Origin of the sequence: Kitasatospora sp. NPDC088134, from assembly GCF_044741705.1 — a bacterium.
Lineage (GTDB): Bacteria > Actinomycetota > Actinomycetes > Streptomycetales > Streptomycetaceae > Kitasatospora.
In genome coordinates this window covers 1-55,965 of sequence record NZ_JBIUTD010000036.1, presented here as the reverse complement: position 1 = coordinate 55,965, position 55,965 = coordinate 1, and the positions used below count along the sequence as shown (strand labels likewise).

General features: G+C 75.1%; 50 protein-coding genes, 1 tRNA gene, 1 other RNA gene and 1 riboswitch (1 of these 53 only partly in view). Of the genes, 33 read left to right on the top strand and 19 right to left on the bottom strand.

What is annotated here, in order from left to right; genetic code table 11:
* Positions 1 to 1,602 carry the 5' end (the start) of an ATP-binding protein gene (locus ACIOHG_RS34720; RefSeq protein ID WP_400956797.1) on the bottom strand. The gene continues 1,737 nt to the left of window position 1, outside the view, so 1,602 of the gene's 3,339 nt are visible here — the first part of the coding sequence; its start codon is at positions 1,600 to 1,602; its stop codon lies off the left edge, out of view.
* A 159-nt stretch (positions 1,603 to 1,761) separates the two neighbouring features.
* Between ACIOHG_RS34720 and ACIOHG_RS34715 the strand changes: the two genes are divergently transcribed.
* The gene (locus tag ACIOHG_RS34715) at positions 1,762 to 2,571 is read left to right on the top strand and encodes a site-2 protease family protein (RefSeq protein ID WP_400956795.1); all 810 of its coding nucleotides are present in this window, start codon (positions 1,762 to 1,764) and stop codon (positions 2,569 to 2,571) included.
* Positions 2,572 to 2,588: 17 nt separating this feature from the next.
* Here the strand turns inward: ACIOHG_RS34715 and ACIOHG_RS34710 are convergent, their stop codons facing one another.
* Both ACIOHG_RS34710 and npdG read right to left on the bottom strand, forming a co-directional pair.
* Positions 2,589 to 2,786: a hypothetical protein gene (locus tag ACIOHG_RS34710; protein ID WP_400956794.1), complete on the bottom strand. Its 198-nt coding sequence runs from the start codon at positions 2,784 to 2,786 to the stop codon at positions 2,589 to 2,591.
* Positions 2,787 to 2,906: 120 nt separating this feature from the next.
* Positions 2,907 to 3,608 (bottom strand): NADPH-dependent F420 reductase, encoded by a 702-nt coding sequence (gene npdG / locus ACIOHG_RS34705; RefSeq protein WP_400956792.1) that lies wholly within the window; start codon positions 3,606 to 3,608, stop codon positions 2,907 to 2,909.
* A gap of 47 nt (positions 3,609 to 3,655) precedes the next feature.
* Between npdG and ACIOHG_RS34700 the strand changes: the two genes are divergently transcribed.
* Both ACIOHG_RS34700 and ACIOHG_RS34695 read left to right on the top strand, forming a co-directional pair.
* Positions 3,656 to 4,234, top strand: a complete 579-nt coding sequence (locus tag ACIOHG_RS34700; RefSeq protein WP_400956789.1) for a hypothetical protein — start codon at positions 3,656 to 3,658, stop codon at positions 4,232 to 4,234.
* A gap of 130 nt (positions 4,235 to 4,364) precedes the next feature.
* Complete coding sequence (locus ACIOHG_RS34695) at positions 4,365 to 5,705, top strand: MFS transporter (protein ID WP_400956787.1); 1,341 nt, start codon at positions 4,365 to 4,367, stop codon at positions 5,703 to 5,705.
* A gap of 19 nt (positions 5,706 to 5,724) precedes the next feature.
* On the opposite strand, the gene ACIOHG_RS34690 is transcribed toward ACIOHG_RS34695, so the two are convergent.
* Positions 5,725 to 5,943 (bottom strand): hypothetical protein, encoded by a 219-nt coding sequence (locus tag ACIOHG_RS34690; RefSeq protein ID WP_400956819.1) that lies wholly within the window; start codon positions 5,941 to 5,943, stop codon positions 5,725 to 5,727.
* A gap of 134 nt (positions 5,944 to 6,077) precedes the next feature.
* Between ACIOHG_RS34690 and map the strand changes: the two genes are divergently transcribed.
* Entirely contained in the window at positions 6,078 to 6,923 is an 846-nt protein-coding gene (map, locus tag ACIOHG_RS34685; RefSeq protein ID WP_400956785.1) for a type I methionyl aminopeptidase, read from the top strand.
* Positions 6,924 to 7,090: 167 nt separating this feature from the next.
* On the opposite strand, the gene ACIOHG_RS34680 is transcribed toward map, so the two are convergent.
* Complete coding sequence (locus tag ACIOHG_RS34680) at positions 7,091 to 7,789, bottom strand: bifunctional DNA primase/polymerase (protein WP_400956782.1); 699 nt, start codon at positions 7,787 to 7,789, stop codon at positions 7,091 to 7,093.
* Positions 7,790 to 8,290: 501 nt separating this feature from the next.
* On the opposite strand from ACIOHG_RS34680, the gene ACIOHG_RS34675 reads away from it, so the two are divergent.
* Positions 8,291 to 8,578, top strand: coding sequence for a hypothetical protein (locus tag ACIOHG_RS34675; protein ID WP_400956780.1), 288 nt, complete (start codon positions 8,291 to 8,293; stop codon positions 8,576 to 8,578).
* 55 nt (positions 8,579 to 8,633) lie between these two features.
* Here ACIOHG_RS34675 and ACIOHG_RS34670 read toward each other — a convergent pair whose 3' ends face one another.
* Complete coding sequence (locus tag ACIOHG_RS34670) at positions 8,634 to 9,317, bottom strand: PadR family transcriptional regulator (RefSeq protein ID WP_400956777.1); 684 nt, start codon at positions 9,315 to 9,317, stop codon at positions 8,634 to 8,636.
* A gap of 487 nt (positions 9,318 to 9,804) precedes the next feature.
* Between ACIOHG_RS34670 and ACIOHG_RS34665 the strand changes: the two genes are divergently transcribed.
* The 3 genes from ACIOHG_RS34665 to ACIOHG_RS34655 all read left to right on the top strand — a co-directional run bounded on the left by ACIOHG_RS34665 (position 9,805) and on the right by ACIOHG_RS34655 (position 12,717).
* Entirely contained in the window at positions 9,805 to 11,025 is a 1,221-nt protein-coding gene (locus ACIOHG_RS34665) for a winged helix DNA-binding domain-containing protein (RefSeq protein ID WP_400956774.1), read from the top strand.
* Between the two features lie 71 nt (positions 11,026 to 11,096).
* Complete coding sequence (locus ACIOHG_RS34660) at positions 11,097 to 11,495, top strand: ACT domain-containing protein (protein WP_400956772.1); 399 nt, start codon at positions 11,097 to 11,099, stop codon at positions 11,493 to 11,495.
* 187 nt (positions 11,496 to 11,682) lie between these two features.
* On the top strand, positions 11,683 to 12,717 hold the full coding sequence (locus ACIOHG_RS34655) for a serine hydrolase domain-containing protein (RefSeq protein ID WP_400956770.1): 1,035 nt from the start codon (positions 11,683 to 11,685) through the stop codon (positions 12,715 to 12,717).
* Between the two features lie 130 nt (positions 12,718 to 12,847).
* On the opposite strand, the gene ACIOHG_RS34650 is transcribed toward ACIOHG_RS34655, so the two are convergent.
* Positions 12,848 to 14,629 (bottom strand): SpoIIE family protein phosphatase, encoded by a 1,782-nt coding sequence (locus tag ACIOHG_RS34650; protein WP_400956767.1) that lies wholly within the window; start codon positions 14,627 to 14,629, stop codon positions 12,848 to 12,850.
* 199 nt (positions 14,630 to 14,828) lie between these two features.
* Here ACIOHG_RS34650 and ACIOHG_RS34645 point away from each other — a divergent pair, with 199 nt between their 5' ends.
* Positions 14,829 to 15,272: a hypothetical protein gene (locus tag ACIOHG_RS34645; protein ID WP_400956764.1), complete on the top strand. Its 444-nt coding sequence runs from the start codon at positions 14,829 to 14,831 to the stop codon at positions 15,270 to 15,272.
* A gap of 193 nt (positions 15,273 to 15,465) precedes the next feature.
* On the opposite strand, the gene ACIOHG_RS34640 is transcribed toward ACIOHG_RS34645, so the two are convergent.
* Positions 15,466 to 16,020 carry a heme-binding protein gene (locus tag ACIOHG_RS34640; protein ID WP_400956761.1) on the bottom strand — a complete coding sequence of 185 codons (555 nt, stop codon included), beginning with the start codon at positions 16,018 to 16,020 and terminating at the stop codon, positions 15,466 to 15,468.
* A gap of 327 nt (positions 16,021 to 16,347) precedes the next feature.
* Between ACIOHG_RS34640 and ACIOHG_RS34635 the strand changes: the two genes are divergently transcribed.
* The 5 genes from ACIOHG_RS34635 (at position 16,348) to ACIOHG_RS34615 (ending at position 21,960) form a co-directional block, all read left to right on the top strand.
* Positions 16,348 to 17,586, top strand: coding sequence for a sensor histidine kinase (locus ACIOHG_RS34635; RefSeq protein WP_400956759.1), 1,239 nt, complete (start codon positions 16,348 to 16,350; stop codon positions 17,584 to 17,586).
* Positions 17,587 to 17,652: 66 nt separating this feature from the next.
* On the top strand, positions 17,653 to 18,282 hold the full coding sequence (locus ACIOHG_RS34630; RefSeq protein ID WP_400956756.1) for a response regulator: 630 nt from the start codon (positions 17,653 to 17,655) through the stop codon (positions 18,280 to 18,282).
* Positions 18,283 to 18,581: 299 nt separating this feature from the next.
* Positions 18,582 to 19,493 (top strand): carbohydrate ABC transporter permease, encoded by a 912-nt coding sequence (locus tag ACIOHG_RS34625; RefSeq protein WP_400956754.1) that lies wholly within the window; start codon positions 18,582 to 18,584, stop codon positions 19,491 to 19,493.
* Positions 19,490 to 20,404, top strand: coding sequence for a carbohydrate ABC transporter permease (locus ACIOHG_RS34620; RefSeq protein WP_400956751.1), 915 nt, complete (start codon positions 19,490 to 19,492; stop codon positions 20,402 to 20,404). The genes ACIOHG_RS34625 and ACIOHG_RS34620 overlap by 4 nt, the downstream gene beginning before the upstream one ends.
* Positions 20,405 to 20,568: 164 nt before the next feature.
* Positions 20,569 to 21,960 carry an ABC transporter substrate-binding protein gene (locus tag ACIOHG_RS34615; protein WP_400956748.1) on the top strand — a complete coding sequence of 464 codons (1,392 nt, stop codon included), beginning with the start codon at positions 20,569 to 20,571 and terminating at the stop codon, positions 21,958 to 21,960.
* Between the two features lie 112 nt (positions 21,961 to 22,072).
* Here ACIOHG_RS34615 and rnpB read toward each other — a convergent pair.
* The 3 genes from rnpB to ACIOHG_RS34600 form a co-directional block, all read right to left on the bottom strand.
* Positions 22,073 to 22,473: RNase P RNA component class A (rnpB, locus tag ACIOHG_RS34610), an RNA gene on the bottom strand.
* Between the two features lie 13 nt (positions 22,474 to 22,486).
* Positions 22,487 to 23,950, bottom strand: a complete 1,464-nt coding sequence (locus ACIOHG_RS34605) for an MFS transporter (protein ID WP_400956745.1) — start codon at positions 23,948 to 23,950, stop codon at positions 22,487 to 22,489.
* A gap of 99 nt (positions 23,951 to 24,049) precedes the next feature.
* Positions 24,050 to 25,501 (bottom strand): RNB domain-containing ribonuclease, encoded by a 1,452-nt coding sequence (locus ACIOHG_RS34600; RefSeq protein ID WP_400956742.1) that lies wholly within the window; start codon positions 25,499 to 25,501, stop codon positions 24,050 to 24,052.
* Between the two features lie 295 nt (positions 25,502 to 25,796).
* Here ACIOHG_RS34600 and yaaA point away from each other — a divergent pair, with 295 nt between their 5' ends.
* Entirely contained in the window at positions 25,797 to 26,597 is an 801-nt protein-coding gene (yaaA, locus tag ACIOHG_RS34595) for a peroxide stress protein YaaA (protein ID WP_400956739.1), read from the top strand.
* A gap of 186 nt (positions 26,598 to 26,783) precedes the next feature.
* Here yaaA and ACIOHG_RS34590 read toward each other — a convergent pair whose 3' ends face one another.
* The 3 genes from ACIOHG_RS34590 to ACIOHG_RS34580 are packed head-to-tail and all read right to left on the bottom strand — an operon-like array spanning position 26,784 to position 29,575.
* Complete coding sequence (locus tag ACIOHG_RS34590; RefSeq protein ID WP_400956737.1) at positions 26,784 to 27,953, bottom strand: bifunctional RNase H/acid phosphatase; 1,170 nt, start codon at positions 27,951 to 27,953, stop codon at positions 26,784 to 26,786.
* A gap of 4 nt (positions 27,954 to 27,957) precedes the next feature.
* Entirely contained in the window at positions 27,958 to 28,701 is a 744-nt protein-coding gene (locus ACIOHG_RS34585; protein ID WP_400956734.1) for a zinc ribbon domain-containing protein, read from the bottom strand.
* Between the two features lie 37 nt (positions 28,702 to 28,738).
* The gene (locus tag ACIOHG_RS34580) at positions 28,739 to 29,575 is read right to left on the bottom strand and encodes a Nif3-like dinuclear metal center hexameric protein (protein ID WP_400956732.1); all 837 of its coding nucleotides are present in this window, start codon (positions 29,573 to 29,575) and stop codon (positions 28,739 to 28,741) included.
* A gap of 961 nt (positions 29,576 to 30,536) precedes the next feature.
* On the opposite strand from ACIOHG_RS34580, the gene ACIOHG_RS34575 reads away from it, so the two are divergent.
* From ACIOHG_RS34575 to ACIOHG_RS34565, 3 genes are all read left to right on the top strand, one after another.
* Positions 30,537 to 32,405 (top strand): alpha/beta hydrolase family protein, encoded by a 1,869-nt coding sequence (locus ACIOHG_RS34575; protein WP_400956730.1) that lies wholly within the window; start codon positions 30,537 to 30,539, stop codon positions 32,403 to 32,405.
* Positions 32,406 to 32,501: 96 nt separating this feature from the next.
* Positions 32,502 to 33,674, top strand: a complete 1,173-nt coding sequence (locus ACIOHG_RS34570) for an ATP-binding cassette domain-containing protein (RefSeq protein WP_400956728.1) — start codon at positions 32,502 to 32,504, stop codon at positions 33,672 to 33,674.
* Between the two features lie 346 nt (positions 33,675 to 34,020).
* Positions 34,021 to 34,170 (top strand): hypothetical protein, encoded by a 150-nt coding sequence (locus tag ACIOHG_RS34565; protein ID WP_400956725.1) that lies wholly within the window; start codon positions 34,021 to 34,023, stop codon positions 34,168 to 34,170.
* Positions 34,171 to 34,318: 148 nt separating this feature from the next.
* Here the strand turns inward: ACIOHG_RS34565 and ACIOHG_RS34560 are convergent, their stop codons facing one another.
* Entirely contained in the window at positions 34,319 to 35,398 is a 1,080-nt protein-coding gene (locus ACIOHG_RS34560) for an alcohol dehydrogenase catalytic domain-containing protein (protein WP_400956722.1), read from the bottom strand.
* 178 nt (positions 35,399 to 35,576) lie between these two features.
* Here ACIOHG_RS34560 and ACIOHG_RS34555 point away from each other — a divergent pair, with 178 nt between their 5' ends.
* From ACIOHG_RS34555 to ACIOHG_RS34535, 5 genes are all read left to right on the top strand, one after another.
* Positions 35,577 to 36,911: a M48 family metalloprotease gene (locus tag ACIOHG_RS34555; protein ID WP_400956720.1), complete on the top strand. Its 1,335-nt coding sequence runs from the start codon at positions 35,577 to 35,579 to the stop codon at positions 36,909 to 36,911.
* Between the two features lie 79 nt (positions 36,912 to 36,990).
* Positions 36,991 to 37,674 (top strand): class I SAM-dependent methyltransferase, encoded by a 684-nt coding sequence (locus ACIOHG_RS34550; RefSeq protein WP_400956718.1) that lies wholly within the window; start codon positions 36,991 to 36,993, stop codon positions 37,672 to 37,674.
* Positions 37,675 to 37,907: 233 nt separating this feature from the next.
* A complete protein-coding gene (locus tag ACIOHG_RS34545; RefSeq protein WP_400956715.1) occupies positions 37,908 to 39,350 on the top strand; it encodes a hypothetical protein in 1,443 nt (480 codons plus the stop codon).
* A 7-nt stretch (positions 39,351 to 39,357) separates the two neighbouring features.
* Positions 39,358 to 40,404, top strand: coding sequence for an N-acetylmuramoyl-L-alanine amidase (locus ACIOHG_RS34540; protein ID WP_400956713.1), 1,047 nt, complete (start codon positions 39,358 to 39,360; stop codon positions 40,402 to 40,404).
* A gap of 204 nt (positions 40,405 to 40,608) precedes the next feature.
* The gene (locus ACIOHG_RS34535; RefSeq protein WP_400956710.1) at positions 40,609 to 41,574 is read left to right on the top strand and encodes a hypothetical protein; all 966 of its coding nucleotides are present in this window, start codon (positions 40,609 to 40,611) and stop codon (positions 41,572 to 41,574) included.
* A 238-nt stretch (positions 41,575 to 41,812) separates the two neighbouring features.
* Here the strand turns inward: ACIOHG_RS34535 and ACIOHG_RS34530 are convergent, their stop codons facing one another.
* From ACIOHG_RS34530 to ACIOHG_RS34520, 3 genes are all read right to left on the bottom strand, one after another.
* The gene (locus tag ACIOHG_RS34530) at positions 41,813 to 42,892 is read right to left on the bottom strand and encodes a prenyltransferase (protein ID WP_400956708.1); all 1,080 of its coding nucleotides are present in this window, start codon (positions 42,890 to 42,892) and stop codon (positions 41,813 to 41,815) included.
* Positions 42,889 to 43,629, bottom strand: a complete 741-nt coding sequence (locus ACIOHG_RS34525) for a class I SAM-dependent methyltransferase (RefSeq protein WP_400712160.1) — start codon at positions 43,627 to 43,629, stop codon at positions 42,889 to 42,891. The genes ACIOHG_RS34530 and ACIOHG_RS34525 overlap by 4 nt, the downstream gene beginning before the upstream one ends.
* Positions 43,630 to 43,693: 64 nt before the next feature.
* Entirely contained in the window at positions 43,694 to 45,010 is a 1,317-nt protein-coding gene (locus ACIOHG_RS34520) for a glycosyltransferase family 4 protein (RefSeq protein WP_400956706.1), read from the bottom strand.
* A 238-nt stretch (positions 45,011 to 45,248) separates the two neighbouring features.
* Here ACIOHG_RS34520 and ACIOHG_RS34515 point away from each other — a divergent pair, with 238 nt between their 5' ends.
* From ACIOHG_RS34515 to ACIOHG_RS34490, 6 genes are all read left to right on the top strand, one after another.
* The gene (locus tag ACIOHG_RS34515; protein WP_400956704.1) at positions 45,249 to 45,905 is read left to right on the top strand and encodes a TetR family transcriptional regulator; all 657 of its coding nucleotides are present in this window, start codon (positions 45,249 to 45,251) and stop codon (positions 45,903 to 45,905) included.
* A 65-nt stretch (positions 45,906 to 45,970) separates the two neighbouring features.
* Positions 45,971 to 46,052: riboswitch (cobalamin riboswitch) on the top strand.
* 96 nt (positions 46,053 to 46,148) lie between these two features.
* Positions 46,149 to 47,471 (top strand): prenyltransferase/squalene oxidase repeat-containing protein, encoded by a 1,323-nt coding sequence (locus ACIOHG_RS34510; RefSeq protein ID WP_400956701.1) that lies wholly within the window; start codon positions 46,149 to 46,151, stop codon positions 47,469 to 47,471.
* Entirely contained in the window at positions 47,468 to 48,151 is a 684-nt protein-coding gene (locus ACIOHG_RS34505) for an SCO2322 family protein (protein WP_400956698.1), read from the top strand. The genes ACIOHG_RS34510 and ACIOHG_RS34505 overlap by 4 nt, the downstream gene beginning before the upstream one ends.
* 2 nt (positions 48,152 to 48,153) lie before the next feature.
* Positions 48,154 to 49,290: an energy-coupling factor transporter transmembrane component T gene (locus ACIOHG_RS34500; RefSeq protein ID WP_400956696.1), complete on the top strand. Its 1,137-nt coding sequence runs from the start codon at positions 48,154 to 48,156 to the stop codon at positions 49,288 to 49,290.
* Positions 49,287 to 50,921 carry an ABC transporter ATP-binding protein gene (locus tag ACIOHG_RS34495; RefSeq protein ID WP_400956694.1) on the top strand — a complete coding sequence of 545 codons (1,635 nt, stop codon included), beginning with the start codon at positions 49,287 to 49,289 and terminating at the stop codon, positions 50,919 to 50,921. The genes ACIOHG_RS34500 and ACIOHG_RS34495 overlap by 4 nt, the downstream gene beginning before the upstream one ends.
* 184 nt (positions 50,922 to 51,105) lie before the next feature.
* On the top strand, positions 51,106 to 51,951 hold the full coding sequence (locus tag ACIOHG_RS34490; RefSeq protein WP_400956692.1) for an ECF transporter S component: 846 nt from the start codon (positions 51,106 to 51,108) through the stop codon (positions 51,949 to 51,951).
* Between the two features lie 57 nt (positions 51,952 to 52,008).
* Here the strand turns inward: ACIOHG_RS34490 and ACIOHG_RS34485 are convergent, their stop codons facing one another.
* Positions 52,009 to 52,335: an antibiotic biosynthesis monooxygenase family protein gene (locus ACIOHG_RS34485; protein ID WP_400956690.1), complete on the bottom strand. Its 327-nt coding sequence runs from the start codon at positions 52,333 to 52,335 to the stop codon at positions 52,009 to 52,011.
* Between ACIOHG_RS34485 and ACIOHG_RS34480 the strand changes: the two genes are divergently transcribed.
* The 4 genes from ACIOHG_RS34480 (at position 52,336) to ACIOHG_RS34465 (ending at position 55,713) form a co-directional block, all read left to right on the top strand.
* Positions 52,336 to 54,081, top strand: coding sequence for a recombinase family protein (locus ACIOHG_RS34480; protein ID WP_400956688.1), 1,746 nt, complete (start codon positions 52,336 to 52,338; stop codon positions 54,079 to 54,081).
* Between the two features lie 356 nt (positions 54,082 to 54,437).
* Positions 54,438 to 54,806 (top strand): hypothetical protein, encoded by a 369-nt coding sequence (locus ACIOHG_RS34475; RefSeq protein ID WP_400956686.1) that lies wholly within the window; start codon positions 54,438 to 54,440, stop codon positions 54,804 to 54,806.
* A 388-nt stretch (positions 54,807 to 55,194) separates the two neighbouring features.
* Positions 55,195 to 55,269: transfer RNA gene (locus tag ACIOHG_RS34470), tRNA-Leu, on the top strand.
* Positions 55,270 to 55,377: 108 nt separating this feature from the next.
* On the top strand, positions 55,378 to 55,713 hold the full coding sequence (locus tag ACIOHG_RS34465; RefSeq protein ID WP_400956684.1) for an HNH endonuclease: 336 nt from the start codon (positions 55,378 to 55,380) through the stop codon (positions 55,711 to 55,713).
* Positions 55,714 to 55,965 lie beyond the last annotated feature (252 nt).

Below are 55,965 nucleotides of genomic sequence, written 5' to 3'. Positions count from 1 at the left end.
CGACAGCCGGCGCAGCGCGGCGCGCTCGCGCGGGCCGAGCAGCTCCCAGGACCAGTCGACCACGGCGCGCAGGGTCTGCTGGCGCGGCAGCAGGGTCCGCGAACCGGCCGTCAGCAGGGCGAACCGGGAGTCCAGCCGGTCGGCGAGCTGGCGGGGCGTCAGGCCGCGCAGCCGGGCGGCGGCGAGCTCGATGGCCAGCGGCAGGCCGTCGAGGCGGCGGCACAGCTCGGCGCAGGCCGCCGGGTCCTGGTCGGTGCGGAAACCGGGGCGGGCGGCGGCGCCGCGCTCGGCGAGCAGCCGCAGCGCGGCCGGGTCGGGCAGCGGCTCGACCGGCAGCACCGCCTCGCCGGGCACGCCGAGCGGTTCGCGGCTGGTGGCCAGCACGGTGACGCCCGGGCAGTCGGCGAGCAGCCGGTCGGCGAGGTCGGCGGCGGCCTGGACGACGTGCTCGCAGTTGTCGAGCAGCAGCAGGACCCGGCGGCGGCCGAGATGGTCGACCAGCCGGGACACCGGGTCCTTGCGGCCGCCCTCCAGGACCTCGGCGACGGCGCCGGTGCCGGTGCTGTGCAGCACGGTCTCGCGCAGGCCGAGCGCGGAGGCCACCGCGTCGGGGACGGCGGCCGGGTCCTCCAGCGGGGCGAGCTCGATCTGCCAGACCCCGCCGGGCCAGCGCGCGGCGTCCTGCTCGCGGCGGCCCGCCTCGACCGACAGCCGGGTCTTGCCGGAGCCGCCGGGCCCGGTCAGGGTGGTCAGCCGACTCTCCGTCAACGCGCCCGCCACGGTGGCGAGTTCGCTGTCCCGGCCGACGAAGCTGGTCCGGCCGGGGCGCAGGTTGCCGCCCGCCGGGGCGGTCGGCCGGGCCTGGGCCGGCACGGCGGCGGGCACCGGGTCGGCGGTCAGCAACTCCTGGTGCAGGGCCCGCAGTTCGGGGCCCGGGTCGGCGCCCAGCTGCTCGGCCAGGGTGTGCCGGATCTCCTCGTAGCCGCTCAGCGCCTCGGCGGTCCGGCCGGCCGCCCGCAGCGCCCGCAGCCGCAGTGCCTGGAGCTGCTCGTCCAGCGGGTGCTCGCGGCACAGTCCGGCGAGTTCGGCGGTGACCTCGGCGGCCCGGCCGAGGGCGAGTTCGGCGGTCAGCCGGTGCCGGCGGGCCTCGGCGTGCTGGCTCTCCAGCCGGGCGGCGGGGCCGGTCCGGTCCGGCAGGTCGGCGAGCGCCGGGCCGCGCCACAGCGCGAGCGCGCCGGCCAGCCGCTCGGCGGCGGTACCGGGGTCGCCGGCCGCCAGCGCCCGGGCCCCCTCGGCGGCCAGCCGGCGGAACTCGGCGACGTCGGTGCGCGGCGCGGTCAGCCAGTACCCGGCCGGGCCGGAGCCGACCTCGGCCCGGCCGACGGTCCGGCGCAGCCGGCCCACCAGGGTCTGCAGCGCGGCGGCGGCGTCCTGCGGCGGCTCGTCCGCCCACACCTCGTCGGCGAGCAGTTCGGCCGGCACCGGCCGCCCCTCGCGCAGCGCCAGCGCGGCCAGCAGGGCGCGCAGCCGGGCGCCGCCCAGCGCGACCTGGGTCCCGTCGTCGTGGTGGGCCGTGGTGGTGCCGAGGATGCCGTAGTGCACCCGCCCATTCTGCGGGACGCGCCGAGCGGCCCGCGCACACCCGTGCGGAACGCCCGGCCGGTCCCGTACGTTCATCCGGGGCCGCTTGTCCGGTGCGCCCTGCGGACGGCATGATCGACGCCTGCCCCGCCCCTCCCACCTTCCCGGAGCCCCAGCCCCATGACCTTCGCCACCACCGACCGGCGCAGCGCGGAGAACCGGGTCAGCCCGATCTTCCTGGTGCTGGCCGCCGCCTTCGTCGCCGCCGGCTTCGCCCTGGGCTCCGGCTGGGGCAACGACCGGGTCGGCGTCTTCCTGTTCGTGGTCGCGGGCTGGATGGTCTCGCTCTGCCTGCACGAGTTCGCGCACGCCCGCACCGCGCTGGCGGGCGGCGACATCACGATCGGCTCCAAGGGCTACCTGACCCTGAACCCGCTCAAGTACGGGCACGTGCTGCTGAGCTTCGTGCTGCCGGTGATCTTCGTGATCATGGGCGGCATCGGCCTGCCCGGCGGCGCGGTCTACATCGAGCGGGACCGGATCTCCGGCCGCCTCAAGCACAGCCTGATCTCGGCGGCCGGGCCACTGGTGAACGTGGTGTTCGCGGTGGTGCTGCTGGTGCTGGTCGGCGGCGGCTGGTTCGACAACCAGGACCTGGCGGTCGGCTTCGAGGGCCGGGTCGATTCGGCCTCCCCGCTGGCGGCGGCCGCCGCCTTCCTCGCCTACCTGCAGGTGACCGCCGCGATCCTGAACCTGCTGCCGGTGCCCGGCCTGGACGGCTACGGCATCGTCGAGCCCTGGCTGTCGTACAAGGCCCGGCGGGCGATCGCCCCGTTCGCGCCGTACGGCATGCTGCTGCTGTTCGCGCTGGTCTGGCAGAGCCAGGTCGGCCAGTGGCTGTACGACCTGACGATGCAGATCTTCGACCTGTTCGACATCCCCCGGGACAGCATGCAGATCGGCTACTCGCTGTTCCGCTTCTGGGACTGAGCCCGGCTCAACCCTGTTCAGCCCTGTTCGGCGGCGGCGGCCCGGGCGCGCTGCTCGGCCCGCTGCTTGCGCAGGTGGTACCAGGCGATGTTGCTGGCCACGCCGGCCATCAGGATCCACACCACGCCGAGCCAGTTGCCCTCGGCGAAGGAGACCACCGCGGCGACCACCGCCAGGACGAGGACGATCACGGCGTACAGGGCGTTGCGGGGCATGGCGGGGGCTCCTCGGGACGGACGGTGTGCCCCGCCATTCTCGCCGACCGAACACCCCTCCCCCGCCGGGGGTGTCCGGATCGGCCGTCGACCCGGGGACCGTCCGGGCCGGGGCGCGGCTCAGACGTCGGTGATCCGCAGGCCCGCGTGGGCCTTGTAGCGGCGGTTGACCGAGATCAGGTTGGCCACCAGCGCCTCCACCTGGTGGGCGTTGCGCAGCCGGCCGGCGAAGATGCCGCGTATGCCGGGGATCACCGAGGCCAGCGCCTGCACCGTCTCGGTGGCGGCCCGGTCCTCGCCGAGCACCATCACGTCGGTGTCGATGGTCGCCACCGACTCGTCCTGCAGCAGCACCGCCGACAGGTGGTGGAAGGCCGCGGTGACGGTGGAGTCGGGCAGCAGCGCGGCGGCCTGCTGGGCGGCCGAGCCCTCGGGGACCGGCAGCGGGTAGGCGCCCTGCTTGTCGAAGCCCAGCGGGTTGACGCAGTCGACGACGATCTTCCCGGCGAGCTCGGCGCGCAGCGCGGTCAGCGTCTCGGCGTGGCCTTCCCACGGCACGGCGACGATCACCACGTCGCTGTCGGCGGCGCAGGCCGCGTTGTCGGTGCCCCGGACCCCGGGGCCCAGTTCGGCGGCGACCGCCGCGGCGCGCTCGGCGCTGCGGGAGCCGATCACCACCTGCTGCCCGGCCCGGGCGAACCGGTACGCCAGGCCGCGGCCCTGGTCGCCGGTGCCCCCGAGGACGCCCACCACCAGGTGGGAGACGTCGGGCAGGTTCCGGCCGGGTCCGGCCGTCGCGTTCACTGAATCGGGTTGCGTCATGGCTGAGATCCTGCCAAACGGGCCGCCGGGGCAGCATGCTGTCGCGCATGGACGCGGTGAGAGTTTCCGCACTCCGGCAGTCGCTGGCCGGCACCGGCTGGCCCGAGCGCGCCGGCGAGTTCGCCGGGGCGCTGCGCGGCTCGGTGACCAGGCGCAGCGCCACCGGCCTGCTGCTGGTCGGCACCCCGCAGTACGAGCCCTGGCACCTGGCGGCGCACCTGAGCGACGAGGCCGCGTACGGCGGCCTGCCCGGCCTGGCGCCGACGCTGCTGCGGCACACCGTGCCGCCGGGCGCGCCGAAGCACCTGGCCTGCGGGCTGCCCCGGCTCGCGGAGGCGCGCGCGGGCGCGACGGTGCTGCTGGTCGCCCCCTCGCCCGCCGACGCGCCGCTGCTGGAGCGGCTGGACGACGCCCGCCGGGCCGGTGCGGTGCTGCTCGCCCTGGACGACGGCGACCCGGAGCTGTCCGGCCTGGCGCACGAGCGGCTGACGGTGCCCGCGCCGGAGCCGGAGCCCTTCGAGCTGGTCCAGCACCTGGTCAGCTCGGCCACCACGACGGCGTCGCCGCGCTCCCGGCTGGCGAAGCTGGCCGAGCGGCTCACCGCCTCGCCGGTGCTGCGCTGGTGACCGCCGGCCGGGGCCGCGACCGGGGCAACCGCCGGGGCCGCGGCCTTGGTGGTCGCCCCGGGGGCCGTCCCGCCGACCTGCGGGAAAACCCGTTGCCCCGGGGGCGGTCCGTGGCGCACCATCTCGCCATGTGACAGGTACCGCCCATTTCGTCCGCCGACTCCTGCCGGATCTCACGCCCTGGCGTGCCTCCCGGGACTTCCGCCTGCTCTGGCTGTCCGGCTGCGTGACCGGCTTCGGCAGTTTCCTGACGTTCGTGGCGCTGCCGATCCAGATCAAGGAGCTGACGGGCTCCACCCTCGCGGTCGGCCTGATCGGCGCGTTCGAGCTGGTGCCGCTGGTGGCGTTCGGCCTCTGGGGCGGCGCGCTGGCGGACGCGCTGGACCGCCGCCGCCTGGTGCTGCTCAGCGAGGCCGGGCTGGCCCTGCTGACGGCGCTGATGCTGGCCAACTCGCTGCTGCCGCACCCACTGCTGTGGCCGATCTACCTGGTCGCGGCGCTGGTCGCCGCGCTGGACGGCCTGCAGCGCCCGGCGCTGGACTCGATGACCCCGCGGGTGGTCGCGCACGACCAGCTGCCCGCCGCGTTCGCCCTCAACTCGCTGTACCGGAACGTCGCCTCGGTGGCCGGCCCGCCGATCGCGGGCGTGGTGGTCGTGGTGGCGGGCGCCGGTTTCGCCTACGCGGTGGACCTGCTGACCTTCCTGGTCTCGCTGGCGCTGATCGCCCGTATGCGCCCGGTGCCGCCGAGCGGGGGCGCCGCCGCACCCTCGCTGCGCAGCATCGGCCAGGGCCTGGGCTACGCCTGGAGCCGCAAGGACCTGCTGGGCACCTACGCGATCGACGTGGTGGCGATGCTGTTCGCCTACCCGGTGGCACTCTTCCCGTTCCTCGCGGCGGAGCTGCACGCGGAGTGGGCTCTCGGCCTGCTGTACGCGGCGACGGCGCTCGGCGCGCTGCTGGTCGCCGCCACCGGCGGCTGGACGTCCCGGGTGCACCGGCACGGCCGGATGCTGCTGTTCGCGGCGCTCGGCTGGGGCGTGGCGATGACGCTGGCCGGGCTGTTCGGGAACGTCTGGCTGGTGCTGCTGTTCCTGGCGCTGGCGGGCGGCGCCGACCAGATCAGCGGGGTGGCCCGGTCGACGATCTGGAACCAGTCCATCCCCGACGAGCTGCGCGGCCGGCTCGCCGGGGTGGAGCTGCTGTCGTACTCGGTGGGCCCGCAGCTCGGGCAGGTCCGGGCCGGCGCGATGGCCAAGCCGCTCGGCACCCGGGGCTCGGTCTGGGCCGGCGGCGCGCTCTGCGTGCTGGGCGTGCTGGCCCTGACGGCCGCGATCCCGCGCCTGCTGGCCTGGGACTCCCGCACCGACCCGAACGCGCTGGCCGTCCGCGAGCAGCACGAGCGCCGGGCGGCCGCCGAAGCCGCTGCGGCCGCCGAGGCGGGAGCCGGGGCCGCCGGGGTGCCTGCCTAGTACTGCAACGGTTGCGGCACTAGGACTCCTTGGGCTCGTCGTCGTTCCAGCGCGGGTCCTCGCGCCACTCCTGGTTGCGCTCGGCGGCGGTCTCCAGGGCGTGCGCGGCCTCCTCCCGGGTGGCGTACGGGCCGAGCCGGTCCTTGGCCGGGCACTCCGGCCCCTCCTCGACCTTGCCGTGCTTGATGCAGTAGAACCACTCCCCCGGCTGCCCGGTGGGCTTGCGGCCGAACGCCATCGTCTGGTCTCCCGTCCTGGTGGGCCCGCGGCCCGGGCCGCGGCGGTCTGTGCCGATCATCGCTGATCCTTTCCCGCCGCCCCGGCCGTACACGCGGCCCGGGGCGGCCGGAGGCGGCGGATAGACTCGCCGTCATGGCTCTGGTACCCGGCACGCAGTCCCCCACCCGCAAGGTCCCCGCGCACATCGCGCGTCCGGAGTACGTCGGCAAGCCCGCGCCGACCCCGTACACCGGCCCCGAGGTGCAGGACGCCGAGACGATCGAGAAGATGCGGATCGCCGGCCGGATCGCGGCCCGGGCGATGGCGGAGGCGGCGAAGCTGATCGCGCCGGGCGTCACCACCGACGAGTTGGACGCCGTCGCGCACGCGTACATGTGCGACCACGGGGCCTACCCGTCCGACCTGGGCTACCGGGGCTTCCCGAAGTCGATCTGCACCTCGATCAACGAGGTGATCTGCCACGGCATCCCGGACTCGACGGTGCTGCGGGACGGCGACATCGTCAACATCGACGCCACCGCCTTCATCCACGGCGTGCACGGCGACCTGAACGCCACCTACCTGTGCGGCGAGGTGGACGAGGAGTCCCGGCTGCTGGTGGAGCGCACCGAGGAGGCGCTGAACCGGGCGATCAAGGCGGTCCGGCCGGGGCGGCAGATCAACGTGATCGGCCGGGTGATCGAGTCCTACGCCAAGCGGTTCGACTACGGGGTGGTCCGCGACTTCACCGGCCACGGCATCAACACCTCGTTCCACTCCGGGCTGATCGTGCCGCACTACGACAGCGAGCGGGCCACCCAGGTGATCAAGCCGGGCATGACCTTCACCATCGAGCCGATGCTCACCCTGGGCACCTACGACTACGAGATCTGGCCGGACGGCTGGACGGTGGTCACCAAGGACCGCAAGCGCACCGCCCAGTTCGAGCACACCCTGGTGGTCACCGCGGACGGGGCCGAGATCCTCACCCTGCCCTGACCCCCGACCCGCCGCCGGCCCGCGCGGACCGGCGGCCCCCGACGATCGGCCGACGGCCCGTCACCCTCCAGTGCTCTCCGGTGGGGTGACGGGCCGTCGGCCGATCGTTCCTGCACGGCTCGTTCCTGCACGGCTCGTTCCTGCACGGCGCGGCGGGCGTGGGCGGCTCAGCCGATCAGCCACTGCTCCTCGGCGACCGCGCCGACCTCGGTGCAGGCGTCGGTCAGCACGTCCAGCACCCGCAGCGGGTCCGGCAGCGGCTGCTCGGGGCCGCGCAGCCAGCGCACCCGGGAGCCGTCCGGCAGCGCGGCCGGCGGGACCAGGGTGTACGAGCCGCGGCAGTGCCAGCGCAGGCCGGGGTGCTCGGAGACGGTGTCGGGGGTGGAGTCCAGCGCGCTGGTCCACCACTCGTCCTCGTCCTGCGGGGTGCCGCGGGTGGCGGTGAAGAAGAGGTACCGGTCCTCGCCGACCGCGGCGACCGGGCCGCCCACGCCCAGCGCGTCCAGCCGCCGCAGCGCGAGCTCGCCGGCCTCGGTCGGGACGTCCAGCACGTCGTGGGCGCGGCCGGTCGCGGTGACGAAGTTCGCCTCCGGGTCCCGGGACAGCCAGCGCGTCAACTGCTCGGCGTCGGTGGTGGCCTGGGACTGCCAGGCGAAGGAGACCGGGTGCTGGGCCGGGGCCGGACAGCCGACCCGGTCGCAGGAGCACCGGTGCCCGGCCGGGTGCGCCGCCGGCGCCACCGGGAACCCCGCCCGGACCGCCCCCAGCAGCAGGTCCAGCCTCGCGGCCGCGTCCCCTCCGGTGTCGGGACCCTCGTCCCGCCCGCCCCGCCGCCACCAGGACGTCCACCTGCTGCTGGTTTCCATCTGGCCCCTTCCGCACGCACCTGCCCGAACCGGCCTGCCGGGTACGGCACGGCCACCGACGCAACATCGGACGCCAACGCACCGAACCGCCCGCTGCTTCCCGAACAGGTGCACCACGCGCGGAGGCGTCTTGCCGTCGACCGGCGCCGGGTTCTCCGGGCGGCCGACGTCCGGGGTCGGGTACGGAGCACGAGAGTCGCGCCCGGCGGGCGGGCGCACCTCGGCGCACCCCACCCGACCCGTACGGGCCCGCGGACCCGGGTGAACCCCGGGGGCGTACGTAGCAGGATAAGGCTCCCGGGAGGCTCCGGATGACCGCGGGCGATGCCTCCCCCGTCACACCCGCTCCGCACCTCCCGCCGCGTCCCGTCACAGCGGCTCCACACCGCCGTTGCCGGGCGGCCACAGCCGCTGAACGGTGGCGCCCGCCGGACGACCGCACGCGCCGAGCAGTCGCACCCGCCGGACCGGAACGCCTGCGGCCCCGCCTACCCTGGTGGGGTGAAGAGCGCCGACACCGAGTTCATCGGGGGCCCGCTGGACGGCCGGGTCCTGCCCGTGCTGCTGGGCATGACGCACAGCGTCCCCAAGGTCTACCGGGTGCCCGTCCCCGCGCACGGGGACAACCCGGCCGCCACCCTGGTCTACCGGCGGGCCAAGGAGTACGACGCGAAGGGCCGGTTCCGCTGGCGCTACGAGTACGACGACCCGGCCGCGCCCTCCCCCGTCCCGGACTCCCCGCTCTCCCGGCTCCCGTTCCGCGTCCCGTTCGGCCGCCGGTCGGCCTGACGGGGGTTCCGCCCCGACCCGACGGGGGGTCGCCCCGGCCCGGCCCGGTGGGGGCTCAGGCCTCCTCGGCCAGGATCAGGTACAGCTTCTTCTTCGCCTCGGCCAGCACCGCGAGGCCCTTGGCCCGCTGCTCCTCGGTGCCGGTCATCATGACCTGCCGCACCGCGTGGTCCACCGCCGCGAGCGCGGCGCCGACCTCCTGCACGGCCTCCCAGTCGTCCCGCCGGCCGGCCTCGTCCCACGGGGACTCGGCGCCCTGCTCTGCCTCGGCGCGCCCCTGCTCGGTCAGCTCGAACAGTTTCTTGCCGGACTCCTCGTTGGCCTTGATCAGCCCCTCCTCCTCCAGCAGTTGGAGCGTCGGGTAGACCGAGCCCGGGCTGGGACGCCAGACGCCGCCGGTCCGCTCGCCGATCTCGGTGATCATCTCGTAGCCGTGCATCGGCCGTTCCCGCAGCAGCGCGAGCAGCGAGGCCCGCACGTCACCGCGCCGGGCCCGCCCGCCGCGCCGGCCACCGCCGCCGTGCCCGCGCGCCCCGTGCCCGCCGAACCCGCGGCCGCGCGGCCCGAACGGCGGACCGAACGGCGGCATCGGCCGCCCCGGCCCCCCGAACGGCCCGAACGCGGGCCGCCCCTCGAACTCGTCGGCCCCCTCACCGGGCACCCCCGGCCGTCCCGGTCGCCCCGGGCCCTCGGCCCAGCGACGCCGGCCCTCGCCACCAAAACGCTTGTCGTACCGCATGACGACACACCTGTCTTTCCTTGCTCATGGTTGCTCGTGACTGTCGGACACCCCGATCGCCGAAGCATCTCGATAACTCGACGATATATCGCTAACTATCGGATGGCAATCCCTTCCGATACAGGCGCCGCTGAGGTGTCTCAGTGAAGGCGGACATGTCTCGCCGAAGTTGAAAGAACACACGTCCGTCTCGGCGAAGGTTGATCACAAGCAGGGCTGTCTCCGTCGGCCGGCAGGCGGTCCGTCCTCGCGCTCACGCACGGCCCACCCTCAGTGAGACGAACAGCTGCTTGTTCCAAGTCCGTCGAGACGAACCGATGCCGGCCCTCCTGCGGTGGGACACGACTCGCCTTCGCCGAGACGGGCCACCCGGCGTGGGCAGGCCGGGCCGTGGGGCGCGGCGTCCGGGTGCGGCACATTGCGGACAGGAAGTGGCCGCTATCGGCCCTAGCCTGGGACGTAGTCGCCCCTGAGGAGTCAGCCCCGCATGATCGACGTGCTCTCCACCCGCGCCCTGAACCGCACCCTGCTGCAGCGCCAGTTCCTCGTCGACCGCACCTCCCGGCCGGTCCTCGACGTGGTCGAGCACCTGGTCGCACTGCAGGCGCAGGAACCCAACTGGCCCTACCTCGGGCTGTGGACCAGGGTGGCCGGCTTCCGCACCGACGACCTCGCCGAACTGCTCCGCGACGGCCGGGTGGTGCGCTCCACGATCCTGCGCTGCACCCAGCACCTGGCCTCCGGCTCCGACTTCCACCAGTTGCGCCGCCTGATCCAGCCCGTGCTGGACCGGACCTCCCGGGCCGCCCGCTTCACCGCCACCACCGGCGACCTGAACCTCGCCGAACTGCTCGCCGCCGGACGGGAGCTGACGACCGGTCGGACCGTCCGCCGCCGCGAGCTGGCCCGGGCGCTGGCCGAGCGCTTCCCCGGACACGACGGACGGGTGCTGGCCGGGGCGGTGGAGCTCCGCATCCCGATGGTGCACGACCACGCGACCGCCGCCTGGGGCACCTGGGGTACCCGCTCGAACGTCTCCGTCACCCCCGCCGAACACCTGCTCGGCCCGGCGACCCCGGCGACCCCGTCGGCCCCGTTGGCCCCGCCCCCTGCCGACCGGCCTGCGGGCCCTGGCAGTTCCGACGACTCCGGTAGTTCCGGTAGTTCCGACGGCTCCGACGGCTCCGGTGGCTCCGGTGGCTCCGGCGCTTCCGGGATCGAGCCGCTGGTGCTCCGCTACCTGGCCGCGTTCGGGCCGGCGGGCGTCAAGGACCTGCAGACCTGGTCCGGGCTGACCCGGCTGCGGGGCGTGCTCGACGCGATGCGCTCCCGGCTGCGGGTCTTCCGCGACGAGCACGGCACCGAGCTCTTCGACCTGCCCGAGGCCGTGATCGCCCCCGCCGACCTGCCGCTGCCCGTCCGCTTCCTGCCCGCCTTCGACAACCTGCTGCTCGGGCACGCCGACCGCACCCGGGTGCTGGCCGACCCGGACCGCCGCCTGGTGATGCCGGGCCGGGCGATGGTGCACCCCACCTTCCTCGTGGACGGCTTCGTCCACGGCAGCTGGTCCCTGAAGGGCGGCACCCTGCGGATCACCCCCTTCCGCCCGCTCTCCGCCGCCGACGCCCGCGAGGTCCGCGCGGAGGCGGAACGGCTGCTCGCCTTCGCCGCCCCCGGCGCGGACGGGGCGGAGGTCGTCCTGGACTGAGCCCCCGCACGCCCCCGGCCGGGGCCGGGTCGCTCCCCCCGAACGCCCGCGCGAGCCACTAGCGTGACGTCATGTCAGGCGAACGCGACCTCCAGAAGCTGCTCAGCGGCATGCACCCCGTCCGCACCCCGGGCCGGTACGTGTACTGCACCCTCCCCGGCAAGGTGCCCACCGGTCTGCGGCCGGTCGTCACGGTCGCCGAACCCGAGGGCGTCACCTTCGTGGTCGCCCAGGAGGAGGCCGACGCACTCGGCCTCCCCTACTCCTTCGTCGCCGCCTGGATCACCCTCCGGGTCCACTCCGCCCTCGACGCCGTCGGCCTCACCGCCGCCGTCGCCACCGCCCTCGCCGACCGCGGCGTCAGCTGCAACGTGGTGGCCGGCTTCCACCACGACCACCTGTTCGTCCCCGTGCACGACGCCGACCGCGCCCTCGCCGCCCTCCGGGCCCTGGCCGCCGAATCCGCCTGACGGCCCGTCGGCTCCGCCCTGCGCCACCGCTCCGCCACCGCGTCGCCGCCGTCGGGCCACCCTCCGGCTGCCCGAAGTGCCCCTGGTCCCTCCGGCGGCGGCGGGCGACAATGCGAACGGGCCGGCCGCCACCGAAGTGCCGGGCCCTCCCGCGCAAGGCCCCGACGCCCCGGAGGAGAGGGACACCGTGCCGTTCAGTACGCGCGTTCCCGACGAGTGGACCGCCACCGCCGTCGCCGCCCTGAAGGAACCGCTCGTCGAGCTGGTGGACACCGGGCAGTTCCCGGGCGGCGTCCTGACGGTCGGTCAGGCCGGCGGCTGCCGGGTGACCGTCGCCTGCGGCACCGTCGCCCCCGAGTGCGGCCCCGACCGACCGAACGCCGACACCCGCTACGACATGGCCTCGCTCACCAAGGTCCTCGCCACCTGGCCGCTGGTCGGTGCCGCCGTCCGCGCCGGCCGACTCGACCTGGACGCCCCGCTGCGCGCCGCGCACCCCGGACTCCCCGCGCCCGGAGGCGACCTGACCGCCCGCCAGTTGCTGAACCACACCTCGGGCCTGCTCCCGCAGACCGGCCTGGCCCGCTACCAACACACCGGCCACCCGTTGATCGAGCACCTGTGCGCCGAACCGCTGACCGGGACCCCGGGCGCGCAGCACCGCTACATCGACCGCGGTTTCATCCTGCTCGGCCTGCTGCTGCCGACCCTGCTGGGCCGCCCGCTGCACGAACTCGCCGCCGACCTCTGGGCCGACCTCGGCCTGACCGCCACCGGCTACGGCCCGCTGCCGCGCGACCCGCAGACCGCCCCGACCGAGCAGCGCCTGCTCGGCGCGCCCCGCACCTGGGGCATCCCGCACGACCCGAGCGCGGCCCTGCTCGGCGGAGTCGCCGGGCACGCCGGGGTGTTCTCCACCGCCGCCGACCTCGCCGCCTTCGCCGAACACCTGCTCACCCCGCCCGGCCCGCTGCCCGACTGGTTCGCCGAGAGCCGCCGCCCGCTCACCCCCGTCGAACCCGGCCTGCTGCGCGGCCTGGCCTGGATCGTCACCGCCGACGGCTCCGTCGCCTACCACCACGGTTTCACCGGCACCAGCCTCTACCTGGCCCCGCGCACCCGCCGCTACGCGGTGCTCTGCACCAAAGCCGTCTACCACGGCTGGGACCGCACCCGGCTGGCTCCACTGCGCGCACTCGCCCTGCGGACCCTGATGTCCTGACAACTCCGGAGCCCGGGCACCCACTGCCGCTGCTGCTGTCATGAGCGCCCCGGGAGACTTGAACGTCCTGGGCATCTCAGGTATCTCGGGCGTTCCAACGGGACCGGTGGGCCGATCCAATGACGGCGGGTCAGCCCGCCGGGGACCAGCGGCCGCCCGGCAGGAGCGTGAGTACCTCCCGGCTGCGGAGCCGCCTCGGGCCACCCGGGCCACCCGGGCCGGGCTCGGGGCGTATCGGGGTGGCGGCGAGCAGGGCGATGTCGTCCTCCGCCGGGGAGGGGGCGTCGGCGAGCACCGCGTCGAGCAGTCGGGCGGGGTCGGCCCGGGCGGGCAGGCGGAGGGCGGTGAGGCGGGCCAGTGAGCGGTCGATGTCCTCGTCGCGGCGTTCGACCAGGCCGTCGGTGTACAGCAACAGGGTGCGGCCGGGCGGCAGCACCACCGTGCTGGGGGCGTAGCCGCGGAGGCCGGTGCCGAGCGGGGGGCCGGGCTCGACCGGCAGCAGGGAGATCCGGCCGTCCGGCCGGACCACCACGGGCGGCAGGTGGCCGGCGCTGGCGAAGCCGAACCGGCCGCGGGCGGGCTCGGCGTAGACGGCGAGGCAGGTGGACGGGCGGTAGTCGTGCACCTCGCAGGCCAGGGCGTCCATCCGGGCCAGCAGCCGGTCGGCGGTCGGCTCCAGCAGGGCCGTCGCCCGGAGCATCGCCTGGTAGTGGCTCATGTGGGCGGCGGCCTCGATGCCGTGGCCCATCACGTCGCCGATGGCGAACACGGTGCGTCCGTCGGGCAGGGCCACCGTCTCGTACCAGTCGCCGCCGATCAGGGCACCGGTGCCGGCCGGGCGGTAGCGGAAGGCGACCTCGATGTCGGGGTGCGGTCGGCCGGGCTGGGCCAGCATGGCGCGCTGGAGGTCGACCGCGACGTCGTGCTCGCGGCTGTAGCGGCGGGCGTTGTCGAGCGTGATGGCGGCGCGGTGGGCGAGGTCCTGGGCGGCGACCGCGTCGTCCGGGTCGAAGCCGGGCGAGGCCCCGGCCCGGAGCAGTGTGACGGTGCCGATCCGCTGGCCGCGCGCGGTGAGCGGGACGGTCAGCCCGGAGTGGACGCCGGTCTCCCGGAAGAGCGCGGTTCGGGCGCTGTCGGGGGCGGAGCGGCCCGGCCCCTCGTCGGTCAGCGGGGTCTCGATGACCGGGAGGCCGTCGGCCAGGCAACGCGGGACGACGGAGCCCGGCCGGTGGTCGACGTAGTCGCCGCGGTCGCCGAGCCGGCGGAGCCGGTCGGCGAGCTCGGGGGCGGCGGCCAGCGCGGCGCGGCGCAGCCGGCGGGCGCCGTCGGCCCGCGGGCGGGCGTGTCGGCTGTCCGGCTCCGGGAGCAGTTCGACGACGGCGGCGTCGGCCAGGTGCTCGACCAGGAAGGCGGCGAGTTCGCCGCAGGTGGTGTCGACGTCGAGGGTGGTGCCGATCCGGGTGGCGGCGGTGTCGAGCAGGGCGAGCCGGGCCCGGGCCTGTTCGAGTTCGAGCTGCTGCCGGCGGGAGGCGGTGACCTCCAGCACCATGCCGACCAGGCCGACCGTCCGTCCGCCGGACTCCAGCCGGTGGTAGGCGCCGTGCCAGTACCGGCGGTGCGTCGGGGCGACCGCGCGGGTGCGGCCGCTGGAGGTGACCTCGCGGGGGCGGCCGTCGGCGAGCACGGCGCGCAGTACGTCCTCCCGGGCGTCGATGTCGGGGAGGAGCTGGGCGATGGTGCGGCCGAGGTGGAGCTCGGCGGGGACGCCGTTCATCGCGGCCAGCGCGGGGTTGACGTAGCGGTAGCGCAGTTCGGTGTCGAGGACGGCGACCCCGGCCGGAGTGCCGTCGAGCACCTGGCGGAGGGGCTGCGGCAGCTCGTGCCAGAGGTTGTCGGTGGGGCTGTCGGCCATGGCTGCCGCACCTCCTCGCCACCCGGCCGGACTCTGTGACCAGTAAACACAGCGTCCGCCGTTCGGGCGATCCGGTGGCGGGGCACCCGGCGGGGTATGCCGGCGGCCGCGAAGTTCACCCGCTCGGAGTCGCCCGGATGCCGCGGGCCGGGCGGTGGCCGAGGGTCGGCACAGGACCAGCTTCGGCCTGGGAGGTTCCATGAGTACGTCTGTCGGCCCGACCGCGACCCCGCCCGCCGGTTCCCGAACCGCCGCGTCCCGACCTCCGGGGAACAAGCCGTGGGTCTCCGGGATGGTGCTGTTCGCCGGTGTGGTGATGCTGGTGGACGGCATCCTGGAGGTGTTCCACGGGATCATGGCCATCGCGGAGGACGAGGTGTTCGTCACCACGCCGCGGTACGTCTTCAAGTTCGACCTCACCTCCTGGGGCTGGATTCATCTCGTCGTCGGGGCCCTGGTCGCGGTGACCGGTTTCTTCCTGGTCAAGGGGGCTGCCTGGGCCCGGGTCGCCGGTATCTTCCTGGCCTCGCTCAGCCTGATCGGCAGCTTCCTCTCGCTGCCGTACTATCCGCTGTGGTCCCTGGTGATCATCGCGCTGGACGTCTTCGTGATCTGGGCGCTGTGCGTCTACCGGGAGGACTGACCCGCCCGGCGGACCGCGTTCCGGTTCTCCTTCCTCCATCTGCCATCTGCGTGTGTGCTGCTGCTCCGGTCTTCGGGCCGGGGGAGGCCGACCCGGCCCGCGGGGCCGCCCCGGCGAGGGGCGGGCCCGCGGGCCGTGCGGGTGGTGCGTCGGCGCCGGGTGGCGGCGCCTCGGCTCCGGGGGCGGGGTGGTGTCACTTGTCCAGGGCGGCGACGCCGGCCTGGGCGAACTGCTCGTCGAGGTCGGCGCTGGGGGCACCGGCCACGCCGACGGCGGCGATCGGGGCGCCCTTGAGCTGGACCGGGGCGCCGCCGCCGAGGAACAGCGTGCCGGGGATGTCCTTCAGGTTGGGGGCCTGGGCGAGGCGCTTGGCCAGCTCGGAGGTGGGGGCGTTCCAGGAGACGGCGGTGTAGGCCTTGCGCTCCGCGGATTCGAAGGACTGCGGGCCGGCGCCGTCGCCGCGCAACTCGACGATGACGTTGCCGTTGCGGTCGACGACGGCGACGGAGACCTTCTGGCCGGCCTTGGCGGCGGCGTCCAGGCTGGCCTGGGCGGCGCGGGTGGCGGCGTCGACGGTGAGGTGCTGGCTCTCGAAGGTGTTCTTGTTCTGCACGTCGGACTTGACGGCGGCGGGGGCGGCCTGCGGGGTCTCGGCGTTGGCGGAGACCGCGCCGACGACGCCCGTTCCGACCGCGGCGACGGCGACGGCTGCGGTGGCGATGCGGGTACGAGTGCTGAGCTTCTTCATCTTCGGCTCCTGTGGTGTGGCGGTGTGGCGGTGTCGATTGCCGCGGTTCGGCGCCGGACTCCTGCGGTGTTCCGGCCTCGACATCCATGTTTCGCCCTCGACCCCCTCGCCCGGATCGGCGAACCGGCTCGCTCCGCGCGGCATGATGGACGACACCCGTGTCAGCCGATCGGTGGATGTGCGGGCCCGAATACCGGGCCACTATCACTGGAGCAGGCATCACTCAGCGTGAGCCGCCGTGATCGAAAGTGACTTCGCGTCAGCGCGGGGCCGGTCCCGGGCGGTCCCGCCGGTGCCGACCGCACGCGAACGAAGGAGGTAGTCACCATGCGTCCACCCCTGTCCCGGGCCGCCGATCCGGACGTGGGCTGGCTGACGGTCGTCCTGCGACTGGCCTTCCTGCTGCTGCTGGGCACCTCGCTGGCGCGCTACCTGACGCACCACTTCCACAGCGCGCTGACACCGTGGGTGATCGGGCTGAGCGTCGCGCTGGCGATCGGCCACCTGTCGGGGCTGTCCGAGCGGCGGACGCCCTGGCTGCTCGCGGTGCTGGCCTGCTGGGCGGTGCTGGTGCTGATGGCGCCGAGCTTCGCCTGGTGCGCGATCCCGCTGGTGTACACGGTGCTCCGGTCGCTGCCGCCGCGCGCGGCGATCCCGCTGGTGACGGCGCTGACGCTGCTGGTGATGGTCTCCGAGCTGCGGCTGCCCGGCGACTTCGACCCGACGCTGCCGCTGCTGCCGCCGGCGGTCGCGGCGCTGGCCACCGCAGTGTTCCTCTACATGCAGCGGCAGGGCGCCCGGCAGCGGAAGCTGATCATCGACCTGATCCGCACCCGGCGCGAGCTGGCCGCGGTGGAGCGCCGCCAGGGCGCGCTCGCCGAGCGGGAGCGGCTGTCCATCGAGATCCACGACACGCTGGCCCAGGGCCTGTCGAGCCAGCAGATGCTGCTGCAGGCCGCCGACCGCACCTGGGAGCACGACCCGGAGGCCGCCCGCGGCCACGTCCGGACGGCCGCGGCCATCGCCGCCCGGAACCTCGCGGAGGCCAGGCGCTTCGTCCACGACCTAGCCCCGGCCGATCTGGCCGAACAGGGCACCCTGGAGGCCGCGTTGGAAGCGCTCGCCGACCGGGAGGCCGCGGAGAGCGGCCTGACCGTCCGGTTCCACCTGGACGGGCCGCCGATACCGATGCCGGCCGCCGCACAGTCCGCCCTGCTGCGGATCGCGCAGGGCGCGCTGGCGAACATCAGGGAGCACGCGCGGGCCGCCAACGCCTCGATCACGCTGTCCTACCTCGGCGACCAGGCCGTCCTGGATGTCGCGGACGACGGCCGCGGCTTCACCCCGTCCCGGGCGGGGCGGGGTGGCCAGGCCGCCGAGGGCGGCTTCCGGGCCGGCGGCGGCCGCTGGCGGCACGAGCCGGCCGGGGGCGCGGGCGCCGACCGGGGGCACGGGCTCCCGGCCATGCGGGCCCGGCTGCGGCAGCTCGGCGGCACGCTCACCATCGAATCGGCGCCCGGTGAGGGCACCGTGGTCTCGGCGGCCATCCCGCTCGCCGACCGCTGACGGGGCGTCCGGCCCGGGCCGGTAGCGTCGCCGACGAACGACACGCACGCACGGAAACGAGGGCACATGAACGACACGGTCCGGCTGATCGTCTGCGACGACCACGCCATGGTCCGGGCCGGGCTGTTGGCGCTGCTGTCCAGCGACCCGGCGATCGAGGTGATCGGCGAGGTCAGCACCGGCGAGGAGGCGGTCTCGATGGCCGCCTCGCTCCGACCCGACGTGGTGCTGATGGACCTTCAGCTCGGCAGCGGGATCGACGGGGTGGAGGCCACCCGCCGCATCCTCGCCGGGCCGGGCGACAGCCACGTCCTGGTGCTGACCACCTTCGACACCGACACCGACATCACCCGCGCGATCAACGCGGGCGCGACCGGCTACCTGCTGAAGGCCGAGAAACCGGAGGAGCTGTTCGCGGCCATCCGCTCCGCGGCCGCCGGCCGCCCGGCCCTCTCCCCGCCGATCGCCTCCCGGGTGATGGCCCAGATGCGCTCCCCGCTCCCCCAACTCACCGACCGCGAACAGGACATCCTCGACCAGCTGGGCCAGGGCCTCGGCAACAAGGAGATCGCCCGGGCGCTGTTCATCAGCGAGGCGACGGTGAAGACCCACCTCGGCCGGATCTACGCCAAGCTCGGCGTGGACACCCGGTCCGGCGCGGTGGCCATCGCCAAGGAGCGCCGCCTGCTGCGCTGAACCGCGCGCGGACCTCGGGGTCCGCCGACCGCACCTTGAGAACTGAACATTGAGAACTGAACAGCGTGACGGGGAAGGGGCGGAGACGCACGATCCGGCCAACCGGCAGAGCCGACGAACCTCTTGGTACCGGGAGGTGCAGAAGTGGCGGAAGAGGGGTAGCCACACGGGGCCCGCCGGATCTGACGCGAACGCGTAAGAAACGCGACACCTTCCGCTCACCCAGACCTTGCCGACCTGTCGTTCGGGCGCGACACGGTTTGGCGCGAACCCGACGTCACGAAAGGCGGACGCCACCGATGCCGACCGCGCCAAGACCCCCCACGCCACCCCGCCGCCTCGGCGAGCACGGACTGGCCTGGGCGTTCCTGCTCCCCTCGGTGGTGGTCTTCGCCCTCTTCATCGCCTATCCCCTGGGCCGCACCCTCTACTTGAGCGCGCACGCCAACGACCTCTTCGGCGCACCTTCGACCTACGTCGGGACGAAGCACTACACCGACCTCCTCGCCTCCGCCGAATTCCGCGACACCCTGCTGACCACGGCCCTGTTCGTGCTGCTCACCGTCGTTCCCGGGGTGCTCGGGGCACTGCTCCTGGTGCTGCTGCTGGAGAACAGGATCCGCGGGGTCCGGCTGCTGCGCTCGGCCTTCGCACTGCCGTTCGCCTTCTCGGTGGCCAGCGCCTCCGTGGTCTTCTCCGTCTTCTACAACCCCGCCAGCGGGGTCCTCAACGGGCTGCTCTCCACCCTCGGCCTGGGCCCGGTCGGCTGGCTCACCGACTCCGGGTACGCACTGCTCTCGGTCTCCGCGTCCACGATCTGGATGAACCTCGGCTACAACGTGCTGGTGCTCTCGGCGGGCGTCGGCTCCATCCCGGACGAGATCACCGAGGCCGCCCGGCTGGACGGCGCCTCGGGGCTCCGACTGGCCCGCTCGATCACCGTGCCGATGCTCGGCCCCAGCCTGTTCTTCCTGGTCGTCGTCTCCACGGTCAACGCCCTGCAGAGCTTCGGCCAGATCCACATCCTCACCAGGGGCGGCCCGGACGGCGCCACCCGCACCCTGGTCTACTCCGTCTACCAGAAGGCCTTCGCCTACGGCTCCAGCGACTTCGGCACCGCCAGCGCCCAGGCCGTGGTGCTGCTGGTCGTGGTCCTGGCCTGCACCGCCGTCCAGTTCGGAGCCCTGGAACGGAAGGTGCACTACGCATGACCACCCTCACCGACACCGGGGCCCCCGCCGGCCGGCCCGCCGGAGCCCCGGCCGCGCCCCGGCCCGCCCGCACCGCCCGGCCGGCCGGCCCGCTGCGGGCCCGCCTGGGCCGCGCCGCCGTGTACCTGCTGCTGATCGCCGCCGTGCTGACGGTCGCGTTCCCGGTCTACTACGTCTTCGCCGGCGCCTTCATGCGCCCGGACGAGATCGCCACCTACCCGCCCGCGCTGGTGCCGCACTCCGTCACCGGGCGGAACTTCTCCGGCGCCGTGCACGCCGTCCCGCTGGTCCGCCAGTACGCCAATTCGCTGCTGGTGGCGGCCGTCATCACCGCGGCCCAGCTGTTCACCTCGGTGCTCGCCGCGTACGCCTTCGTCTTCCTGCCGATGCGCGGCCGCTCGGTGGTGTTCGGGCTGTTCCTGGCGACCCTGATGGTCCCGTGGGAGTCCGTGGTCATCCCCAACTACCTGACGCTGTCCGACTGGGGGCTCGGGAACACCTACTTCGGGCTGGTGCTCCCGTTCCTGGCCTCCGGCTTCGGCACCTTCCTGCTGCGCCAGTCCTTCCGCCAGTTCCCGGCCGAACTGCGGGACGCCGCCCGGATCGACGGGGCCGGGCACTGGCGCTTCCTGTGGCGCATCCTGGTGCCGCTGAACAAGCCGGTGCTGGCGGCGCTCGCCGTCTACGTGTTCCTGTCCGCCTGGAACCAGTACTTCTGGCCGCTGATCATCACCCGTACCGCGGAGATGCAGACCCTGCAGATCGGCCTGTCCTCGCTGCGGGACTCCGAGATGGCCGACCCGGGGCTGATCCTGGCCGGCGTGGTGCTCTCGCTGCTGCCCACCCTGCTGCTGGTGATCTTCGGCCAGCGCTTCATCGTCCGCGGCCTGACCGCCGGGGCGATCCGCTGACGCCCCTCCCCCGCTGACGCACCGTCAACAGCTGACGCACCGTCAACGGCTGACGCGGCGCCGACCACCGGCACCGCCCCGAACGGCGCCGCCCCGAAGCCGGTTCCACCGTTCGCCCCGCTCGACGCTCCCGGTATCCCACCCTCGCAGAAGAGAGAAGCCCCGTGAAGAAGAGTGCCCGCGCGCTCGCCGCCCTGCTGGTGTCCGGCCTGGCCCTGACGGCCTGCACCTCCGGCAGCTCCGGCGGCGGCGCCTCCGGCGACTCCGCCGCCCCGCCCGCCTCGGCGCTCGACCAGGCCACGGGGGTGACCAGCATCGAGTTCTGGCACTCGATGACCGGCAAGAACGCCGAGACGCTCACCACCCTGGTGAACAAGTTCAACGCCGCGCACCAGGGCAAGATCGAGGTGAAGCCGCTGTTCCAGGGCACCTACGACGACCTGGTCGCCAAGTACAAGGCCTCCGTGCAGCAGAAGGCCACCCCCGCCGTGGTGCAGGTCTACGACATCGGCACCCGGTTCATGATCGACTCCAAGCAGACCGTCCCGGTGCAGGCCTTCGCCGACAAGGACGGCTACTCGCTGGACGACCTGCAGCCCAACATCCGCAACTACTACTCGGTCGGCGGCAAGCTCGCCTCGATGCCCTTCAACTCCTCGATGCCGCTGCTCTACCTGAACGACGACGCCTTCAAGGAGGCCGGCCTCGACCCGGCCAAGCCGCCGACCACGCTGGCCGAACTCGGCGACCTGGCCCAGAAGCTGACCAAGAAGGACGCCAACGGGCAGACCGTCCGCTACGGCTTCGGCGCGGCCGTCTACGGCTGGTTCGTCGAGCAGCTGCTGGCCGAGTCCGGCTCGCTGTACTGCGACGGCAACAACGGCCGGGACGCCAAGGCCACCAAGGTCGCCTTCGACTCCACCAAGGGTGCCGAGATCGTCCAGTGGTGGGCGGACCTGGTCAAGGGCGGCTACGCCGCCAACACCGGTCGGCAGACCGCCGACGCCCAGGCCGCGTTCAAGGCCGGCACGGTCGCCATGCACCTCGAGTCGACCGGCGTGCTGCGCGGCTACACCGAGGCCGCGAAGTTCACGGTCGGCACCGCCCCGTTCCCGAAGACCACCGCCGGCGACCAGGGCGGCCCGGTGATCGGCGGCGCCTCGCTGTGGATCTCCGGCCCGGGCCACTCCGACGCCCAGAAGCGGGCCTCCTGGGAGTTCGAGAAGTTCCTCGCCGAGCCCGAACAGCAGGCCGTCTGGCACACCGGCACCGGCTACTTCCCGGTCAACTCCAAGGCCCTCGACGTCGCCGCCGACAAGGAGTGGGTGGCCAAGTACCCGCAGTTCCAGACCGCGATCGACCAGCTGAAGGCCACCAAGCCCACCCCGGCCACGGCCGGCTGCCTGCTCGGCGTGATGCCGCAGGCCCGCAAGGGCGTGGAGACCGCCATCGAGCAGACCGTCTCCGGTTCCAAGACCGCTCAGCAGGCGCTCGCCGACGCCGCCAAGGAGCTCCAGCCCGCCATCGAGAGCTACAACAACTCCGTCGCCGGCTGACGGCATCCCCGGCGCCCGGCCCGGACGGGTGCGGAAACCGGTACGGGCCCGGCCGCGGTGTCGCGGTCGGGCCCGTACCGGCTGCCGGTGGTCCGGCGGAGGCGCGAGGCGGCGGACGAGTCGGCCTGTACGCCGGGTTCTGTCTCCCGGGGTGCTTGCGCGGCCCGGGGAGGCGGCCATCCATCTAGGGCTGCCGTTGCCGACAGCCTCGTGCGGTCTACCCGCGAGCTCGGGCGAGCAGCCCTCGAACACCCGCGCACGGTGCCCGGGGGCACCGATCTTGACCTTGCTCCGAGTGGGGTTTACCGAGCCGGCCGAGTCACCTCGGTCGCTGGTGGTCTCTTACACCACCGTTTCACCCTTACCCGCCGCCGAAGCGGTGGGCGGTCTGCTTTCTGTGGCACTGTCCCGCGGGTCACCCCGGGTGGGCGTTACCCACCACCCTGCTCTGTGGAGCCCGGACGTTCCTCGGCGGGCCCCGTAGGGACCCGACGCGACCGCCCGGCCGGCTCGTCCGCCGTACTGGTCATCGTAGCCGGTCGGCGGGCTCCTCCCGCACCCCGCCCGGCGCCCGGTCGAAACGCGCCGCGACCCGGGCCGCGGTGCCGGCCGCCCAGGGGGTGGTGGTGGCCAGTCCGAGCAGCAGGACGGTCAGGCCCAGTCCGGCGACGATCCACCAGCCGGCGTGGGTGGCGGGGGCGAACCCGCCGGACCGGGCGACCGCGCCGGTGACCACAGTGCCGATCACCGCGACGCCCAGCGACTGCCCGACCTGTCGACTGGTGGAGGCCACCGCGGCGGCCACCCCGGCCTGGGCGCGCGGCATCCCGGAGACCGCGGAGTTGGTGATCGGCGCGTTCACCAGGCCGAAGCCGAGCCCGAACAGCGCGTAGGCGGGCAGCAGCAGGAGCGCCGGGGAGTCCGCGGTCAGCCGGGTCAGCAGCAGCCCGGCGGCAGCCATCGTCGCCCCGGCCACCAGCAGCGGCAGGCGCGGCCCGCGGGCGGCGACGATCCGGCCGGACAGTGGGGCGGCGAGCAGAGTCAGCCCGGCCATCGGGAGGGTCCACAGGCCGGCCTCGACCGGGTCGCAGTGCCGGACGTCCTGCAGGTACAGGGTGTTCATGAACAGGAAGCCGCCGAGCGCGGCGAAGGCGCACACCGCCGTGACGGTGGCGCCGGCGAACGGGGCGCTGCGGAAGAACCGCGGGTCGATCAGCGGCTCGGCGACCCGGTGCTCCCACAGCGGGAAGGCCAGCAGTGCGGCGAGGGCCAGCCCGATCAGGGCCAGGATGCCGGGCGAGGTCCAGCCCCGGCCGGGGCCCTCGATGATGGCGGCGGTGCCGCAGCCCAGCAGCAGCACCATCAGCGACTGCCCGACCGGGTCCAGTCGGCGCGGCCGGGGCGACCGCGACTCCGGGACGTGGCGGACCGTCAGCAGGCAGGCCGCCAGTCCCACCGGCACGTTGATCAGGAAGATCGCCGGCCAGCCCGCACTGTCCACCAGGAACCCGCCGATCAGCGGCCCGAGCGCCATGCTGATCCCGACCACGCCGCCCCAGACGCCGATCGCCCGGGCCCGCTCCTTCGGATCGGTGAAGGTGTTGGTGATGATCGACATCGCCACCGGGTTCATCATCGACCCGCCGACCGCCTGCACCGCGCGGAACCCGATCAGCCAGCCCAGTCCGGGCGCGAGGCTGCACAGCAGCGAGCCGAACACGAACAGCAGCAGCCCGGCCGTGAACACCCGCTTGCGCCCGATCCGGTCGGCCACCGACCCGGACAGCATCAGCAGCGCGGCCAGCACCAGGGTGTAGGCGTCGATCACCCACTGCAGGCCGGAGGCGGGCGCGTCCAGGTCGTGCTGGATCGCGGGGAGGGCCACGTTCACGACGGTATTGTCCAGGCCGACGATGAACAGGCTCAGGCAGCAGATCGCCAGGACCAGCAGCCGGTGACGGCGGTCCGGGGCGGTGATCTCTCGGCTCACCCCCCGATCATCGCACCGGGAGCCGGGCCCCAACTCGGCTGCCCCGCACGGCCGCCCGACCGTCCACCCGGCCGCTCATCCAGCCGCTCAACCGACCGCTCAACCGGGGACCAGTGCGAAGCGGACGGCGCGGGTGGCCGGGTCGGCGAGGGTCAGCCGGACGGTGACCCGGCGGCCGAGCGGCAGCGGATCGGGGGCGTCGCACTTGGCGACCACCGCGGGGTCGCGCAGCTGGACGGTGCCGACGGTCGGCCGACGCTCGTCGACGTCGACCACCACGGCCTCGAACCGCTCGTCCTCCCGGCCGCGCAGCAGTTCGGCCTCGACCAGGTCCACGCAGGCGCGCTCCACCTCGTGGGCCCGCCGGTCGCCGCCCTCCAGCAGGCCGGGCAGCAGCGGCAGGGCGTCCCGCACCCAGACCGGCACGTCGGTGCCGCCCGCCACGGCCAGGCAGATCTCCAGCGCGTAGCGGTCACCGAGCCGGCGCAGCGGGGCGGTGCAGTGCGCGTAGGGAGCGGCCAGCGCGGCGTGGCCGGGGTCGGCGGGCGGGGCGGTGCCGCGGGCGGTGTCGAAGGCCCGGTAGCCGGCGCCGCGGAGCAGGCCGGTGCACTCGTTGAGGAAGGCGGCGTCGGCAGTGCGGGCCGGGTCGAGCGAGCGGACCAGTTCGGGGTAGGGCAGGTCGGCGGGCCAGTCGACGCCGAGCGCGGCGGCGACCCGGCGGAGCCGGGCGTAGGCGGAGTCGGGGGCGGCGGGCAGGGTGCGGAGCAGCCCGATCCCGGCGTCGAGCATGAGCTCGGCGGCGGCCATGCCGGTGAGCAGCGAGATCTGGGCGTTCCAGCCGTCGGCCGGGCGGGGTGCCCGGTAGCCGAGCCGGTAGCCGCCGTCGACGGCCTCCACCTCCTGCTCGGGGATCGGCAGGCTGACGCCGCCGCGGTCGCGCTCCCGGGCCTCGCGCAGGGCGCCGATCGCGGCGAGCAGGTCGAGCTGCTCGTCGGCGGAGCCGGCGTCGATCCGGCCCTGCACGGTGGCGTAGTCGAGTCGGCGGCGGGAGCGGACCCGGGCCCGGCGCAGGTCGGCGAGGACGAGGGCACCGTCGGCGTCCAGGTCGAGCTGCCAGAGCAGGGCGGGGCGGAGTTCGCCGGGCAGCAGGCTGGCGGCGCCCTCGGAGATCCGGGCGGGGTGCAGCGGTACGTTGCCGTTGGGGAAGTACAGGGTCTGGACGCGGTGCGCGGCCTCGGTGTCGACGGCACCGCCGGGGGTGACGAAGGCGGGGACGTCGGCGATCGCGTAGTGCACGCGGTAGCCGGTGCCGCGGCGGGTCAGGTGCATGGCCTGGTCGAGGTCGCGGGAGCCGGGCGGGTCGAGGGTGAAGAGTTCGAGGTCGGTGGCGTCGGTCTCGGGCAGCCGGGGCAGGGAGGCCGCCCGGTCGGCCTCGGCGAGCACCTCCGGCGGCCAGTCGGTGCGGATCTCCAGGCGGGCCCGGAGGTCGGCGAGTTCGGTGTTGATCCTGGCGGTCTGGGCGGCCCGGACGCTGAGGTGTCGGCGCGGCATGCTCGCAGCGTAGGCCGCAGCGGCCCGGTCGGCGCGCCGGACCTGCCGTGAAGAGGGTTGTGGCGCACGGGGTTTGACCGCCGGAGGGCCGGTCGTCGGGGCGGTCCTCCGGGCAACCGGCGGGGTGGCCGCGGCCCACCGACCCGCAGGCCGTCCGGGCGACGGGATTCGGGGCGGGTGCGGGCGGGTCGTTAGGGTTGACCGGTCGTGCCGCAACGGATCGTCCGGGCGTTCCGGAGTCCGCGCGTCCAAGAGTTCAAGAGTTCAAGAGCCCGAGAGTCGAAGAGGTGTCGCCGTGCTGGTTCTGCTGCCGCCGTCGGAGGGGAAGGCCGCGCCGGAGGCGGGAGTGCCGGTGGACCTGGCGGCGCTGTCGCTGCCGGGGCTGACGGGGGCCCGGGAGAAGGCGCTGGCGGCGCTGGTGGAGCTGTCCGCGGGCGATCCGGACCGGGCGGCCGAGGTGCTGGAGCTGAGCCAGGGGCTGCGCGGGGAGCTGGCCAAGAACGCGGGGCTGCCGACGGCGGGGGCCCGCCCGGCCGGCGAGGTCTACACCGGGGTGCTGTTCGACAGCCTGGGGCTGGCGAAGCTGGACGGGGCGGCGCACGCCCGGGCCGAGCGCGCGCTGCTGGTCTTCTCCGGCCTGTGGGGCGCGGTCCGGATCACCGACCGCATCCCGCCGTACCGCTGTTCGATGGGGGTGAAGCTGCCGCCGCTGGGCGCGCTCGGCGGGTACTGGCGCGGGGTGCTGGACGGGGTGCTGCCGGAGGTCGCGGCCGACGGCCTGGTGCTGGACCTGCGCAGTTCGGCGTACGCGGCGGCGTGGCGGCCCTCGGGCGCGGTGGCGGCCCGGACGGCGACGGTGCGGGTGCTGCACGAGCGCGAGGTGGACGGGGTGCTGAAGCGTTCCGTGGTGAGCCACTTCAACAAGGCGACCAAGGGCCGGCTGGTCCGCGACCTGCTGGTGGCGGGTCTGGAGCCGGCCTCGCCCGGGGAGCTGGTGGAGGCGCTGGGGCAGCTCGGCCACCGGGTGGAGGTCTCGGCCCGGGGCACGGAGCGCAAGCCCTGGCAGCTGGATGTCGTGGTGGCCGAGGTCCACTGACCGGCGCCGCCGGGAGCCGACCGACCGACCGACCGACCCGGAAACGACCGACGCCCCCGGGGACGGCTGACGGATCCGGGAACGACTGACGGCCGACGTCCCCGGGAACGGCTGACGGCCCGTCACCCCCCGAGCAGGTGACGGGCCGTCAGGGCCCAGGGCCTCGTGCAGCCACCGCCTCGCGGCTCAGCGCAGGTGCGAGGTGTCGTTGAGCAGCCGCAGCGAGGCGTTGCCGTCGCTGTAGTACTGGACGGCGCAGAGCGAGGCGGCGGAGAGCTCCATCCGGTGCACGGCGTCCGGCGGGGCGCCGAGGGCGAGTCGGACCAGCGACTTGATCGGGCTGACGTGCGAGACCACCAGCACGGTCTTCCCGGGGTAGCGGGCGATGATCCGGTCGCGGGCCTGGCCGACCCGCAGGGCCAGGCCGGTGAGCGATTCGGCGCTGCCGGTGGGCTTGGCCTTGGCGGAGGTGAGGAAGGCGTTCAGGTCCTCGGGGTGACGCTCCATCACCTCGGCGTAGGTGAGACCCTCCCAGGCGCCGAAGTCGAGTTCGCGCAGGCCCTCCTCGATCCGCACCTCCAGGCCGAGCCGGCGGGCGACCGCCTCGGCGGTCTGCCGGGTGCGGAGCATCGGCGAGCTGACCACGGCCTGCACGGTGCCGCGGGCGGCCAGCGCCTCGGCGGCCCGTTCGGCCTGCCAGACGCCCTTCTCGGACAGGCCGGGGTCGCTGCCGGTGCTGCCGGAGAAGCGCTTGAGCGGGGTGAGCGGGGTCTCGCCGTGCCGCAGCAGCGCCAGGGTGGTGGGGGTGCCGAGGTCGGCAGGCCCGGCCCAGCCGGCCCGGGGCGCGGGGGCGGGGGCGGGCAGCGGCTCGTCCTTCGCGGGCGCGGCGACGGGGGCGGCGGGCACCGCGGCCGGCCGGGCCTTCGGCTCCCACTGGCGGCCCTGCTTGCCGGCGTCCATCGCCTCGTTGGCGAGCCGGTCGGCCTCCTTGTTCTTCTCCCGCGGGATCCACTTGTACTCGACCTTGCCGCGCGCGGCGACGCTCCGGGCCTCGGCGGCGAGCGGCTGCATGTCGGGGTGCTTGATCTTCCAGCGGCCGGACATCTGCTCGACGACCAGCTTGGAGTCCATCTCGACCAGGATCCGGGCGTCCGGGTCGAGCTCGCGGGCCGCCTTCAGCCCGGCGATCAGCCCCTTGTACTCGGCGACGTTGTTGGTGGCCCGGCCGATGTACTCGGCGGCCTCGGCCAGGATCTCGCCGGTGCGGGCGTCGAGGACCACCGCGCCGTAGCCGGCCGGCCCCGGGTTGCCCCGGGAGCCGCCGTCGGCCTGGACGATGTACTGGGCGCCGGCCACCGGGTCAGACGCCCGACTCGCCGGTGCGGACCAGGATCCGGCCGCAGTTCTCGCAGCGCAGCACCTTGTCGACGGGCTCGGCCTTGATCGCGTTGAACTCGGTGATCGAGAACTCGGTGCGGCAGCCCTCGCAGCGGCGCTGGTAGAGCCGGGCCGCGCCGACGCCGCCCTGCTGCTCGCGCAGGCGGGTGTAGGCCTTCATCAGGTCGGCGGGGATCACGTGGGCGACGGCCTCGCGGTCGCGGCGGACCTTCTCGGCCTCGGCGTCGAGCTCGGCCAGCTGGGCGTCGCGGCGGCCCTCGGCCTCGGCGACCACCACGGCGGAGTGCTCCAGGCGGGCGGTGAGCTCGGTGACCCGGGTCTGCGAGGACTCCATCCGCTCCATCACCTCCAGCACGATGTCCTCCAGGTCGCCCTGGCGCTTGGCCAGCGAGGTGTTCTCGTGCTGGAGGTTCTCCAGGTCCTTCGCGGAACCGACCGCCCCGGAGTCCATCCGCTGCTGGTTGCGGGCGGCCCGGCTGCGGACCTGCTCGACGTCCGCCTCGGCCTTGGCCAGTTCGCGGGTGGTGTCGCCGAGCTGGGCCTGGGCGGCGACCACCAGGGACTGCAGGGCGGTGTGGTCGGCGGTGGCCTTGTCGATCTCGGCGTGCTCGGGCAGGGTGCGGCGCCGGTGGGCCAGCTGGTCGAGGCGGGAGTCGATGGCCTGCAGGTCGAGCAGGCGGATCTGGTCGGCGGGCGCGGCGTTCACGCGGCTGGGCTCCTGTTGAGTTGGTTCGGCGGGAAGGTCAGGGGGCGTACGGCATCGGCGCGTGCGCCGTCCACGGGTCGGTGACCCGGGTGGAGACGCGGGTCTCCAGCGGCCAGGCGTGCCGGTCGGCACGGTCGAGCAGTTCGCGGGCGGCGAGCCGCAGCCAGGGCCACTCGGTGGCCCAGTGCGCGGCGTCGACCAGGGCGACGGGGGCCGTCTCGGCGGCCTCGGAGGCCGGGTGGTGGCGCAGGTCGGCGGTGAGGTAGGCGTCCACGCCGGCCCCGCGGGCCTCGGCGAGGAAGGAGTCGCCGGCGCCGCCGCAGACCGCGACCCGGCGGACCGGCCGCTCGGGGTCGCCGGCGGCGCGGACGCCCGCGGCGGTGGCGGGCAACCCGGCGGCGACCTGGGCGGCGAACGCGGCGAGCGTCATCGGCTCGGGGAGTTCGCCGATCCGGCCGCTGCCGCGCCGGCCGGCCGGGTCGGTGGGGTCGGCCACCAGCGGGCCGGTGACCTTCAGGCCGACCGCCTCGGCGAGGGCGTCGGAGACGCCCGGGGCGGCGTGGTCGGCGTTGGTGTGCGCGACGTGCAGCGCGATGTCGTGCTTGATCAGGGTGTGCACCACCCGGCCCTTGAAGCCGGTGGCGGCGACCGTGCTGGTGCCGCGCAGGTACAGCGGGTGGTGGGTGACCACCAGGTCGGCGCCCCACTCGACGGCCTCGTCGACCACGGTCTGCACCGGGTCGACGGCGAACAGCACCCGGTTCACCTCGGAGTCGGGGTCGCCGCAGACCAGGCCGACCGCGTCCCAGGACTCCGCCCACTGCGGCGGGTAGATCTCTTCGAGCACGGCGATGACGTCGGACAGTTTCGGCACCTGTCGAGACTACCGCGTGCCACGGGCCGCCCCGTCCGGGCCCGGCCGGGCCCCCGCCGCTCCGCCCCGCGCCCGGGGTCGCACACCTGCCCGTCAACCCGGCGCGGAGCGTCGATCGGGACCGGAGGCGGTGCTTCCGGTGGCCGGGGAGCGGGGGTCGGCCGCCCGCCGTCCGGTCCGCCCTGCTCACAGGCCCGGGGGTGGACACATTCGAAAACCGGGCCTGATCACCCTTAAGAGTGAAGTGACTCCAGCGGCGTTGAGTCACCTCCGTCCCGAAAGTAACTTCAGTCCTGCGAACGAGAGTTGCCCGACCCGATCGGGTCGAATGGGCGATCGGCCGGAATTCCCGACTTCCCGCCAGGAACGCTTACCGACAGGAACGCTTCCCGAGGGAACGCGACGGAATTCGACAGGCGCGGCCGGGGCTCTCGTGGTTCCGCAGACCGGACCGGCCTGGTCCACCGCGAAGGGGTGTGAAGCAGATGGGGGCGGACACGCCGCCGCGCAGGGCCCTGCCGCCGGTCACGGTCGTCGGCGCGCCGGGTGTGGACGGCGGGTCGGCGGAGGTGGCGCGGGCGGCCGCGGCCGGCGGCGGGGCCCGGGAAGACGGCGGTGGCCCGCGGGTCGCCGCCGGGGGCTCCCGCCGTCCGGCCGCGGGCGGTCCGCGCCGCGCCGGACGGAATTCCGCGGGCGCGTTCCGGGCCGGCGCCCTGCCGGAATTCCCGTACCGGGCCGGGCCGTTCGCCGCGGAATTCGGTCCGTCTGCGGCCGGAATTCCCGGGCCGGGCATTCCCCCGGACCGCTCCAGCCGTCCGCGGCACCCGCGCCCGCCCGCCGTGGTGGGAGGTCGATCCCGTCGAGGGGGCGGGATCGGCCGTCCCCCGGGCCCGGTGTGCGCCCGCCCGGTCCCGGGCCGCCCGTCCACGAGTTCCGGAGGTGATCGGTGGACGCCGCTGTCGTGCGTACCGCTTCGCAGGTCCTGCGGCGGCTGAGTTTCGCGTTCGCCGGGGACGGCTCGCACGCCGCCTGCCTGGCGGCGGGGCCCGACGGCCGCTGGTCCGTGGAGAGTTGGCGGCTGGACGGCCCGGGCCCGGCGGTCCCGACGACGCTCGCCCCGGTGGAGGACCTGCACTCGCAGCTGCTCGCGCTGCCGGACGGGCGGGTGCTGGTGTGCCGGCACGACGGCGACCGGCACACGGTGCTGCTCCTGGCGGCCGGCGCGCCCGAGCAGGTGCTGGCCGGACTGCGGACGGCGGGGCTGCGGATGCTCGCCGCGCCGGGGGACGGCCGGCTCGCGGTGCTGCTGGGCACGGACGCCCGGGCGGTGACCACGGTGCGGCTGCTGACCGCGGACGGGTCCGCGCCGCGCGAGGTCGCCGAGCTGCCGGGCCTGTACGGCGGCGGGGTGTGGCTGGACGCCGCGGGGCGGCTGCTGGCCCTGGACCGGATCGCCGACGGGGCGGTGAAGACCGTCGTACTCGACCTCGAACTCGGCATCACCACACCGCTGTTGGAGCTCGGTGAGGGCAGCAGCGACCGGCTGCTGCTGTGCGACCCGGCGACCGGCCTCGGCCTGCTGCGCAGCGACGCGCCGGGGGCGGACCGGCTGGGCTGGGCGGTGATCGGCGGCGCGGAGCCGGCCCGGTTCCCGGATTGCCTGCACCGGCCGGGGCAGCTGCTGCGGCCGGTCGCGGTGTCGCCGCACCGGCCGGGCGTGGAACCGCAGGTGGTGCTGCAGGTCGACCGGGGAGCGGCGGCGACGCTGGCGGTGTGGCGGCCGAGCGAGAACCGCCTGGAGCAGCTGCCCGTCCCGCCCGGGCAGTGGGGCGCGGTCGGGCACTGGTCGGCAGCGGGCCTGCGGATGCCGTACTCGGCGCCGGACCGGCCGGCGGCGCTGGCCACCCTGGACGTGGCGGCGCTGCTGGCCGCAGGGAGCACCCCGGTGCCGCTGGCGCTCTCCCCGCTGAACGGCGACGGGTGGGCGGAGCGGCCCGTCCCGGGCTGGCGGCTGGACGGGTCGGCGGCGCCCGCCGTCGGCGGCTGGCACCCGGCCCGCTGCCTGGAGCTGGCCGGTCCGGTCGGCCCGGTCGAGGCGGTGGTGTACGGCGGCCCGGAGTGGCGGTCGGCGCCGCACCTGGTGCTGGCGCTGCACGGCGGCCCGGCGGACGCCTGGCGGCTGGAGTTCGATCCGGCGCTGCAGCGGATGGCGGCGGAGGGCCTGGCGGTGGTGGCGCCGAACCAGCGCGGTTCGACGGGGTACGGCCCGGAGTACGCGGCGGCGATCCGCGGCGCCTGGGGCGGACCGGACCTGACGGACGTGCTGGCGCTGCTGGCCGACCTGGCGGAGCGGCGGGCCGCGCTGGGGCTGGAGCCGCCGGCCCTGTTCGGGGTGAGCTACGGGGCGTTCCTGGCGCTGCTGGCGGCGGCGCACGCCCCGGCGGGGACGGTGGCGCGGTGCGCGGTGGTGGCGCCGTTCCTGTCGGGCGCCCGGCTGCTGGCGGAGGGCACCGAGCCGGTCCGGGCGCTGGCCGTCCGGCTGGGCGGCGACGTCGAGCCGGACGACGGGCTCGGCCCGCGGGACGTGCTGCGGGTCGCGGACCGGCTGACCGTGCCGCTGCTGGTGGTGCACGGCGCCCGGGACGAGGTGGTGCCGGTCGGGCAGTCCCGGTCGCTGCGGCACGAACTGCTGCGGCTGGGCCGGGCGGAGGGCGTCGACTTCCGGTACGTGGAGGCCGCGGGCGCGGGCCACGAACTGCTGGCCGAGGAGGGCTCGGCCGCGCTGCACGACCTGCTGGCGGTCTTCCTGCGCACCGGCGGCGCGGACTGACGCCCCGTCGGAGGGTGCCGACGGCGGGCCGGACCCGCCCGGCGCCGGGCCGTCCCGCGGGCGTCCCTCCCCTTCTCAACCTGCCTGGAGTGCTTGGTGCGTGGGTCCTCGGTCGCGCTGACGGCGTCGGTGCCGCTGAACGCGGTGGCGCTGTCGGCCCTGCCCTGGGCGGCGGGGACGCTGCTGGACGCGGTGCTGACGGGCGGCCGGGACTGCTGGTCGGCCGGGTGGCCGGTCGGCGGGTCGGCGGCGCTGCTGACGCTGTCCGTGTCGGCGTGGGCAGCCCCGGCCCGGACGGTCCCGGCGCGGGCGGTGGCGGCCCGGGCGGTCGCGGCGGGCTCGGTGGTCGGGCTCGCGGTGCTGTCGCCGTGGCTGGCGGCGGCGTTCTTCGCCGGGCTGCTGCCGGGGGTGCTGCTGGTGCGGCTGTTCGCCCTGGTCACCGCGGAGTCCGGCGCCGCCCGACCGGGGCCGTCCCGGGGGCGGGCGGCCCTGCTGGTCGCGTCGGTCGAGCTGACGGTGCTGGGCACGGCCGGCCAACTGGTGGCGGCGGGACGGCTGTCGGCGGGCGCGTGCGCGGCCGCGGCGGGCTGGGCAGCCCTGGGCCTGGGCCTGTACCTGCTCCGGCCGGTGGCGCGGCCCCGGTGGCGCGAGACCCGAGAACTCCCGGACGGCCCTGGCGAGTTGGCGTTCCGCCCGGTGGTGCTGCGGGGCGCCGGGGGCACGGTGGTGTTCGGCCCGCTGCACCTGACGGTGCCGGGCGGCCGGACGGTCGCCGTGGTGGGCCGCCCGGGGGCGGGCCGGTCGCTGCTGGCCGCGCTCACGGGCGGGCTGCGCCCGCCGGACGGCGGGGCGGTCCTGGTGGACGGGGTGCCGGTGGCCGCCCTGCCGGTGGCGGCGCGGCGCCGGGCGGTGGGCTGCGCCTTCGAGTGGCCCCGTCCGGTAGGTGAACTCCCCTCCCCCTCCGGCAAGTTGTGGACTCCCGGGTCGGCAACGGGCCCCCGGGTCATGGTGCAGGACGACGCCGCGTGGAACCCGGAACCGCCCGCCGAACGCCGGACCAGGCTGGTGCTGACCCGCCGCGCGACGGTGGCGGCCGGGGCGGACCTGGTGCTCTGGCTGGACGGCGGCCGGGTCCGGGCGATCGCCCCGCACGCCGACCTGCTCGCCGACCCGGAGTACCGCGACACCCTGACGGACGAACCGGCGGACGCGGAGAGCGTCGACCGGTGCGGCGATGCCGACAACTGCCGCCAGCCGTCGGCCGGTTGACCGACCATCAACAGCAAGAGCCGACCGGTGCGGCGCAGAACCCCATCGGCGATGCGTCGAACAGCGGAGGAGCGGCGCTCCCCGCCCGGACGCGGAACCGCCGGCGGCACCGCCGGACGAAAGCACCCGCCGATCGGTGCGGGAACCCGGCGCGGCGGCGGGCGGTTCGGTTAGGCTCCGAGGCGATTCGGCCGTCGCCGTGCGCCCCGTGCGGGCTGCTCCGGGGGCGGCCGGTCGGCTGCTGCCCGGCTCCGGGCGGCGCCCGGTCGCGCCGCGGTGTTTCCCGGCGCGCCTTCAGCCGAGACCGCCTTGACCGCCTTCCTTTCGCACGGAGAAGACTGACCTGATGTCCGAGACCATCGACGACACCACCGAGCACGACCACCGGGCGTCCGCCGAGGACGCCCCCGAGGGCGCGGCCCACGGCCGCCACCGGGGTTCCACCGCCGGCGACGACACCCCGGACGCGGACCCGCACGGCCGTCACCGCCGCTGACCCGGTCCGCCGCAGGACCGCACCCCGCTGCACCGCAGCACCCGCGCCCCCGGTCCCGTCACCGTCCTGACGGCACCGGGGGCGCGCCCGACGGCACCGGGGGCGCGGCGCACCCGGCCGGACAGCGCCGGACCGAACCGCTCCGGCCTCAGTCCAGCGTCAGCACGGTGCGCAGCGCCTCGCCGCTGCGCATCTGCCGGACCGCCTCGTTGACCTCGGCCAGCGGCAGCCGGTGGGTGATCATGCCGTCGAGGTCGAGCCGTCCGGCCCGCCACAGGGCGATGGCGAGGTCGGCGGTGCGGCGGACGTCGCCGCCGCCGTACATCGAGGGCAGCAGGCGCTTCTCGTTGAAGAAGAGTTCGCCGAGACTGAAGGAGACCTGGTCGTCCTGCGCGCCGGCGCCGATCACCACCACCGCGCCGCCGCGCCGGGCCGCGTCGTAGCCGGCCCGGACGGTGCCGGAGCGGCCGACCGCCTCGAAGACGTGGTCGAAGCCGCCGCCGGGCACCGAGCGGGCCGCGGCCTTCAGCTCCTCGGGGGCGATCGCCTCGGTGGCGCCGAAGGCGAGCGCCCGTTCGCGGCGGGAGGCCACCGGGTCGACCACGGTGATCCGGGCGGCCCCGCAGATCCGGGCGCCCTGCACGGCGGCGATGCCGACGCCGCCCGCGCCGATCACCGCGACCGTCGAACCCGCTTCCACCTTCGCGGTGTTGACGACCGCGCCGAGGCCGGTGGTGACGCCGCAGCCGATCAGCGCGGCCAGGTCGTGCGGCAGGTCGGCGGGCACCGGCAGGACGCTGTCGGCGGCCACCACCAGTTCCTCGGCGAACGCGCCGGTGCTGTAGAAGCCGTACGCGTCGGTGTCGCCGCCGATCCGGAAGGTCGGGGTGGCGAGCCGGCGGATCGAGGCCACGCACAGGTGGCTCTGGCCCCGGCGGCAGGCGGGGCAGGCGCCGCACGGCGGCATCCAGCAGAGCACCACCCGGTCGCCGACGGCCGGGGAGGTCACGCCCTCGCCGACCTCGACCACCTCGCCCGCGCCCTCGTGGCCCGGCACGAACGGCGCGGGCTGCGGCAGCACCCCGGCCATCGCGGACAGGTCGGAGTGGCAGAGGCTGGCGGCGCGCACCCGGACCCGGACCCTGCCCGGTCCGAGGCCGACCGCCTCGACGTCGTCCCGGACGTCCAGGACGTCCTGTCCGGTCTGGTGCAGGATCGCTGCGCGCACTGGCTGCTCCGCGGGGGTCGGCCGCCGCACCGGGCGGGCTGGAACACGTTCTACCGAAGGTCGTCCCCTGTATAGCGCATCCGTCCGGCGCAGCGCCGGGGCCACCGGGTCGGCCCGGCGTCCCGGCGGACGGAAAGCGCTTCCCCGCACCCCGTCCGACCTGGCATCATTCGCGCCCGTGTCCACCACCGAATCCCCCGCCGCGGCGCCCGGCGCCGCCCCCGCCCGGCCCTGCCCGCGGTGCGGCGCCCCGCTGTCGGTGAGCGAGCGCTTCCCGACCTGGTGCCCGGCCTGCGAGTGGAACCTGCTGCCCGAGCAGCCGGCCGTCCAGTACCGGACGGCGCGGGCCCGCCGCCGGGCCGAGCGCGCGGAGCGCCGGGAGGAGGAGCGCCGACGGGTCGTCAGGGAGCGGACCGAGAAAGTGTTCCGGCTGGTCGCGGCCGAGGGCCCGGAGCGGCGGACCGCCCCGCCGGTGGCCGCGTTCGCCCTGGCCGGGCTGGTGCACCTGGTGTCGCTGACGGTGCTGCTGCTGGGCGGGGCGCTGACCGCGGGGCTGGTCGGCGCGGGCTGGTTCCCGCGCGGGCTCGGCGTGCTCGCCCTGGCGGTGGCCGTGCTGGTCCGGCCCCGGCTGGGCCGGCCGACCCGCGACGGGGTGCTGACCCGGGAGGCCGCGCCGGCCCTGTACGGCCTGGTGGACCAGGTGTCGGACGCGCTCGGCGCGCCCCGGGTGGACTCGATCGCGGTCAGCGGCCGGTTCAACGCCTCGTTCGGCGTCGTGGGGCTGCGCCGGCGGCGGGAGTTGGAGATCGGTCTGCCGCTGTGGGAGATGCTGACCCGGCAGCAGCGGGTCGCGCTGCTCGGCCACGAGCTCGGACACTGCGTCAACGGGGACTCCCGGCGCGGCCTGTGGACCGGCTCGGCGGTCGATTCGCTGGTCGAGTGGGAGCGGCTGACCCGTCCCTCCGCCGACCACGGCTCGCGGCGCCCGATGATCATCATGGCCGCGTTCGTCGCCAACGTGCTGCTCTGGGTGGTCAACCGGGCGGTGCGCGCGCTGGCCGGCCTGATGTTCCGGCTGCACCTGCGCAGCGGGCAGGCCGCCGAGTACCGGGCCGACGGGCTGGCCGCCCGGCTCGCCTCGGTGCCGGACGCCCGCGGGGTGCTGGTCGCCCTGCTGAACGAACCGACGGTGGAGGCGGTGCTGGTCCGCCGGCGCGCCCTGCCCCGGCAGCGCTCCGGCGGGCGGTCGGGCGGCCCCGACCTGTGGGCGGCGCTGGCCGAGGCGGCCCGGACCGTCCCGGCGAGCGAGACGGCCCGCCGGGTCCGGGCCTCCGAGCGGGAGGTCGGCGCCGTCGACGCGTCGCACCCGCCGACCTACCTGCGGCTGCGGATGCTGGACACCGCTCCCCCGCCGGTCGACCGGGCGCCGCTGGTGCTGGACGCCGGACGGGCCGCCGCGATCGAGGCCGAGCTGGCGGCGAGCCGCGAACGGGTGGCCCGCGAGCTGCTGTGACGGCCCCGGGGGTCGCCCGGGGCGTTCCTACCATCCAGTAGGGTCCTGCTCAGTCCCCCAGCCCGGCAGGAGCGCCCCGATGACCGACCCCACCCCGGCCACCCTCCAGGGCCCGGCCGTCCCCGCCGTCCCCGCCGCCCCGGTGCTGGCCGCGTTCCGCGCCGCCACCGGCTTCATGCCCGAGGACGAGGGCCTGGCCTTGTACGCGGCGGCCCTGGACGCGGCCGGGCGGACCGGGCTGCCGGTGCTGGAGATCGGCACCTACTGCGGCCGCTCGGCGATCCTGCTCGCGGACGCCGCCCGCCGGGCCGGCACGGTCGCGCTGACCGTCGACCACCACCGCGGCTCCGAGGAGCAGCAGCCCGGCTGGGAGTACCACGACCCGACCCTGGTCGACCCGGAGGTCGGCCTGATGGACACCCTGCCCCGGTTCCGCCGCACCCTGCACGCGGCCGGCCTGGAGGAGCACGTGGTCGCCCTGGTCGGCCGCTCCCCGCAGATCGCCGCGGTCTGGCAGGGCCGGCTGGCGCTGGTGTTCGTCGACGGCGGGCACACCGACGAGCACGCCACCGGCGACTACGAGGGCTGGGTCCCGCACCTGGCCGCGGACGGCCTGCTGGTGGTGCACGACGTGTTCCCCGACCCGGCGGACGGCGGTCAGGCTCCCTACCGGGTGTACCTGCGGGCCCTCGCCGAGGGCTTCGAGGAGGTCTCGGTGACGGGCTCGCTGCGGGTGCTGCGCCGCACCGCGACCGCCCGCTGACGGACCGTCGGGCGGCGGGCCCGCCGACGGGCGGGCCCGTCGCCCGGACCGGCCCTCGGCGTCGTCCCCACGGCGACGCATCGCCGATCCACCGTGACCACGCGTACCGGTGGCCGGTACGGTGGCGGCGGCAGACGACGAACCGCCGCACGGGGAGCGGCCCGGGCGGCGACCTGGCACCGGTCCCGGAGGGGCGCCGGTGCGGAACCGGTCGACGGGGGACGAGGCAGCGCATGACGGAACAGGGCAGGGCCGCCAGGGCGGTCTGGGATCCGACCGCGAACAACGGCGCGGGCGGCTGGGTCCGCCGGGAGGTCCCGGACGACCCGGCGGCGGGTCCGGCCACCACCGCGATCCCGCTCCCGCTGCTGCTGGCCGCCACCGAGGGCCAGGCCGCACCGCTCCCGCCGCAGCCCGGTACCGCCGTCCCGCCGGAGCAGCCGCCCGCCGCCGCGCAGCGCACCGCGGCCACCGCCGCGACCCCGCCGCCGCGACCGAAGCCCCAGCCCCAGTCCCAGCCCCCGGCGGAGCAGCCGCCGACCGCGCCGTCCGGTCCGCCGCCGGTCGCCGCCCCCGGCGGTTTCCCGCCCGGCCCGCAGCCCTCCTACGGCGGCCAGCAGCAGTTCGCGCCGCCCCAGCAGCCTTTCGGCGGGGCCCAGCCGCCCCAGCAGCAGCTGCCCCAACAGCAGCCGCCCCAGCAGCCGTTCGGCGGCGGCCCCTCGTTCGGCGGGCAGCAGTCCTTCGACGGGCAGCCGTCCTACGGCGGCCAGCAGTCCTTCGGCGGCCAGCAGCCGTTCGGCGACCAGTCCTACGGCGGTCAGCAGTCCTTCGGGGGCCAGCAGCCGTTCGGCGGCGGGCCCTCGTTCGGCGGCCCTCCGCAGCAGTTCCCGCCCGGGCCGGCCGGGCAGCCGGGTCAGCCCGGCGGGTACGGCTACCAGGAGCCGGAGTTCGACTACGAGGACGACCCGCGTCGGCGCCGCACCCCGGTGCTGATCGGCGCGGCCGTGGCGCTGCTGCTGGTGATCGGCGTCGGCGTGGTGTGGGCCGTGAACAACAGCGACAGCAATGGGAGCACCCCGCAGGGCCGGAGCAGCGCCGCGCCGCCACCGGACCCGGGCACCGGCGGCTCCCCGGCGGGCGGCGGCCAGGGCGGCTCGTCCGCGCCGTCCGCGCCCGCGTCCCCGGCGGCCTCGGCTCCGCCCTCGGCGGGGCCGGAGGCGCAGGCCCAGGCGAAGGCGCTGGACGCGCTGCTGACCAAGGGCGAGAACGCGAAGGCGCCGATCGGCAACGCGGTGGCGAAGGTGCGCAGCTGCCCGCCGAAGCCGGAGGTGGACAGCGCCGTCAAGGTGTTCGACGACGGGGCGCAGCAACGGGACGGGCTGCTGGCCGAGTTGAACGGGTTGAAGACCGACGCCCTGCCGGGCGGCCCCGACGCGGTGGCGGACCTGCGGGCGGCCTGGCAGCAGTCCGGGGACATCGACCGGGCGTACGCGGCCTGGGCGCGGGCGGTGTCGGCGCAGGGCTGCGCCAACAACCAGGTACCCTCGACGCCCGACCTGGCGCGCGCCAACGACCTCAATCCGAAGGCGACGCAGTCGAAGAAGGACTTCGTGACGAAGTGGAAGCCGATCGCCAGTACCTACGGTCTGGCGGCGCGCACCTGGGACAGGATCTGAGGAGCCAGTGACCGGCCGCACCACCCCGCCCGCCGCCGACGACGGCGGCCAGGACCCGCACCCCCAGGACCCGCGCCCCGCCCGGCGCACCGGCGGGTCCGGTCACCCGGAGCTGCCCGGGGCGCACTGGCGGGCGGGGGCCAAGGTGGCGGCGCTGGTGCTGCCGGTCTGCCTGATCGGCTGGCTGGGCTGGCAGGCCGTCGCCAACAGCGCCCGGGACACCTCGGCGCACCCGTCGGGCCCGCACGCGCCGTACTTCGCGGAGGGCGACCAGGTCGCGCCGGGCGGTGCGGCCGCGCCGAGCGCCGGGAGCCCGGCGGCGGGGCCGTCCTCGTCCCCGGCGCCGTCCGACGGGCCGTCCACCCCGGCGGGGCAGGCGGGCCGCCGGCTGTCCGGCCGGACGGTGCTGCTCGACCCGGGCCACAACACGGGCAACGCCAAGCACACCGGGGAGATCAACCGGCAGGTCGACATCGGCAACAGCCGCAAGGAGTGCGACACCACGGGGACGTCCACCGACGCCGGGTACCCGGAGGCGGAGTTCACCCTGGACGTGGTGCACCGGGCCCGGGCGATCCTGCAGGACCGGGGGGCGAAGGTGGTGCTGACCCAGGACGGGGAGCGCGCCTGGGGGCCGTGCATCGACGAGCGGGCCCGGATCGGCAACGAGGCGGGCGCGGACGTCGCGGTCTCGGTGCACGCGGACGGCGCCCCGGCGTCCGGCCGCGGCTTCCACGTGATCATGCCGGCCAGGGTGGTCGCCGGGGCCGCCGACACCTCGGCGATCGTCGACCCCTCGCACCGGTTCGGGGTGCTGCTGCGGGACGCGTTCCAGGCCGGCACCGGCGAGCCGGTGTCCAGCTACATCGGCCAGCAGGGCCTGGACACCCGCTCCGACCTGGGGGGCCTGAACCTGTCGAAGGTCCCGAAGGTCTTCATCGAGTGCGGCAACATGCGCAACGCGGAGGACGCGAAGCGGATGTCCGACCCGCAGTGGCGCCAGCGCGCCGCGCAGGCCCTCGCCGACGCCCTGACCAGCTATCTCACCGGGTGAGCCACTGCGTACACCCACCGTCGAACACCTGTCCCGTCAGTGCCCCCGGTCCTTCCGGAACGAACCGCTCCGCGCCGGATTCGGAGGGCGCTGTGCACGCGGCGGAGCCTTGGCCCTAGGCTTTTGCCCTGTTGTACCGCTCCGGTACAACGGGGGCCCGGTCACCGCCCGCCGACCACGACTACACCAATGAGGGGAACGTCAGTGAACCTGCGCGCTCTCACCAGGGGAGACGCCGCCGTCGCCGGTGCGGCCGTATTGCTCCTGCTCTCGTCCTTCCTGCCCTTCCGGACCTTCCCGTCGCTGCGCGGGGCGCTGGACTGGAACGCCTGGGAGCCCGGGGCCTTCCCGCTGCTCCCGTCGGTCTTCCTGCTCGGCGTCGTCGGCGCCGTGCTGATCCTGCTCTTCCGCCTGCAGAAGGAGACCCTGGGCACCAAGGAGATCCTCGGCCTCCGCCTCGACCAGTGGGGCACCGCGATGGCGGTGATCTCGCTCTGGGGCATGCTGTGGGCGGTGGCCGGCGCACCGACCGGCGCCAGCAACGGCGCGGGCGTGTGGCTCGGCCTGCTGTCGACGCTGCTGCTGGCCGGCGCCGTGATCGCCGGCCCGCTCGTCCCGGCCCTGCAGGGCCCGCTGCTGCCGGAGTCCTCGCCCGCGGCGACCACCCCGCAGCCGTTCCCGCCGTACGGCGGCCAGCAGCCGGGCCAGCCCGGTCAGCCCGGCGCGTACGGCTACCCGGGCGCCCAGCAGCAGCCCTTCCCGGGCCAGCCGCAGCCGCAGGTCGAGCAGCCGCAGCCCGCGGCCGCGCAGCAGTTCGGCGGCCAGGGCGAGTTCGGCGGCCAGGGCGGCTACGGCTACCCGGCGGCCGCGCAGGCCCCGGCCCCGGCCGCGCAGCAGCAGGCGCCCGCACCGCAGCCCACCGCGGTGCAGCCGGCCGTCCAGGACCAGGCCCCGCAGGCCGCCGCGGCCCCGTTCGCCCCGTTCTGGTTCGCCGTCCCGGCGGTGCGCCAGCTCGGCAACAAGGACAACCCGGCCGCCCCGCCGGTCGGCGAGCTCGTCCCCGGCACCTGGTACCTGGCCGTCGACCAGCGCGGCGCCGCCCTGGTCGCCCAGCTCCCGGACGGCACCCACGGCGTCCTGAACGACACCACGGGCATCCAGCGCGGCTGACGCCCCGTCACACCGGAAAGGTCCGCCCCCGGAGGGAACTCCTCCCCGGGCGGACCTTTCCGTTTCCTGCCCCTTCCCGCCCCGGCCCCTGCCCCGGCCCTGGCCCTGGCCCTGGCCCTGCAGGGGGCGCGGGGAACTGCGCGCAGCGGAAGGCGCAGACAGCAAGGTCCGCCCGGCGAGGGAACTCCCCTCCCGGGCGGACCTTCCGCTGTACGCGTCCCGTCGTGTCGCGCAGCGGCTAGCAGCAGCCCTCGACCGCCAGCCCCGCCGGCAGCTCCTCGCCGCCGAAGACGCTGACCGTCGCGTGGTCGCCGCCGAGCGCGGCGACGGCGAGCAGCAGGGCGCCGGCGGTCCAGGTGGTGCGCTCCTCGGGCCAGATCGCGTCGTCCTCGAAGACGTAGCCGGTCCAGTAGGAGCCGTCCTCGTGGCGCAGGTGCTGAATCCAGCGGAGGATCTCGACGGCGCGGTCGGACTGCCCGGCGGCCCAGAGGGCGAGGGCGAGTTCGGCGCTCTCGCCGCCGGTGACCCAGGGCCGGTCGCTGACGCAGCGGACGCCGAGGCCGGGGACGACGAAGCGGTCCCAGTCGGCGGCGATCCGGCGTTCGGCGTCGGCGCCGCGCAGCGCGGTGCCGAGGACGGGGTAGTACCAGTCCATCGAGTAGCGGTCCTTGTCGAGGAACCGCTCGGGGTGGTGGGCGATGGCGTGCCGGAGCCGGCCGGCGGCGAGCTCCCAGTCGGGCTGCGGCCGGTCGAGGTGGTCGGCGACGGCGAGGCCGCAGCGCAGCGCGTGCAGGATCGAGCAGGAGCCGGTGAGCAGCGCCTCGGTGGCGGCGGTGCCGTCCGCGTCCTGCCGCCAGGCGATCGCCCCGCCGGGGAGGCTGAGCCGGACGCAGTGGTCGAGGGCGCGGGCGACGGTGGGCCAGATCCGTTCCAGGAAGCCGTCGTCGCCGGTGGAGAGGTGGTGGTGCCAGGCGCCGACGGCGACGTAGGCGCAGAAGTTGGTCTCCCGGGCCAGGTCGGTGGCGGTGCCGTCGGCGATGCCGGGCTGCCCGTAGGCGTAGGCAGCGTACCAGGAGCCGTCGGCGTTCTGCCGGTCGGCGAGCCAGCGGTAGGCGGCCTCGGCGGCGGCGTGCTCGCCGGCGGTGTCGAGGGCCATCGCGGCCTCGGTGTGGTCCCAGGGGTCGAGGTGGCCGCCGTGGAACCAGGGGATGGCGCCGTCGGGCTGCTGGTGGGCGAGGATCGACCGGACGGTGTCGGCGGCCCGGGCGGCGTCCAGGACGCCGTCGAGCAGCAGCGCCTCGGGGACGGCGGCGGTCATGCGCCGGTCCGGGGCAGGTGGGGCTTGCTGGCGTAGACCACGAAGGACTTGCCGATGACCGGGTTGAGGGCCTTCTCGGCGGCCTTGGTGAGGGTGGAGACGACGGGGGTGCCGACGATGTCCCAGACCAGCAGCTGGTGGTAGGCCCGGACCGGCAGGGCCTTGTCGTTGTTGACACCCATCGCGCACTTGATCCACCAGTACGGGGAGTGCAGGGCGTGCGCGTGGTGCTCGCCGTAGGGCTGGAGGCCGGCCTCGCGGACCTTCTGCACCAGCTCGTCGCCCTTGTAGATCCGGATGTGGCCGCCCTCGACCTCGTGGTACTCGTCGGAGAGCGCCCAGCAGATCTTCTCCGGCAGGTAGCGGGGCACGGTGACGGCGAGCAGGCCGCCGGGCTTGAGGACGCGGACCATCTCGGCGAGCACGCCCTTGTCGTCGGGGATGTGCTCCATCACCTCGGAGATGATGATCCGGTCGAAGGTGTCGTCGTCGAAGGGCAGGTTGAGCGCGTCGCCCTCCATGGCGGTGGCGCTGGCCCCGGCGGGGGCCTCGCCGGCCTGTTCCATGGCGGCGAACCACTTGCGGACCTCGGCGATCTCCTCGGCGTTCCGGTCGAGGGCGACCACGTTCGCGCCGCGCCGGTAGCACTCGAACGCGTGCCGGCCACCGCCGCAGCCCAGGTCGAGCACCCGGTCGCCGGGGGCGAGCGGGAAGCGGGAGAAGTCGACGGTCAGCACTGCGGGCTCCCATTCACGAAGGGGGTGGGGCAAGGGGGTTGACGGAGCGTCGGCCGGTCGGGCGTCAGCCGACGTAGCGCCAGCCGGGGCCGGAGCGGGCGGCGGCGCCGGTGCCGGTGGCGATCGCGGCCCGGTAGCGTTCGGCGGTCAGTTCGGCGGCCCGGGCCCAGGTGAACCGGGCCAGGACGCGGTCGCGCCCGGCGGTGCCGAGACGGGTGCGCAGTTCGGGGTCGTCGAGCAGCCGGCCGAGCGCGGCGGCGAGCGCGCCCGGGTCGCCGGGCGGGACGGCCAAGCAGGTCTCGCCGTCGGGGCCGGCCACCTCGGGGATGGCGCCGCCGGTGGTGGCGACCAGCGGGGTCGCGGTGGCCATCGCCTCGGCGGCGGGCAGCGAGAAGCCCTCGTACAGCGAGGGGACGCAGGCGGCCTCGGCGGAGCGGTACAGGTCGACGAGTTCGGCGTCGCTCAGGCCGGTGCGGAACTCGATGTGCCGCTCCAGGCCGAACCGGCGGACCGCCTCGGTGACCGGGCCGTCCTCCTTCTGCGGCTTGCCGACCACGACCAGGTGGGCGTCCCGTTCGGTGCGGACCTTGGCGAGCGCCTCGACCAGGTGGACCAGGCCCTTGAGCGGGACGTCGGCGCTGGAGGTGGTGACGATCCGGCCGGGGACCCGGGCGACCTCGGCGGACGGCGACCACAGGCGGGTGTCGGCGCCGATCGGGACGACCGAGATCGCGCCGGGCGCGGTGCCGAGCTGCTCGGCGATCTCGGCCTTCGAGCTCTCCGAGACGGTGATGACCTGCTCCAGCCGGGCGGCGACCCGGCGCTGCATCCGGACGAAGGCGTACCAGCGGCGCTTGCCGAGCCGGGCCAGCCGGCCCTCGGCCGCGTCCAGCTCCAACCTGCGGTCCACGGTGACGGGGTGATGGACCGTCGTGACCAGCGGGAAGCCGTGCCGGGCCAGGCCGAGCAGGCCGTAGCCGAGGGTCTGGTTGTCGTGCACCACGTCGTAGCGGCCCTTGTGCCGGGCCAGGTACCGGCGGGCGCGCAGCGAGAAGGTCAGCGGCTCGGGGAAGCCGCCGGTGCGCATCAGCGCGTACTCCAGCACGTCGACCGGGCCGCGGAACTCGGCGGCGGCGGGGGTGCGGAACGGGTCGTCGGCGCGGTACAGGTCGAGGCTGGGCAGTTCGACCAGGCGGACCGAGCCGGGCCCGTCGACCGCGTCCAGCACCGGGAACGGCTGGGCGCCGATCACGTCGACGTGGTGGCCGAGCCGGGCGAGTTCGCGGGACAGGTGGCGGACGTAGACGCCCTGGCCCCCGCAGAACGGGTCGCCCCGGTACGAGAGCAGGGCGATCCGCAGCGGCGGCGGCGACGCGGTCATCCCCTGGCCCCTCTTCCTTGACTCACCGGGACCGGCGACGGACGTGGCCGCCGACCGGTAAAGTAGATCACGTTTCACAGCGGTGCGGGCTCGTCGTTGGAGAAAGTGAACAACGAGAGACCTCGAAGATTACCGGGCCGTAGCTTGCCGTCAGGAGCCCTGGCAGGTGATTCACGCCACGCCGCGCCCCCGCTCCGACCGCCGCCCCTGGAGTACCCGTGACCGCGCTGGAGCACCCGTGACCGCGAACGCCGCCGCCGATCCGGCGCTCACCCCGCGCCAGGCCGAACGCCGCCGGGCGATCCTGCGGGCGGCCACCGCGCTGGCCGCCCGGGGCGGTTACGAGGCGGTGCAGATGCGCGAGGTGGCCGAGGGCGCGCAGGTCGCGCTGGGCACCCTGTACCGCTACTTCCCGTCCAAGGTGCACCTGCTGGTCGCGGTGATGCGCGAGCAGCTGGAGCGGCTGCACGGGCAGGTGAGGCGGCATCCGCCGGCCGGGGCGGACCCGGCGGCCCGGGTCGCCGAGGCGCTCACCCACGCCTTCCACGCGCTGCAGCGCGAGCCCCGGCTGGCGGAGGCCATGGTGCGGGCGCTGTCCTTCGCGGACCGCTCGGTGGGCAGCGAGGTGGACGAGGTCGCCCAGGTCACCTCGGCGATCGTGCTGGAGGCCGCCCGGCTGCCCGACCCGCCCACCGCCGGGCAGCAGGCCGCGCTGCGGGTGGTCGGCCACACCTGGCACGCGACGCTGCTGGCGTGGCTCTCCGGGCGGGCCTCGCTGGCCGAGGTCCGGGCTGACCTGCACACCGCCGCCCGGCTGCTCACGCTCACCGGGGCCGACCAGAAACTGGAACCCGTTCCACCTGCGGTTGCGGGAGTTCCGCCGACCGCCGGTTAGAGTCGTTGGTCGCGGACCGGCCCCGCCGGACCGTCCGACAACTCCACATCCCGCCCCCGTGGCCGGGGGAAGCCGGTGCGATTCCGGCACTGACCCGCAACCGTGAGCCGCCCCCGTCCCGACGGGGCCGGCGCAGTCGGACTGCCCGGCCGGGGGCGAGCGGCCCTCCTCCGTCGTGGGTCCACGGGCGTTCCGGGCCGCACCCGGGCCGCTGCGACCGCTCACCGAAAGGCTCCACCCGCCATGCCGACCGCTGCCCGCCTGGGCGCCGCCGCCCTCACCGGGGCCCTGCTGACCGGTGTCCTCGCCGTCCCCGCACTGGCCGACACCGCCTCCCCCGCCCCCTCTGCCCCGGCCTCGTCGCCCGCCGCCCTGCCCGCCGGGCTGTACGGCAAGGGCGACCCGCAGTACGACGGCGTGTGGCGGCAGTCGCTGGCGCTGCTCGCGCTGAAGCAGGAGCAGGCCGAGCCCGCCGACTCCGCCGTGCAGTGGCTGCTCGGTCAGCAGTGCGAGGACGGCGGTTGGCCCTCGTACCGGGCCGAGGGCGCGCCGTGCGTGCCCGCCGCCGAGGACTCCAACGCCACCGCGGTCGCCGTGCAGGCGCTGACCGCGCTCGGCGGCCACCAGCAGCAGGCCGGGCGCGGCGTCGAGTGGCTGCGCAAGCAGCAGAACCAGGACGGCAGTTGGGCGTACAACCCGGGTTCGCCCGGCGACGCCGACTCCACCGCGCTCGCGGTCAACGCGCTGCTCGCGGCGGGCACCGACCCGGCCTCGGTCGGCACCGCGCCGCACACCGCGTACGACGCCCTGGCCGCCTTCCAGCTGGGCTGCGCCGCGCCCGCCGAGCAGCGCGGCGCCTTCCAGTACCAGCCCGCCGCCGGGGTGCCCGCCGCCCCGAACACGCTGGCCTCCGCGCAGTCCCTGCTGGCCGCCGCGGGCGGGCACCTGCCGGTGGCCGCCGCCGCCCGCAAGGACGCCGCGCCGAAGCCCTTGACTTGTGCGGACGGGGCGAACGGCCCGGTCGCGCACGCCGATTCGGCCGAGGCGGACGCCACCTGGCTGACGGCGCAGCTCGGCGCGAACGGGCAGCACCTGATGCTGACCACCCCCGGCGCGGCCGCCACCCCCGACTACACCTCGACCGCCTGGGCGGTCCTCGGCCTGGCCGCCGCCGGGCACGGCGCGCAGGCCGCCGGCGCCGCCGACTGGCTGGCCGGCAACGGCTGGGCCTGGGCCGCGCAGGGCAAGGACGGCACCGACCCGGCCGCGGCCGCCACCCTGGTGCTGGCCGCCCGGGCCGCGCAGCTCGACCCGTACCGCTTCGGCGGCCACGACCTGGTGGGGCTGCTCGCCGCCGCCGGGCCGCAGCCGAAGTCCGCGCCGCGGGCCGCGTCCGCGTCCGCGTCGGCCTCCGCCCCCGCCGAGCAGGGCGAGAAGAAGGACAAGGGCGGCTTCCCGGCGATCTGGATGATCGGCGTCGGCCTGCTGATCGGCGCGGGCGCGGGCATGATGCTCAGCCTCAACCGCCGCCGCCGGAGCAGCGGTTCCGCGGGGCGACAGCGATGACCGTCCGCGCTGCCGCCGGCACCGGCCCCGCTGCAACCGCCGCCGTGCTCGGGCTGCTCGGCGCGGTGCTGGTGGCGCTGCTCGGGCCGGGCGCGGGCGTCGCGCGGGCCGCGGACTACCGGTACTGGTCGTTCTGGAAGGGCGGCGCGGACGGCTGGGCGTACCAGCAGGCCGCGCCGACCGGGAACGTGCCGGCGGACGGGGCGGTGGACGGCTGGCGGTTCGTGCTGAGCCCGGACGGCGGGCAGCACACGCCCCGGCCCGCGCAGGCCCCCGACTTCGCCGCGATCTGCGCGGACACCGCCCCGGCGGCCGGGCACAAGCGGGTCGCGGTGGTGCTGGACTTCGGCACCGCGCAGGACGCCCCGAGCGGTGAACAGCCGCCCGCCGCCAAGGCGTTGTGCGCCTCGGTGCCGACGGCGGCGAGCTCCGCCGAGGTGCTGGCGGCGGTCGCCCCGCCGCTGCGCTACGACTCCAGCGGCCTGCTGTGCGCCATCGCGGGCTACCCGCGGGCGGGCTGCGGCGAGGCCGTCTCCGGCGGCAACTCCTCGGCCGCGCCCGGGAGTTCCGGCGGCTCCGCCGGTGGCGGCCCGACCCTCGGGCTGGTCGCCGGGGCGGGCGCCGTCGTGCTGCTGGGCGCGGGCGCGTTCTGGCAGAACCGCCGGCGACGCGGCCGCTGAGCATGCCCGCCGCCGACCGCACCCGCCTGCCCAAGGGCGGCAACTCCCGTGCCGTGCACCGCCGTTCGCTGTCCCGGCAGCTGCACCCGGGGGCCTGGTGGCTGTGGTCGCTGGGCCTGGCGGCAGCCGCCACCCGGACCACCAACCCGCTGCTCCTGCTGCTGATCCTGGCGGTGGCGGGCTACGTGGTGGCGGCCCGCCGCGGTGACGCACCCTGGTCCCGCTCGTACGCCGCGTTCCTCCGACTCGGCCTGCTGGTGCTGGCCGTCCGGATGGTGTTCGCGGTGCTGCTGGGCTCCCCCGTCGGCGGCACCCACGTGCTCTTCACGCTGCCCCAACTCCCGCTCCCCGCCTGGGCGCAGGGCGTCCGGCTGGGTGGTTCGGTGACGCTGGAGGGGCTGCTGTTCGCCCTGTACGAGGGGCTGCGGCTGGCGGTCCTGCTGGCCTGCGTGGGCGCGGCGAACGCGCTGGCCTCGCCGTCCCGGCTGCTGCGCTCGCTGCCGGGCGCGCTCTACGAGGTGGGCGTGGCCGCGGTGGTGGCGATGACCTTCGCGCCGAACCTGGTCGCGGACGTCCGGCGGCTGCGCGCGGCGCGCCGGCTGCGGGGCCGGTCGGACCGGGGTGTGCGGGCGGTGCTGTCGGTCGGACTCCCGGTCCTGGAGGGCGCGTTGGAGCGCTCGGTGGCACTGGCCGCCGCGATGGACACCCGCGGCTTCGGCCGGACTGCCGAGGTGCCGCGCCGACTGGCCCGCACCGCAGGGGCGTTGACGCTCTGCGGCCTGCTCGGGGTGTGCTGCGCGACGTACGGGCTGCTGACCGCGGGCAGCCACCCGTGGGCACTGCCGGTGCTGCTGGCGGGTGCCGGGGCGGCCGGGGCGGGGCTGGTGCTGGGCGGCCGGCGCTCGGTCCGGACCCGCTACCGGCCCGACCCGTGGGCGCTGCCGGAGTGGCTGACGGCGGGTTCGGGGGTGCTGGTCGCGGCCGCGCTGATCCGGTACGCGGCCCGCTGGCCGGAGGCGCTGGACCCGCCGGTGGTGCCGCCGTCCCTGCCCGCCCTGCCGCTACTGCCGGCCCTGGCCGTGCTGGTCGGCCTGCTGCCCGCCTTCGTCACTCCCGAGCCGCCCCGGAGCACCCGGTGATCACTTTCGAACAGGTCGGCGTCCAGTACGCCGAGGCCGCCGAACCGGCCCTGCGGGGCGTCGACCTGACCGTCCCGGAGGGCGAGCTCTGCCTGCTGGTCGGCCCGTCCGGCTCCGGCAAGTCGACCCTGCTGGGCACCGTCTGCGGGCTGGTGCCGCACTTCACCGGCGGCACCCTGACCGGCCGGGTCACGGTCGCCGGACGGGACACCCGCACGCACCGGCCGCGCGACCTGGCGGACCTGGTCGGCACCGTCGGCCAGGACCCGGCCGGGCACTTCGTCACCGACACCGTCGAGGAGGAACTCGCCTACGGCATGGAGTCGTTGGGCCTCGCCCCGGCCGTGATGCGGCGCCGGGTCGAGGAGGCCCTGGACCTGCTCGGCCTGGCCGAGCTGCGCGGCCGGGCACTGTCCTCGCTCTCCGGCGGGCAGCGCCAGCGGGTGGCGATCGGCTCGGTGCTGACGGTCCATCCGAAGGTGCTGGTGCTGGACGAGCCCACCTCCGCGCTCGACCCCGGCGCGGCCGAGGAGGTGCTCGCCGTCCTCCAGCGCCTGGTCCACGACCTGGGCACCACCGTGCTGCTCTCCGAGCACCGCCTGGAGCGGGTCGTCCAGTACGCCGACCAGGTGCTGCTGCTGCCCGGCCCCGGCGAGCCGCCGGTGCTCGGCGACCCGGCCGCGATGATGGCCCGCTCCCCCGTCCGGCCCCCGGTGGTCGACCTCGGGCGGCTCGCCGGGTGGGAGCCGCTGCCGCTCACCGTCCGCGACGCCCGGCGCCGGGCGGCCGCCCTGCGCGAGCAACTGCTGCCCCCGCAGCCGCAGTCGGCCCCTACCCCGGCCGCACCCGCGGCCGCCGTTCCGGCCGGACCCGTCGCCACCGCGAGCCGCCTGGTGGTCTCCCGGGGCCCCGTCCCGGCCCTGCGCGGCGTCGAACTCGCCCTGCACGCCGGGGAGATCACCGCCCTGATGGGGCGCAACGGCGCGGGCAAGTCCACCCTGCTCGGCAGCCTGGTCGGCCTGCACGCCCCCGACTCCGGCACCGTCCGGGTGAACGGCCTGGTCCCGTACAAGGCCCGCCCCAAGCAGCTGATCCGCTCCGTCGGCCTGGTCCCGCAGGACCCGCGCGACCTGCTGTACGCGGAGACCGTCGCCGCCGAGTGCGCCGCCGCCGACCACGACGCGGACGCCGGACCCGGCACCTGCCGCGACCTGCTGGCCGCCCTGCTGCCCGGCGTCGCCGACGACCGGCACCCCCGCGACCTCTCCGAGGGCCAGCGCCTCACCCTCGCGCTCGCCGTCGTCCTCACCGCCCGCCCGCCGCTCGTCCTGCTCGACGAACCCACCCGCGGCCTCGACTACGCCGCCAAGGCCCGCCTGGTGGAGATCCTGCGCGGCCTCGCCGCCGACGGCCACGCCGTGCTGCTCGCCACCCACGACGTCGAACTCGCCGCCGAACTCGCCCACCGCACCGCGGTGCTGGCCGAGGGCGAGATCGTCGCCGACGGCCCCACCCCCGAGGTCGTCCTCGCCTCCCCGACCTTCGCCCCGCAGACCGCGAAGATCCTCCCCCCGTACCTCACCGTCCCCGAGGTCGCCGCCGCGCTCACTCCTGCGGAGGGCCCCCGATGACCCGCCACCGCCCGGCCCGCGACCGGCAGCCGTCCGCCCCGGGCCGCGCTTCCGTCCGCCGTGCCGTGTCCCGCCCCTACCGCTCCGCCGCTCCCGGGCGGGGCCCCCTCGCCTCCGCGCCGTCGGGTGCCGGGAGCTGCGTTCCGGCTGCCGGGAGCTGCGTTCCGGCTGCGGAGGTGCCGCGATGAGCGCGCGCCCGTCCGCCCCGCTCCCTTCCCCGCTCCCTGCTCCCGTCCGGCCGGTGCCGCTCGGGCCGCGTTCGGTGGTCTCGCTCTGCCTGGTCTCGGCGGTCGGGGTCACCGCCTTCGGCTGGCCGCTGCTGGCCGCCCGGGAGTCCGACCTGGTGGGCCACTCCGCGGACGCGCCCTGGCTGTTCGCGCTGCTGATGCCGCTGCTGCTGGCCGTCCTGATCGCTCAGCTCTCCGAGGGGCGGCGGGCGACCGGTGCGCCCGGCCTGGACGCCAAGGCCGTCGCCATGCTCGGCGTGCTGGCCGCGGCCGGGGCCGCGCTGCGCCCGCTGGGGGCGGGGACGGCCGGGCTGGAACCGATGTTCTTCCTGATGGTGCTCTCCGGCCGGGCGCTCGGCCCGGGCTTCGGCTTCGTGCTGGGCGCCCTGGCGATGTTCGCCTCCGGGCTGCTCACCGGCGGCGTCGGCCCGTGGCTGCCGTTCCAGATGCTCGCCATGGGCTGGGTCTGCCTCGGCGCGGGGCTGCTCCCGGGCGCCGCGACGCTGCGCGGCCGGGGCGAACTCCTGCTCCTGGCCGGCTACGGCGTCCTCTCCGCCGTCGGCTACGGCACCGTGATGAACCTTCAGGGCTGGCCCTACATCGGCGGGTTGGGCGCCGCCGTCTCCTTCGTCCCCGGCGACCCGCTCCCGGCCAACCTGCTCCGCTTCACCCTCTACTGCCTCACCACCTCCCTCGGCTGGGACCTCCCCCGCGCCGCCCTCACCGCCACCCTCTGCCTCACCGTCGGCGGCCCCCTGCTGCGCACCCTGCGCCGCGCCACCCGCCGCGCCGCCTTCCGATGAAGCCTTCCCGCGCAGAAGGGGGCGGAGCCGCCCGGCCCCGCCCCCGCTTCTTCCGGCCTACTGCTTCGGCCCGGTCGACTGGACCACCTCGAAGGACCAGACGGTGGAGCCGGAGGCCGCGGGGCGCCTGGGGGCCCCGCCCTCGGCGCCACCCTGGTGGGCCTGCTTCATCGGGCCCTCCATCCAGGCCTGGAAGGACTCCTCGTCCCGCCAGCGCGTGTACACCAGGTACTGGTCCGTCCCCTCCACCGGACGCAGCAGCTCGAACCACTCGAACCCGTCCGAACCCTCCACCGTCCCGGCCCGCGACGCGAACCGCTGCTCCAGCACCTCCCGCTGCTCGGCGGGAACGGTCAGCACGTTGATCTTCACTACGCTGCCCACATGGCACCTCTCAAGTCACAGGGTCGGCCCGGCTCGCGGCCCGACCTCGATCAGGTACGAGCAGTCTCGTACATCCGACAGAGCAAGCGGCGCGAGGACGACTCCAAGGCGTCGCCCGAGGCTCAGCGGACCAAGACTGAGGCGCTGATGCGGTCGAGGGGCTGGGAGAACGCCGGTCACTTCGAGGACATCGGCAAGTCGGGCTGGGACCCGAACACCCACCGCCCCGGCTTCGAGGAGCTGATGGCGGCCGTGCGCGCCGGACACGTGGACGCGGTGGTCGTCTTCTCACTGTCCCGGCTCACCCGCCGTGGCGCGCTCGAAGCGATGAAGATCATCGACGAGTTGGAGCAGCACGGCGTGCGGTTGGTCAGCGTGGAGGAGCCGTACCTCGACACCTCCACCCCGGTCGGCGTCGGCATCCTGGCCATCATCGCCGGACTGGCCCAGCAGGAATCCGACTTGAAGTCCGCCTACATCACCAGCGCCAAGGAGGAGATCCGGCAGGCCGGTGGCCACACCTCCGGCATCCCCCCGTACGGCTTCGTCAGCGAGCGAGTCACGCGCGGCGAGTTGACGGTCTCGCGGCTCGTTCCGTCCCCCGTGGAAGCCGACTGGGTCCGGCGCATGGTCGCCTGGGCGGTCGACGGCGAGTCCGGCACCGGCATTGCCCGCAAGCTCAACGAAGAATCCGCCCCGACCAAGGTCACCACCCTCGGCGAGAGCGGCACAAAGCGCCTGGCGGCCCGGCGCGCCCGTGGCCTGTCGGAGTCCGCCGAGCGCCCCTCCTGGACGTCCTCCACCGTCCTACGCATCCTCCGCGATCCGCGCCTCGCCGGATACGCGATCGAGTGGGAGGGACGCAGCCAGCGCCGCAGAGGCGCGGACGGTGAGATCGTCCCCGGGACCACGGGCCACCGGGCGATCCTGCGCGACCCGTCAGGCGCTCCCCTGGAGTCGCACGAACCCCTGATCCCCCCGGCCGACTGGTGGGCGCTGCAAGACGTCCTGAACGGCCGCAGCAAGACGGTCGAGCGCCGGGCCGACCGCGTGCCCACGCTGCTCGCCGGGCACGGTTTCCTGTTCTGCGACGTCTGCGGCTCCGTCATGGTCGCGTCGGTCCGAGGAGAGACCCGGTACTACCAGTGCAACCGCGCCGGTGGAGTGGTGGCTGGCCACGGCGGACTCGTCATCCACATGGAACAGGCCGACAACGAGACGGCCGGTCGGGTCTGGGCCCGGCTCACCACGATGGACCCCGACGACCCCGAAGAACTGGAGTGGCTCGCCGAAGCCGCCCGCCGCTTCGCCCACCAGCGCGACAACTCGGGCCGCGAAGCGGAACTCTCCGCCGCTCGCTCGGAGTTGGAGCACGTCCGCACCTCCCTCCGCACGCTGTACGAGGACCGCACGGCGGGCGCGTACGCGGGCACGGTCGGCACCCAGGTCTTCCGCGAGTCCGTGGAACGGCTCATGGCCCACGAACAGCGCACGGACGCCCGGATCAAGGAGTTGGAGCAGGCCGCCGCCGCGACCATCGCCATCCCCGACGACTGGACGGGGGTCGACGGCGACCCGATCGGCCCGGGAACCCCTTGGGCCGCGTGGGACCTCCAGCGCCGCCGGGAGTTCTTGGCCCTGTTCGTCGATTCGGTCCGGATCGCCAAGGCCACCGGCCGGGGCCGCAACGCCAACACCAGGGACCGCATCGTGATCCGGTGGGCCAAGCATCCGGACACGGACTGAACGAGAGCAGCGCCGCCGGATCGCGCTGTGGTGAAGCCGAAATACTCCGTGGCGACCCTCACACCGCCACGCCGACCCCGTCAGGTTCTGAGCCTGGCGGGGTTTTTCACGCCCATCGAGCGCCGCCAAGTCCTCTGTGCAGGTGACGAGGTGACGGAAAAGAGCGCGTTTCCGTTCTCCCTAGTACTTTATTTGTTTGTTTTGCCCTCTCTTTTCACCTAAACATGGCCTGACCTGCTGTTACTGGACAGCGGGGAGTCACTTGGAGGCTGGCATTCGATCCTTGTTGGTCCACTTTGGCTCCCCTCTTGCACGACAGCGGGGGTGAAGTGACTGTACATTTTCAAGGGGGACTCTTGGGCAAGTACATGGATGACGCGCTGGACAACCGCATGGTGGTGCTGGAGAACACCCCTGCCCGCCCGGAGCGACGCGAGAAAATCGACACGGGCGAGACCATGGCCGATCTGTGGGCGCAGAAGGACACCACAGCCCGCCGACTGCTCATGCTCGACGCCGGGGCACGACTGGAGGTGTGCAAGGGCGTCCGGGGCGGTTGGAAGTCGCTCGACCGTCGCCGGGTCTCTTTCACCGTGACAGGCGACCTTGACCCCGCGGTGGAAGCGTGGGCAGGGCTCCGGGCCGAACTCAGCTTGACGGCCGAGCAGGAGCCCGCACCGGGCAACCGTATGCGCCTCGCCGAACCGGTCGGCGCAGGCAGGTAGCGACCCCGGCGGGGGTGACGGGTGACGCAGGTGGGGCGGAAATCTGGTTTCTCTATACGTACGCACATAGAGAAGAACCTGATTTTCCCGTCTTCTGCGTCACCCGTCACCACCCTGCAGGAATTCGTCTCCCTCTCTTACTGGTGAGAGGGGATGCGGGACTACCGCGCACCCCACCGACAGCACCACGGCGGACCGAGTGCCCGCGCCCCTCTCGCCGCTCCGTCCGTACACCACGCGCCCCGTACTACCGGGGTGGCTGCCGGAGTCGTGAGGCAGAGTGCGGGAACTGTACCGGCCGTCGTAGTCGTCCGCCAGGGCGCCCACGGGGGAGCGGCGAAGTGCAGTCCCCACCCGGACCGGCCGACGCCGGCGAGGGACACCACCAGCCCGCCTAGCCCAGTCGGCAAGAGGCACGCGGCTCAAACCCGCGACAGCCCCGGTTCGAACCCGGGGACGGGCACCGTTGCGAAGCGAAATCTTGACCGGATGACTTGAACCCTCAAAGTCGTCGTGTTCGGCCTGTTGCAACTCGTCATCACCAAGCCGCACTTGGCAGGCAGGAGACGCCGTGCGTTGTATCGACTGCCTCTCGCCCCCGACTCATCGGGGGCGCTGCGAAGCCCACCACCGGGCCTACGAAGCCCGCCCGTCCGTCCGTGCCCGCCGCAGGCTGCTCGCTCTGGTGATCCGGCACCACAGCGGTGCCGAACGGCTTCGTCGGCGGGTCGACCGGGCGGGCTCCGCTGTGTGCGGCCTGTGCGGCGAGGAGGTGCCCGCCGAGCTGGTCGACGTGGACCACCATCTACCGCTCGCCCTCGGCGGCGAGGACACCGACCACAACGTGTGGACGCTGTGTCGGGCCTGCCGCCGAGGCAAGTCCGAGCGGGAGTTCACCGTCGGGTGAGCCATGAGCCAAGTGCGCCGCCGCCCACGGCCGCGAGACTGAGCAGCCATCCTGGTATGCGTTGGACGGTTAAGTGCAGGCTACCGATGCGGAGTTCTAGCGCTGGCGGCCCGCTGTTGCGTGCCTGCCTTCGGGTGCTGTTCTGTGGCATGGCCTAAGAAGCCGTTGTCTTTCCGAGAGTGGCGGGTGCGTTTCCCCTGGTGAGGCATAGGGCGGGCGCCTCAGCGGCAGAGACGAGGTGTCGTGTTGTCT

Bases quoted from the DNA above. Each gene is read 5' to 3' on its own strand.
- ACIOHG_RS34600 (WP_400956742.1), bottom strand. From the start codon at position 25,501: ATGCCGCGCCGACACCTCAGCGTCCGGGCCGCCCAGACCGCCAGGATC.
- map (WP_400956785.1), top strand. From the start codon at position 6,078: ATGGCTCTGGTACCCGGCACGCAGTCCCCCACCCGCAAGGTCCCCGCG.
- ACIOHG_RS34665 (WP_400956774.1), top strand. From the start codon at position 9,805: ATGATCGACGTGCTCTCCACCCGCGCCCTGAACCGCACCCTGCTGCAG.
- ACIOHG_RS34715 (WP_400956795.1), top strand. From the start codon at position 1,762: ATGACCTTCGCCACCACCGACCGGCGCAGCGCGGAGAACCGGGTCAGC.
- ACIOHG_RS34510 (WP_400956701.1), top strand. From the start codon at position 46,149: ATGCCGACCGCTGCCCGCCTGGGCGCCGCCGCCCTCACCGGGGCCCTG.
- ACIOHG_RS34490 (WP_400956692.1), top strand. From the start codon at position 51,106: ATGAGCGCGCGCCCGTCCGCCCCGCTCCCTTCCCCGCTCCCTGCTCCC.
- ACIOHG_RS34670 (WP_400956777.1), bottom strand. From the start codon at position 9,317: ATGCGGTACGACAAGCGTTTTGGTGGCGAGGGCCGGCGTCGCTGGGCC.
- ACIOHG_RS34650 (WP_400956767.1), bottom strand. From the start codon at position 14,629: ATGGCCGACAGCCCCACCGACAACCTCTGGCACGAGCTGCCGCAGCCC.
- ACIOHG_RS34690 (WP_400956819.1), bottom strand. From the start codon at position 5,943: ATGGCGTTCGGCCGCAAGCCCACCGGGCAGCCGGGGGAGTGGTTCTAC.
- ACIOHG_RS34520 (WP_400956706.1), bottom strand. From the start codon at position 45,010: ATGACCGCGTCGCCGCCGCCGCTGCGGATCGCCCTGCTCTCGTACCGG.
- ACIOHG_RS34545 (WP_400956715.1), top strand. From the start codon at position 37,908: ATGACGGAACAGGGCAGGGCCGCCAGGGCGGTCTGGGATCCGACCGCG.
- ACIOHG_RS34500 (WP_400956696.1), top strand. From the start codon at position 48,154: ATGCCCGCCGCCGACCGCACCCGCCTGCCCAAGGGCGGCAACTCCCGT.
- ACIOHG_RS34630 (WP_400956756.1), top strand. From the start codon at position 17,653: ATGAACGACACGGTCCGGCTGATCGTCTGCGACGACCACGCCATGGTC.
- ACIOHG_RS34680 (WP_400956782.1), bottom strand. From the start codon at position 7,789: ATGGAAACCAGCAGCAGGTGGACGTCCTGGTGGCGGCGGGGCGGGCGG.
- ACIOHG_RS34645 (WP_400956764.1), top strand. From the start codon at position 14,829: ATGAGTACGTCTGTCGGCCCGACCGCGACCCCGCCCGCCGGTTCCCGA.
- ACIOHG_RS34565 (WP_400956725.1), top strand. From the start codon at position 34,021: ATGTCCGAGACCATCGACGACACCACCGAGCACGACCACCGGGCGTCC.
- ACIOHG_RS34530 (WP_400956708.1), bottom strand. From the start codon at position 42,892: ATGACCGCCGCCGTCCCCGAGGCGCTGCTGCTCGACGGCGTCCTGGAC.
- ACIOHG_RS34550 (WP_400956718.1), top strand. From the start codon at position 36,991: ATGACCGACCCCACCCCGGCCACCCTCCAGGGCCCGGCCGTCCCCGCC.
- ACIOHG_RS34635 (WP_400956759.1), top strand. From the start codon at position 16,348: ATGCGTCCACCCCTGTCCCGGGCCGCCGATCCGGACGTGGGCTGGCTG.
- ACIOHG_RS34710 (WP_400956794.1), bottom strand. From the start codon at position 2,786: ATGCCCCGCAACGCCCTGTACGCCGTGATCGTCCTCGTCCTGGCGGTG.
- ACIOHG_RS34505 (WP_400956698.1), top strand. From the start codon at position 47,468: ATGACCGTCCGCGCTGCCGCCGGCACCGGCCCCGCTGCAACCGCCGCC.
- ACIOHG_RS34620 (WP_400956751.1), top strand. From the start codon at position 19,490: ATGACCACCCTCACCGACACCGGGGCCCCCGCCGGCCGGCCCGCCGGA.
- ACIOHG_RS34700 (WP_400956789.1), top strand. From the start codon at position 3,656: ATGGACGCGGTGAGAGTTTCCGCACTCCGGCAGTCGCTGGCCGGCACC.
- npdG (WP_400956792.1), bottom strand. From the start codon at position 3,608: ATGACGCAACCCGATTCAGTGAACGCGACGGCCGGACCCGGCCGGAAC.
- ACIOHG_RS34660 (WP_400956772.1), top strand. From the start codon at position 11,097: ATGTCAGGCGAACGCGACCTCCAGAAGCTGCTCAGCGGCATGCACCCC.
- ACIOHG_RS34640 (WP_400956761.1), bottom strand. From the start codon at position 16,020: ATGAAGAAGCTCAGCACTCGTACCCGCATCGCCACCGCAGCCGTCGCC.
- ACIOHG_RS34625 (WP_400956754.1), top strand. From the start codon at position 18,582: ATGCCGACCGCGCCAAGACCCCCCACGCCACCCCGCCGCCTCGGCGAG.
- ACIOHG_RS34480 (WP_400956688.1), top strand. From the start codon at position 52,336: ATGGCACCTCTCAAGTCACAGGGTCGGCCCGGCTCGCGGCCCGACCTC.